The following is a 50,178-nucleotide window of genomic DNA, read 5'->3' as shown; positions in this document are numbered from 1 at the left end:
AGGAGTCAGGAGTCAGGAGTCAGGAGTCAGGAGTCAGGAGTCAGGAGTCAGGAGGAGGAATACAGAATAATTCTTTATAATTCTTTCCAAAATCCCGCGCGAAACCGATTTATCTTTTCGATCGGCAAGGGAGACAGGAGACGGACAAGAGAGCGAGCGTTAGTTTTCTTAATCGGATGAGTTTGGTCATCTCGGGAGCGATCGAGCGGTATCGGCGAAGAAAAATGATACAATAGTTTTCGATCTTTTCCCGATTCCAATGCCCTGTTCGCGCTTTCGGCAAAGATCGCCAGAAAAATTTACCTTCAAGGATCGCTTCCTATCTATACTCCTCCTTTAGCTCGCCTGATCGAGCAGTTACAACGTTTACCCGGCGTGGGACCGAAAACCGCCCAACGCCTCGCCCTGCATATTCTCAAACGTCCCGACGAGGAAGTTCGGGATCTGGCGAGAGCGATCGTCGAGGCGAAAAAACAGGTCGGTTTATGCCGGGTGTGTTTCCACCTGTCCGCGGAACCCGTGTGCGATATCTGCCGGAATCCGAACCGGGACACGGGGACGATCTGCGTGGTAGCGGACTCGCGGGACGTGATCGCGCTGGAAAAAACCCGCGAGTACCGGGGCAAGTACCACGTTCTCGGGGGCGTGATCTCGCCGATGGACGGCATCGGCCCCGAACAACTGCACGTTCAACCCCTGATCCAACGGGTCAGCCAGAAATCGATCGCCGAGGTCATCCTCGCCATCAGTCCCAGCGTGGAGGGAGAAACGACCACGCTATACCTCGGGGGATTGTTGAAACCGTTCACCAAAGTCACCCGGATCGCCTTCGGTTTGCCGATGGGGGGCGATCTGGAGTACGCGGACGAGGTAACGTTAGCCCGCGCGCTCGAAGGTCGCCGGGAAGTAGAGTGATCTAGCGCGGTACGCCATTGACCACGGGACGGACATCGCTTCCCTCGAAGTAACCGGGGTTTCCCGTCCAGTTGAAATCGGAGACGCGGATATTGATCGCCCCCAACTGCAAGATGGGATTGTAACGTAGGACGATGCTATAGGTGCGACGACTCCACTCGATCAGGTAATCGGTGCTGATCTCTTTCGATTGATCGAGACTGTAGGAACTCTGGAAACCGATGCGGACGGGCCCGTAGATCTGCTGGACGATCCCGAAGGAAAGGATCTGTTGATCCACGTACCGATCGAAGAAAAACGGCGATTGCCCGCCGACTAACCCCTGACTGAAACTGACGTTAAAACCCGTGTAATCGAAAACCGGACGGGAGAAGTGTCCGAACTGTCCCAACAAGCCCACGGTCGCGGTCATCGAATTCTGCGTTTCCCCGTTCGTGTAATAGGTTCCCACCCCGGTGAGTCCGGTGAATAGGGAAATATAGGGCTGAACGGGAACCGGGGAGTATTTTAATCCTTCCTCGGGAGTCGGGGGGAGGGTAGCCCCCGACCAGAGCGCGAAACTTTTGGTCAACGATACCGCGCCCTGAAAACGGCTTAAATTGACGACATTATCCGAGGAGTTCGGGGGGATCAGATCGCTTCTATCGGTCGGGGCATTGATATTTTGGAGCGAGGTTTGAAAGCTCAGGCTAACTCCCGAATTCCCCAGATAGTAAATCGGCGAGGTCAGGATCGCCCCGATACTGCTATTCACGGTTTGATAACCGAGGGAACCGTTAAAAAGGCGCTCGCGGTAGTTATATTCGGCGTTGAACAGGTAGGGATCTTCGAGTAAACCGATTTTCTGTTGCAGGCGGATTTTCGATCGAACGCTATTATCGATCTCCCCGAGATCCAGACTGGAAAAAGAAGCCCTCGCCTCGAAAAGCGTCCGCGGGCCGAGATTCGCCTCGATATCGCCTACTAAACCGAAAGCCTTCGGGCTGAACGGGGAAACATCACCCCCTCCCGGATTGGCGGAGGGGAAAGCGTCGGGGTTGATAACTTTTTGAAGTAGATATTGGGGGGTTAATTGAAACAGGAAATTGGGGGTTTCTACCACGGTCTGGCGACTCTCGATAAAGAAACCGCCGCGATCCTCGCCATCGTAACCCGGATTGATTAGGTTCGGGCGACGGCGACGGCGATCGAACCCCAAACTATTGATAAACGTCGGCGCGTTGACCCGTTGATCGAAGACCACCCGCGAGTTACTCAGGTTCAACTCGTCGGTAAAGGGGCCGGTATTGCGAAAGGTGGCCCGATCGGCGCGCACTTCCAATTCGGGAGGGGAAAAGGGATCGTTGGTCAATCGCACGTTCGACGCGTTCCAGACCTTGCCATCGAACTCCAATCGCTCGGCCTGGAAACGGAGACGATTGATCGTTCCCCCGGACTGACCGACCGACTGACTCTGGCGACGGCTGGGATCTTGACCCCCGACCACGAATTGAAATCCCTGATTCGTGGTCACTCGCTGTAGGGGCTGGTTGCGGGCGAGGCGATCGTTGAGCGTGCCGAGGGAGTTCGCTCCGGCGCTCACGTCGGTGGGTAAGGTCTGCCCGAAGTCGCGCCCGGTCGTGGGTTGGAAGATTTCCCCGTTAGCGTTGTAGACCACGCCACTATCCTGCACGAAATAGTATTCAAAGCGATCGCCCTGGAGGATCTGGTCGCCGCGGGTGAGGATGACCTTTCCCTCGGCCACGGCCAGTTTTTCGGGCAGGTTGATCTGGAGTCGATCGGCGGTCAGAACACTATTGCCGAAACGGAGGGTAACATTTCCCCGCGCGGTAATTACCCGCGTGTTCTGGTCGAATTCCTGCTCGTCGGCGATTAATTCGAGCGGCTGTTGCGTGGCGGGGTCGATCGACGGCTCGGGAGCGTTATCGAGGGCGATCGTGAACGTTGTCGTGGCGGTCTCGCCTTTTTTTCGCACCCGTATGGTGGCAATTTTTCGTTTCCCGTCCTGGAGCTTGCGATCGACCCCGGAAATGGCGATCGTTCGCGGTCGGGTTCGGATAGTCGGCGGTTCGGGGGCGATCGGACTTTGGATGGAGAGCGGTTCCCCGAGGTCTTCGGCGGTCGTGGGGGGAGAGGACGGGCGCGGTAGCGCGGCTTCCGTCTCGGAAACCGGTTCTTCCGGGGGCGGTTCGATCGGGATCTCCGTGGCGGTCGTTTCTTCGTGGTTCGGGGAAGGAAGAGAGGTCAGGAGTCTACCCTTTTCGGGAACGATCGGGCGAACCGTGACAACTTGGGACGGGGGAATTACCGTCAGCGGGATCGATTCACTCTCGATCGGGGTCGGTGAGGCGCTGGCCGCGAGAGGAACGGCGCTAGAGGAATTTTCTTCGGAAACTTCGGCGGGAAAGGCGGGATCGACAATAGCGGGCGGTTCAATAGCTAACAGGAAAAAAGACATGGCGCGCGGGTCGGCTCTCGAAAAATTTAGCGATCGAACCTCGGGGGAACTACCATGATCACTGTGGATAGAGAGACCGGGGAGATCCGATAACTTGTTCCCCGTCCCTCCCGTCTCGATCCGGTTCGCGATCCGGCTCTCTACTCGAAATCTTTCCGTCCGGGGTTCCGGGTCGGGTCGCTAGAGAGAAAACCGAAGATAAACAATAAAACAAAGAAGGAAACGACGATATAAACGGCGATTTTCAAAGTTAGCATCGGGGGAAGTTCTCCTTTATCGGGTCGAAGGAATAACGGTTCTGGATAATACCTTGACTTACTTTACCGTATTTCGGGAACGCGAACGGGGATTTTCGGGAGACGGGGGCGAGTGGCGGGAGTTCCGGCAAAATCATCAAAACTGTATTCTAAAATACAGACAAATTCTTTTAATTCCTGTATCGAACGATCTTGCCGACGGAAAAAAAACAAAGCGCGCTATTTCCATTCCTCGCCATTTTTCTCGCCATTTTTCCAGATTTATAAAGAACGGGAGAGGAGCGAACGGGTGGATTCCCGGCGATCGGGGGATGTATAGCTCGGCTTGGATAATCGGTAGTTTTCTCGAACTACAAAAGCGTCGATCGACCCCCGAAGACGAGTTCGACGAAGCTCGATCGAGAATGGAAGAAATTATGACTTTACCCCCGTATTTTCCGATACCGGGTTTAAAATGAATGGGTAATTAATAAATAAATATCGTCACGCAACGAGGAGCTAGGTATTTTGAAGAAAGTAGAAGCGATTATCCGACCCTTTAAACTCGACGAAGTTAAGATCGCTCTGGTGAACGCGGGCATCGTCGGCATGACCGTTTCGGAAGTTAGAGGCTTCGGTCGTCAGAAAGGGCAGACCGAACGCTATCGCGGTTCGGAGTATACCGTCGAATTTCTCCAAAAATTGAAGGTAGAGATCGTTATCGAGGATAACCAAGTCGATATGGTGGTCGATAAACTGATTTCCGCCGCGCGTACCGGGGAAATCGGCGATGGGAAAATCTTCATCTCCCCCGTGGAACAGATTGTCCGTATCCGGACCGGCGAGAAAGACCTCGAAGCGATTTAACGTGTTTTCATCGGGATGATGGCCGCGGCCGTCATCCTTAACAATCGAGCGTGTTTTCCCGCTCCCAAGCGGTAATCCGACCATTAAAATCCCGCCATTCCCCGTATTTTAGTTTTAAATAAGACTTGACAAAAGACTTTCCTAGCGAGTTAGCGAGGATCGTATCCTTGTCCAATTCCTGTAAGGCTTCCCGTAAATCCGACGGCAAATAGCGAACGGTTCCCGACGGCAGGGGATCGGTATAGGTATTATTATCGCGACGCGGGCCGGGATCGCGGTGGTGTTCGATGCCGTCGAGTCCGGCCGCGATCAGGGACGCTGGCAGGAGATAGGGATTGGCCGCGCCGTCCGCCAGTCGTAACTCGAACCGGCCGGAGTCGGGAATCCGGATAGTATGGGTGCGATTGTTGCCACTGTAGCTGATCGTGTTGGGCGACCAGGTGGCACCGGAGAGGGTGACGGGGGCGTTGAGACGTTTGTAGGAGTTGACCGTCGGGTTGGTAAAGGCGCAGAGAGCGGGCGCGGAATGAAGAACACCGCCGATAAATTGATACGCCAGCGAGGAAAGTCCTAATTCCCCTTCACTATCGAGAAAAAGATTCCTTTTTCCCGCTAGATCCCAGAGAGAGAGATGGGTGTGACAACCGTTGCCGGTGAGATGGGCGAAGGGTTTCGGCATGAAGGTGGCGCGGAGTCCGTGTTTCTCGGCGATCGATCGGACCATATATTTAAAGAAGGCGTGTCGATCGGCCGTTACCAGCGCGTCCTCGTACATCCAGTTCATCTCGAACTGTCCGTTCGCGTCCTCGTGATCGTTCTGGTACGCGCCCCAGCCGAGGTTTAACATTCCCTCACAGATCTCGCTTATCACGTCATAACGGCGCATTAACGCCTGTTGATCGTAGCAGGGCTTACTCTGGGAGTCCCGCGCGTCGGCGATCGTTTCCCCGTCCGCGGAGAGTAAGAAATACTCGCACTCTACCCCCGTTTTCACGCTGTAACCCATCTCTCTCGCCCGTTCCAGCACTTTTTTCAAAACCAGTCGGGGAGTTTGTTCGATCGCTTTTCCGTCCGTCGTGTAGAGATCCGCGGGAAGCCAGCCGACTTCCGGCCGCCACGGTAACGGGAACAATCGATCGATATCCGGTTTCGCGAGTACATCGGGGTCGGCGGGAGTCATATCCAGCCAGGCGGCGAAACCGGCGAAACCCGCCCCATTTTCCGCCATCACGTCAATACTAGCGGCGGGAACCAGTTTCGATCGCTGTACCCCGAAAAAATCGGTAAACGAGATCAGGAAGTAACGGATACCTTTTTCGCGGGCGATTTCGGATAAAAGCATGAGACCTCTCGGGGAATTCAAAAATTGTCGTGTGGTCAGGAGTTAGGAGGCAGGAGTTAGGAGGCAGGAGGCAGGAGGCAGGAGGCAGGAGGCGGTAGGCAGGAGATAAGAGAAGATATAAAGAAAATTATCCATAAAAATATCAAAAAAAATCAATTTTTGTTGTACAATTTCGTTTTTTAAAGTTTTTAGACTTTCAAAAACGAATCGTGCCAGAGATCTATGTTTTTTTTCGGGTCGAGGGTTGGAGATGGGACGGTAGGGGCGAGATTTCCCCGCCCGGAGTGGAAAATTAATATATAGAGGCAGTATTTTCGGTAAAAGCTCCAAAAATAGAGAATTCCAGCAAGTTACTCCCCACTCCCCACTCCCCACTTCCGCCTATTGAAGAAATTCCCGTATCGCCTCGCGGATAAAGGCTTCGTCCTCGGGATTCTGGTAGGGATTGCCGGCGCGATGTCCCCAGATGGAGGGAATCGGACGGTATTCGGCGTTGGGAATCCGATCGGCCTCTAGTTTACAGTCTTCCGGCGTGAAGTATAGATCGGTAATCGAGGGCATAACGAGGGTTTTCGCCCGGATAGAGGCTAACGCGAGCGAGTAATCGCCGTTATACCGGTCATTATCGCTAATATCGCAGGCTAACCACGTATCGATCATCGAGAGGAGATCCCGCGGATCGCGTTTTCGATAGTTCGCCTCCCAACCCCGGATTAGATAATCTTCGAGAGAGTCATAACCGAGTTGATAGTAAATCCCCTGACGGTAAAACGCCTGAGATGCCGCCCAACTCGCGTAAATTCGGGCGAAAGCGCGGAAGCCCCGCTCGGGAGTCGCGGTAAATGTCTCGCCATTCCAATTCGGATCGGCGGTGAGCGCGGCCTGTAAACTGAGGAGAAAGATTTGATTATGATCGGTGGTTTTCGCCGTAGCGCAGAGAGCGACGATTCGATCGACCCGATCGGGGTACAATACTCCCCAATGATAGGCTTGTTGCGCTCCCATCGACCAACCGTAGATCAGCGCGAGTCGATCGATCCCCAACACTTCCCGCACTAAAATTTCCTGTATCGTGACGTTATCGACGTGGGTAAAGCGGAACTCGCCATCCGAGTTACTAGGGGATGTCGAGAAACCGTTCCCGAACATATTGGGGATAATAATAAACCAGCGCGTCGGATCGAGAATGCCGTCGGGACGGATTAACCAGTCGATGTCGCGATGGGTGGCCCCGTAGGAAGTAGGGTAGAGGATAGCGTTCGATCGATCGTCGTTTAACTCCCCGTAGGTTTCATAGACCGAACGCGCCGCCGGTAAGATTCCCCCGCGCTGTAGACGAAAATTCTCGACGATTAACTCTTTCATGCCGTCACTTTGCCAAAATTACCGACGATTTGACGGTTTACCACCACGTAGCCTTTTTCGATACGGGCGAAGTGGCTTTGTAAGATCTCGTGGGCTTTAGCGAGTTGGTGGAAGGGAATAGAAGGATAGAGATGATGTTCGGCGTGATAGGGCATATTCCACATCAGAAAGCGGATCGGCCACAGGGTTAAGGTGGTGCGGGTATTCGTGAGGGGGTTGTTATCGTTCGTACATCCGGTGTGTTCCGAGAGTAAAATCGCCCGGAGAATCGGCTGACCGACCGCGAGAGGTAATAGCCAGTAGAGGCAGAAATAAGCGGGAAAAAAGGCGAGGAAGAGAAAATACACCGCTAATTGTATCCGAACGGAGCGGATCACGGTGTCGCGATTGGCTTCGGACACGAACGGACAATCCTCGAGTTGTCCGGTCGCGAGGCGGAAATAACTTTTGATTTTGCCGATCCACCAGTTAAAACCGCTAATTTCGACGATATATTCCCGAATATTCGTCGGTTTCGGGTCGCTTAATTCGGGGTCTCTGTCGGGAATCTGGGTGTAGCGATGATGCCATTTGTGGTAATAACGGTAGAAAGTGCTGTTGTAGAAGGAAAGGAGTCCCGCGAACCAAGCGACGGCATCATTGACGCGAGAATTGACGAAAGCGGTACGATGAACGCACTCGTGGAGAGGCGCGAACATAGAAACGAGGGTAAAACCGTAAATTACCAACGCGGGGAGGGCGATAATCGGGTTGGCGAGATTCGTTCCCCAAAAATAACCGCTAATTCCCATGATCGCCAGATGTCCGAGGAGTTGTTTCCATCCGGCGCGAGGATTTTTTTCGTTTAACGTCGCGAGTACGTCTTTGGATAGAAGACGACTCGATTGAATCTGCCAAGAATCTCCCTCGATGGGGATGACATGACTAGACATGATCGGTTGGGGCGTTTAGGATAACGATCGATCTTACTACCGTCGTTCAAGACCTACAAGTAAGCTTTTCTGTCAGGAAATGCCGTAACTTTCGCTACAGAATCCGATCGATCCGTCGCGATCTCGCGCCGGTACCCGAGGACTCGATCGCTCTGTTGCGTGCATGAACTCGATCGATCGAAAAATAGTGTAATCAATCGCTAGACTGTTCTGTGAACAGAGAATAGGCGTGAGACAAAAAAATAAGCTGAATATACAAGTTTTATGAAATATATTAAATTTTTGTCGCTTTTTCGGCTTCGATCACCAACAAAATGAGCGAGGTTGTTACTTTTTGAAAGACATTTTTGGAAAAGTTAATCTTGATTGATTTCGCTTTACGAGAACTTTAGGGATTTAAACGGTGGCACGGCGATCGAGAGTCATTTACCGATCGATCGATCGGCGCCCGTCCTCTTTCGATAGAAGCGTTTTATTCATTACTTCTCTAGTTGGACAATGGAAGAATTTTATCAAAATTCATAATCAATAATGAGCTTATTTTAGATAGCAACTGACAAAACAAACTCTATTTTTTCAAAAAAAATTGCTGTTTTTTTGAAAAACAAGATAATAATAAGAAATGCAAAAATTTAGTTTTTGATAACCCCAATGAAACCGGTCTATACCGATTAATCGCCGACGGATCGGGAAGCCGAACGATCCTCGTATCCCCTGACCGGAGGGATTTTCAGGGCGGCGAATCCAGAGCGATCGCTACAAGGAAAACGCGAGATTGTCCCGGTTTACAATTCTTCTTAAACATCCTAGAATCGAGTGTCGTACTGGTTCGGAAACCGAATTTATAAGAAATCCTAAAATATCGGTTTATCCATCTAAGAACCAGACAATAATAATCCGCAAAGGGTAATAAAATAGGAGCCTATAATATGAAACCTGTTGCCATCGCTCTCGCGGTCACTACCGCTCTCGGTACCGCGACATCGGCCCGCGCGTTAACGATCGCGACGATCGGCGCGAACTTCACCGGAACCACCCGATCGCAAAGTGGTTTCATCCCCCCGGACACGATGGGCGCGGCCGGCCCGAATCACATCGTCGAGCTAATCAACGGAACCTACGCGGTCTATAACAAAAGCGGCGCTCTCCAAGGATCGCGTGTCTCTCTTAACCAGTTCTGGCAGAGTGCCGGGGTAACGCCCGCCGGAAGTTTCGCGTTCGATCCGAGAATCCTTTACGATCCCTTTAGCCAACGCTGGTTCGCGGCCGCGGTGGACAACTCGGGCGGTAACAATAATTTCTTGGTCGGGGTTTCTAATTCGTCGAATCCGCTAAGCGGTTGGAAGGCTTTTTCCATAGATAGCAATACCGCGAATACCCGCTGGGCGGACTTCCCCGCCCTGGGTATCAACGGGGATAAAGTAACGATCGCCGCGAATATGTTCCCCATCACGGGACAGGGAGCGACCACCGCGACGACAACCATCCTGACGATCGATAAAAACTCCCTAATCACGACCCCGGTCGGCCAACTTTCCAATCTATCGCGAACGCTTTTTCAAAATAACGACCCGAATAATACGGGCTTCGCCGTACAGCCGGTGGTGGACGCGGACAACCGCGCGGGAGAACATTTTCTCTGGTCCGATTTTAATACTCCAGCGGGTTTCTTCAAGCGATCGAGCATCACGGGCAACGCGGCGACGGCGACGCTGAACACGACCGGTGGAGTCAACGGGGGATTCCTCGACCTGACCGCTTATAATAATCCCCCGCTCGCCCAACAACTGGGAGGGCCGAATAATGTCAATACTAGCGATGCTCGTTTCGGTTCCAACGTGATCTATCAACTGGACGCTTTCGGGAATAATTCCTTCTGGGGAGTGCAAACCGTTAACAATGGGGGTCGGGCCGCCCTACGCTGGTTCGAGATCGACGCGAATACCAATTTACTCCGCCAAGAAGGACTGATCGCCAACGCGAACGAGGATTATTACTTCGGCTCGATCGCCGTGAACAATAACCGACAGGTCGTGATCGGGTTTAGTTGTTCTAGCGATACCCTCTTTATTAGCAGTTGTGCCGTCACGAGCCAAAATCTCGGCGGGCTGACGAACTCCTTAACCACTTTCGGCGCTCGCCAGATCTTGCGCCAGGGAACCGCGTCCTATCAAGTCCTAGACACTAGCGGTCGTAACCGATGGGGAGATTATAGTGCCACGGTACTCGATCCGAGCGATCCCACCGGTTCGACGTTCTGGACTTTTCAAGAGATCGCCACCGGTTCCACGCAATGGTCGGTTCAGATTACAGAACTTCAGTTAAGTACGCCTAGTGTTCCGGAACCCGGTTCGGTCGCCGGTTTAGTCACGATCGGTTCGATCGCTTTCGCGCTCAAGCGTCCGGGAAAAAAATAGAGCGCGGGTTAACCCGAAAATAGCGCTCGCCTTCCCTCTCGGGGGAAAGCGATCGTTTTTTCGTGTCAATTACCTAGCCCGACCGTAACCGTTCGATCGAATCTCTGCGAAAATAGAAAAAGACCCCCTAGTTATCTATCCGGTTCGACGATGGCTGTCCCCGATTCCGATATCGATCTCGCGCTGTATATCGATCATTCCCTACTCGTGCCGACCGCGACCTCGGAACAAGTGGCCGCCCTCTGCGGTGAGGCCGATCGCTATCGTTTCCCGACGGTGTGCGTCTACCCTTCCGCGGTGAAACAGGCCGTACAACTGCTCCACGGTAAGAAAACCGCCGTCTGTACGGTGATCGGTTTCCCGACCGGCGCGACCACCAGTGCCGTTAAACGCTACGAAGCCCTAGAAGCCGTCGAGAACGGGGCGATCGAACTCGATGTCGTGATTAATCTCGGCTGGTTAAAAGAAGGCAGATCCGAGGAATTATTCCAAGAAATCGCCTCTATCTGCGAGGAAACCGGAAAAACCGTCAAAGCGATTTTAGAAACCTCCCAACTCACCGACACCGAAAAACGTCTCGCGGCCGAGATCTGTATGGACGCGGGGGTCGCGTACCTGAAAACCAGTACCGGCTGGTTCGGGGGCGCGACGGTGGCGGACGTGAAATTTCTCAAGGAAATATCGAGAGGTCGCGTGGGTATCAAAGCCTCCGGGGGCATCCGTACCGCGGAACAGGCGATCGCCCTGATCGCCGCCGGCGCCACCCGTCTCGGCACCTCCCGCGGGGTCGAGTTAGTCCGCTCTCAGCGGGAAGGGGCGGAAATCGGCGATCGCTCTTCGGAATATTAGTCGGAGGCAGGAGGCAGGAGGCAGGAGAATAGGGTCAAGATTCCGCCTCCGAGGAGCAACATTCCGCCTCCGAGGAGCAACATTCCGCCTCCGAGGTTCAACATTCCACCTCCGAGGTAAATAACGCCAGTTCGGTATAAGCCAGAATCGAGACTCTCTCATTCGAGTTATCCCGAAATCCTGTCAACTCGCAGTGATGTCGCGCGTGGCCTTGTGCGGGGGGTCCGGGGGAGGCACCCCTCCCCCGGTGGGGGGTTCGGGGGGCTAGTCCCCCGAATAAGACTCGGCTTCTCACCGAAAAATCGTCAAATGCCGCTCCCGAACTGACGTTAACTAAATTCAAAACGGTCTTTTCCCCTTTCCCGAAAAACTCCCCCATCCCCCGAAAGAAATGTCCCGAACCTATCAAGCTACCGGAATCAATCTCAAAGGAATGGCGATCGGGGAAGCCGATCGACTGTTGACGATCCTGACCGCGGAACGGGGATTAGTCCGCGCGATCGCTCCTGGCGCCCGGAAATTCAAATCGAAACTGCGGGGAAGAAGCGAGATCTTTGTCGTCAATCACCTATTAATCGTCGAGGGAAAAAACCTCGATAAAGTGATTCAGGCGGACACGATCGAATCCTACCCGAAATTAAGCCGGGATCTCGGGAAACTCGCCGTCGGTCAATATCTGGCCGAGGTGGTTCTGGCGATCGCCCTCGGCGATCAACCCCAAAGCGAGTTATACGAACTCTTTCTCGAACACCTCGGCCGGATCGAGAGGGTATCGGAACCGCGACAGTTATTGCCCCATCTGTGCCAGGCACTGTTTCACCTGATGGCGATCGCCGGTTTCGCCCCGCAAGTCCATCACTGTCTTCTCGATCGCCGGCCGATCCTCCCCGATCCCGACAACCCGAACCGGACGATCGGATTCAGTTTTCACGCCGGGGGAACGATCGATCTTTCTGCCCTCCGGGACGAGACTTCTCTCCCCAAGATCGATAGTAAACTGAACCCTTTGGAAGTAAGCTTACTTCAGGGGTTAGGTGAAAGTGCCTTACCCGCGACCGAGACGGGCGTGGCGGTGGAACTCGCGTGGATTAACCTCGATCGTCTCCTCCGCGACTACACGGGCTATCACCTCGGCAAAACTTTTCGCTCCTCGACCTTGGTGGAGGGATTATCTCCTTTAGAATTTTAAACAGATAGAAAATCGTATTCCGAATGCAACTTTTCGATCCCGAAACGACCCCGCCCGCGAGCGAGCGCGCCGACGCTTCCGTCCCGAGTGACTCCCCGACAGCCATCATGAACCGCCCGTCGAAACGACCGATCCGAACTCCCCCGAATCAGGGATTCGCCCCCGTCCTGAAAAATCCCCGTTTTCTCATTCTCTGGGGCGGCACGATTTTCTCGCAGTTGGCGGATAAATTCTATCTGGTGCTGATGATCTCCCTGATCGCCACCCATTTCCAAAACGCCGATCAATCGATTAGCGGCTGGGTATCGGCGATCATGATCGCCAACACGATCCCCGCGGTATTGGTCGGTTCGATCGCCGGGGTGTACGTCGATCGATGGCTCAAGCGCGAGGTTCTCGTCATCTCCAATTTTCTCCGCGGCGCGTTCGTCCTCGTCCTGCCAATTTTATTATGGCTGGCCCGCGGGCAAACCCTGGCTATCCCCCTAGGCTGGCTCCCGGATAGTTTGCGCAATTGGTACTATCGCCCCCAGGGAGCCTTTAACCTGCCCCTCGGCTTCGGGATTCTCCTCCTAGTAACCTTCCTCGTTTCCACCCTGACCCAGTTTTTCGCCCCCGCGGAACAGTCCACCCTCGCTCTCGTGGTCAAACGTCGTCACCTCCTGCCCGCGAACTCCCTCAACACCCTGACGACGATGGCCGTCCTGATCGTCGGGTTCGCCATCGGGGAACCGGTTCTCGCCTTCGCGGATAGTCTGGTCGGCGCGAAAGCCGGTTATTGGGACGTGGGCAAAGTGGCGATCGTCGGCGGTTTTTACCTGATCGCGGCCATAGTTCTCCTATTATTGCGAACGGGGGAGAAATATATCGTCCCGACCGCCGAACAACCCCACGTTTTCGAGGATATCCGCGACGGGATACGCTATCTCGGCGAGAATCATAAAGTACGGAACGCCCTGATCCAGTTGGTGATCCTCTTCTGTATTTTCGCCGCCCTCTCGGTGTTGGTGGTCAGTCTGGCGGAAAAACTCCCCGGCTTGAAAGCCTCGCAATTCGGCTTTTTACTCGCTTCCTGCGGCGCGGGGATGGCCGTCGGGGCGATCGGCATCGCCTACCGCGGACAGCACTTTTCCCCGGCGAGGTTAAGTTTATCGGGTTCGCTCGGCATGGCGGTATCTCTCATCGCTCTATCCTTCGCCACGAAAAATCTCGTTCTCGCCTTCGCGTTGACCGCCATCCTCGGCGTTTTCGCCTCCCTCGTCGGTGTGCCGATGCAAACCACCCTCCAGGCGGATACCCCCCCGGAAATGCGGGGAAAAGTCTTCGGTTTAGAGAATAACGCCGTTAATATCGCCCTATCCCTACCGTTAGCGGTGGCCGGTGTGGCCGAGACCCAATTCGGCTTACGCCCCGTTTTGCTATCTCTCGCGGCGCTGGCGGTGATCGGCGGGGCTTTTACCTGGTATATCTCCCGCGATACCCCGCGCGCTCCCGTAAAACTTGACAAATAAAGCGCCTGATTGTCCAATACTATTATTATTATTAAAATTTATTAAAGAGTCCGAATGCAGGAGAAACGCGAGCATATCGCTTGGTTGGGGAAAAAATCTCCTTTCTGTGGGAACGTTACTTACAGCCGGGAAGTAACCCACGCTTTGATCGATCGAGGGTACGAGGTCAGTTTCGTCCATTTCGACCCCGAGGAACCGAGTGTCGGTCAGTGGCCGAGCTTTCACCGCGAGGTTCCCTTACCTCATATCTACAGTTCTCAGGCTTACACCATTCCCACCCTGAATTCGAGCAAGATCCTCCAACAGGAACTACGGAACCTCGATCCCAAACCCGACCTCGTTCACGCGTCCCTCACCCTATCCCCCCTCGATTTCCTCCTACCCGAAATCTGCGAGACGTTGAACGTCCCCCTGGTGGCCACTTTCCACCCTCCCTTCGACAGCAAGATCCGGAACTTAAAATCCAGCACTCAGTTACTAACCTACCAACTACACGCCCCCTCCCTGGCGAAATACGATAAGGTGATCGTGTTTTCCCGATCGCAACGGGATCTTTTAGTTAAATTAGGCGTACCGGCGGATAGATTAGCGGTTATTCCCAACGGTGTGGACGTGGATAAGTATTCTCCCGGCCTTTCCTCGATCAAACAGCGTTTCAACGCGAAACGGATATTTCTCTATCTCGGTCGGATCGCGGCGGAAAAAAATGTCGAGGCACTGCTAAAAGCTTGGAAACGCGCCAATCTAGGGGCCGACTGTAAACTGTTAATCGTCGGGGACGGGCCCTTAACTCCCGGACTACAACCGGTTTACGGCCCGGAATACAATATTTACTGGTTGGGCAAAGAGACGGACGAGGCGAAACGGATCGAACTCCTGCGGGGCGCGGACGTGTTTATTCTCCCCTCGTTAGTGGAGGGATTATCGATCTCTCTCCTGGAGGCGATGGCCTGCGGGACGGCCTGTGTAGCCACCGACGCGGGGGCCGACGGTGAGGTTTTGGAAGGCGCGGGTTACGTTCTCGATACGAAGGGAGTTTCCACGCAGTTAAAAGGTGTTCTGCCTTTCTTGCGCGATCAGCCGGAAATTACCACGATCATGGGACAACAGGCGCGACAACGGGTACTGGAACGCTATACGTTACAAAAGAATCTCGATCGACTCGAAGAACTCTATCGAGAGGTTTTTCAAGAGAAACGTTCCCCGGTTAGCTATTCGCGGTAAGGAATGCCATGACGATCGCTCGTACCATCTGTTTGGGGTTTATCGCGGTTATTCTAGCGGGAACTCTCCTGTTAATGATGCCTTTCTCCACGACGATCGGGACTTGGAACGATCCGATCGTCGCGCTTTTTACCTCTACTTCCGCGGTTTGCGTGACCGGTTTGGCCGTGGTGGATACGGGAACGTATTTCTCTTTTTGGGGACAGTTATTTATCGCTCTATTGGTTCAGGTGGGCGGTTTGGGGTACATGACCACCACCACTTTTTTAATGTTAATCATCGGGCGGAAATTCGATTTACGGCAGAAATTAGCGATTCAAGAATCCTTCGATCGACCGTTTTTACAGGGCAGTCAGAGTTTAGTCAAATCGGTGATCGCGACCACGCTCATTTTTGAACTAACCGCGACGTTTATCATGCTCCCCGTCTTCGCGAGTCAATACGATTTCAAATATTCCGTTTGGCTCGCATTATTTCATAGTATCAGTGCGTGGAATAACGCGGGATTCGGATTATTTAAAGATAACTTAATGTCTTATCAATCCTCGATTCCTATCAATTTCGCCATCACGGGATTGATTATTTTCGGCGGCATCGGCTATCAGGTAATTATCGAGGGCTATGCTTGGCTAGTAACCTATGTCCGGAAAATCCCGCAAAAATTTTCGTTTTCCCTCAACTTCAAAGTGGCGATCAGTACGACGATTTTCTTATTAATTATCGGTACGATCGGGTTTTTAATTTCGGAAGCGAACAATGTCCATACGTTAGCTCCCATGTCCGTGCAGGATAAAATTCTCGCCGCCTGGTTTCAATCGGTGACATCGAGAACCGCGGGATTCAACACGATCGATATCGGTAAAATGTCCGTGGAAGGATTATTAATCACGATGGCGCTCATGTTTATCGGCGCGAGTCCGAGCGGAACCGGCGGCGGGATTAAAACCACGACCTTTAGAATTTTATATAACTGCACTCGATCGGTCTTGCGGGGACAGGAAGAAGTGATTCTCTACCGGCGCCGTATCCCGATCCCCTTAATTCTCAAAGCGATGGCGGTAGTTTTCGGTTCGATGATCGCGATTATTATCGTCACCCTAGCTATCTCTTTCGTCGAGACGGATTTTAAAATGATTCAACTCTTTTTCGAGGTGGTTTCCGCTTTCGGAACCGTGGGATTATCGACGGGCATTACCGCCGCACTGTCCCCGCTCTCCAAATTGATGATCATCTTCATGATGTATCTCGGTCGCGTCGGCGTGATTCTCGCGATCGCGGCGCTGATCGGCGATCCGAAACCCACGGTGATCAACTATCCCGAAGAGAATCTTTTAGTCGGTTGATGTCCGCCTTCTGGCTCCCGTATCCCGCTCACAACATTACCTAATTATTTTTTGAACGTTTTCTATGCAATCTCTTAAATTGTTCAGCAGTATCCGCCCGCAAAGCCGTCAGTTCGCCGTGATCGGCCTGGGCCGGTTCGGGCGCGCCGTGTGTGAAACCCTCCGCAAACAGGGCTATCAGGTGGTGGGGACGGATATCAACGAGGAACTCGTGGCCGGGGCGCTATCCGATCGCATCGTCGATAACGCCATCGAACTCGACTCCACCAAACCGAACGCGTTACGGGAGGCGGGCATTTTCGAGATCGATACGGTAATCGTGGCGATCGGCAAATATGTCGAGGAAAGCATTATCACCACCCTGAACTGTAAGGACGCGGGGGTTAATTTCGTCGCGGCGAAAGCTTCCTCGGAAATTCACGGCAAATTATTGAAAAAAGTCGGCGCGGATCTCGTCGTCTTTCCCGAATACGACGCGGGATGCGAGTTAGCGCACCGTTTAACCCGTCCCTCGATCCTAGAGCGCTTCGATCTCGATCCCGAACACAGCATCGTCGAGTTAAAAGTCCCGGAAGCCTTTCACAATAAAACCCTCGCGGAGTTGGAGATCCGCAATCGCTACGGTTTAAACGTCGTCGCGGTGGGCAACGCGGAGAAGTTCAAGATCAACCCCGATCCTAAAGAACGCTTGTATAAGGATCTCGCGATGGTCGTGATCGGCTCTAACCGGGATATCCAACGGCTACCGATGTAAATCTTGTAGGAGTCAGGAGTCAGGAGTCAGGAGACAGGAGGCAGGAGGCAGGAGGCAAGAGGCAGGAGGCAGAAGGCAGAAGGCAGGAGGCAAGAGGCAGGAGGGGCGATCGAGAAGTCTACCGTTTCGGGAAAAGAGAGCGATCGAAAACCCCTAAAATGATAAAGTGCGATTCTCGCCTCCTGACTCCCGACTCCTGACTCCTGACTCCTCCACTCCACAGTAACTTTATTTTTCCCCACCTAATCTATGGCAACGGTTAACAGTAATTATTTAAAACTGAAAGCGGGATATCTCTTCCCGGAAATCGCCCGACGGGTGAACACCTTCGCGGCGGAAAACCCCGACGCGAAAATTATCCGTCTGGGGATAGGCGACGTGACGGAACCCTTACCGTTAGCCTGTCGGCAGGCGATGATGGCGGCGATCGAGGATATGGGCGATCGCTCTTCTTTCAAAGGCTACGGCCCCGAACAGGGTTACGCTTGGTTACGAGAAAAAATCGCCATCCACGACTTCCAGGCGCGCGGATGTGACATTTCCGCCGATGAAATCTTCATTTCCGACGGTTCCAAGTGCGATACGGGCAATATTCTCGATATCTTCGGGGACGATAATTCGATCGCCGTTACCGATCCCGTCTACCCCGTCTACGTCGATACCAACGTCATGGCCGGCCACACAGGCGATGCGAACGAGCGCGGGGAGTACGCCGGCTTAGTATACCTGCCCATTACCGCCGAAAATAACTTTACCGCCCAAATTCCCACCGAAAAAGTCGATCTAATCTATCTCTGTTTCCCCAACAATCCCACCGGCGCGACCGCAACGCGGGAACACCTGACGGAATGGGTGAATTACGCTCTAGCCAACGGCTCGATCATCTTCTTCGATGCCGCTTACGAAGCCTACATCACCGATCCGAGTTTACCGCGCTCCATCTACGAGATCGACGGCGCGCGCGATTGCGCGATCGAGTTCCGTTCCTTCTCCAAAAACGCCGGTTTTACCGGAACCCGTTGCGCTTTTACCGTTTTTCCCCGCACCCTTACCGCCAAAGCGAACGACGGTTCCGACGTGAACCTCTGGCAACTCTGGAACCGTCGTCAATCGACCAAATTTAACGGCGTTTCCTACATCGTCCAACGCGGCGCGGAGGCGGTTTATTCCGAGGATGGACAGGCCCAAATTAAAGAACTGGTTCGGTTCTATCTCGAAAACGCCCGAATTATCCGCGAACAGTTAACCCTCGCCGGTTTACAGGTGTACGGTGGCGTGAACGCGCCCTATGTCTGGGTACAAACCCCGAACGGTCTATCGAGTTGGGATTTCTTCGATAAATTACTCCATACCTGTAACGTGGTGGGAACTCCCGGTTCCGGTTTCGGTGCGGCCGGCGAGGGGTATTTCCGTCTCTCCGCTTTCAACAGCCGCGAGAACGTAGAAGAGGCGATGAAACGCATCACCGCGACCTTCGCGGGTTAAAAACAGGAGTCAGGAGTCAACCCGTAGGGTGGATTAGCGAAGCGTAATCCACCAAATCCCCTCCCACGACAATCGCCGGAATCGATCGAGATAAAAATCAGGTTTAGGAAGCGATATTTTTCCTTACCCTGATTTTTTTTCAAGAGCGATCGCCCCGATTATTTGTCGCCTCCGGGGAGATTTTTCCCGAGTTCGCGGGTGGTTTCCTTGACGCTAGTTCCGATCCCTTCCCCGAACTGTTGGAACGCCTCGCCACTATCGCGGGTAATATTCTCCATCCGTTCGTTTAGGGGAATCTCCCGGCGCGCCTCGTCGATAAATTCTCCCGTGGTTTTCGGACGTTCCGATCGAACGCTAGTTTCGTGTAACTGTCTGCCGATCCGTTCGCCGATCGGTTGTTCTCGCGCGTCCGTTCTGACATGAGTGGCGAAAAATAAAGAAAACACGAGAATCACGGGTAAAAGCTTCTCTAGTTTTACTTTTTCCAAAAAGGAAGCTGTCGTGTGAATACAGCGAGAAATCAAGTCTTTCATCTTTATCACCCTAGCTTTTCTAGCTTGTTTACCGAGGGATTTTCACAAAAAGAGGATTAGTCTTTTCCAATCACCCCTACTCAAGCTAACAGCTAAAACCTCATACAACCTCTAGCGGAAGCGATACGCCTTTCGGTAATTTATCGATGAGATCCCTCGCAATATTCATGCCAATTTCCCGCGTTTCAAATTCTTTTCTACCCGGCTTTTAAAAATTCTTCGATCGCTCGATCGAACGCGCCCGGTTCCACGAGAAACGGCCAGTGATTCCCCGGTACGGTTTGAATCTGTAAGTTTTTTACATAGGTTTTATAGGGTTTAATCTGCCATTCGGTTCGGTTGAGTCCTTTCTCGGGAGTGATTAATAGAGTGGGAATATCGATCGAACCCGTGAATCCCGCGACCGCCATCACATCCTCGAAAATTTCCTCCCGCGCGTCCCGATAGAATTTCCCGCTCCAAGTGCCATCGTTTTTTTGTTCGATCGATTCCTTAAATACCTTTTCCTGAAACTCCGACCAACCGCGATACTGTTTCAATTGACGGGCGGTATTTTCTATCTCTTCATAACTCGAAAAAGAGCGCGTGATTTTCAAAAACGGTAAAACTTCATACAGGATCGGGAAAGTTAATCGTATCAGCGAGGGCATTTTACCGATAAAAAAAGGATCGACTAAAATCATGCGATCGAATCTCCGGGGATTTTCACCCGCCCAGATCGCCGCCAGTTTCGCGCTCCAAGAGTGACCGAGAATCGAGGCTTTTTCCCAACCGAGAAAATCCATCAACGCTTCTAGATCCTCGATATAATCTCGGAATTTATATCCCGTTTTCGGTTTATCGCTCTCCCCGTGACCGCGTAAATCCGGGGCGATAATATGATAATCTTTCTGTAAATAATCGCCTAAACTCGACCAGACCAACGCGTGATCCGCCATTCCGTGTAATAACAGTAAAGGTTTTTGCCCCTCGTTCCATTCCAGATAAGAGAGTCGCGCGGTGGGAGAGGTAAAGGTTTTTCGGGAAAACATATCTTGAGAGTTGGCAAGCGATCGAATGATTGTCCTATTATAGGATAACGTAAGTTGCTAGTTATAAATTCTAGCTGGCCGATCCCCCTAAATCCCCCTTGAAAAGGGGGACTTTCCATCTTTCCCCCCCTTTTTAAGGGGGGTTAGGGGGGATCGAAACGAGAGTTTAGAGCGCAAGACTTGTAACTAGCAACTTGGGTTAGGATAGTTAGACGGTAGCGGCACCAAACATCCCATTGATAGCAAAATAAATTAACCGGTTGAAACCGATCGCTCTCTTCATCGTCTCCACCAAGTTTTAGGGGGGGCTGACTCCAGTAGTTCGATTAATTTCTCCTTGTTTATTATATCACTAAATTCAGAGAATGTGCTAATATAATGGGTTTCTCTTCGTTTGTTGATGGCGGCGATCGCTACTTTTTTATCGATCGCTGTTTGCGGTAAAAATCTACAGAGTTCTAGAAGGCGATCGGGGGAGATTTGACGCGTGACGGCTAAGGCGACTATATTATTCAGGAGTCCTAAATTATTCAAGTTTACAACCAAGGGAATCAGATTAGCCTCTTCCGCTTCATTCACTAATCTCATGATTTCATCTTTTTGGATATAATGTTTTATTGGAATAACAGGAGCCTCTATTTTTGCTCTCATTTCTTTGGGCAATAATTGCGTAAATATCCTATCTATTTCCCAGAGAGAATCTTTAATCGTTTGTAACTCGCCCGTGGTTTTAACGCCTTCCAATTGCAGGAGTAATTGTAATTTATGATAAACTTGGATTAAGATCTCGGTGTTGTCGATCTGTTCTTCGATTTCCCCTTTAAAGCTGGCTATCGTTCGGCTATAGTCTTGCCCGTCTAACTCCATCCTCTGAGCGATAAACTCATAGAGAGTAGATAAAGCGGCAGAAACGCTCTGTTTCATGTCCTGCATAGCGATAACATGAATTTCTGTTTCATCTATACCGATCAGAGTAGGATAAACTGTCCGATAGTGTTTTTCGGCATTGATGAGTAAAAAACCGAGAGACTGTAAGAGTAGGTTAGTCTCTAAAACAGGGGAATGATAGCTTACGGAAAGCTCTTGCCCTGTGGCTTGTTCGAGCATATATTCATAAAAACTATGGCGATTAGCCTCAACGCGTAACCACCCTAAAAAAAAGGCTTCCGGTTTGTCTAGGTGAACAATAGCGGATATTTCCGGCTGTGGGGTGAGCGGGGCGTTATTTTGCTCCTTGAGGAGTTGGGAGAGTTTACGCAGGTTTAGCAATTTTAAAATGTTGTCCGATGCTATCGTGGCCAGATAAGTCCCATCGGAAGAAAATGATACAGACCTGACCTCATCCTTATGTCTAATAGTAGTAACAACTCTGCCAGTTTCCACTTCGATTAATTTGGCAGTGTTCTCGCTTGATTTAGTGATCAGATAAGTCCCATCAGGAGAAAATGATACAGACCTGACCCACCCCTGATCGATAAAAGTAGCAACAACTTTGCCAGTTTCCACTTCGATTAATTTGGCAGTGTAGCCGCTTGATCTAGCGATCAGATAAGTCCCATCAGGAGAAAATGATACAGACCTGACCCAACTCTCATGTTTAATAGTAGTAACAACTCTGCTGGTTGCCACTTTGATTAATTTGGCCTTGCCGTCCCGCGATATCGTGGCCAGATAAGTCCCATCGGGGGAAAATGTTACAGACCTGACCTCATCCTTATGTCTAATAGTAGTAACATCTCTGCCAGTTGCCACTTCGATTAATTTGGCAGTTTTGTCCGATAATTGGTCGGTTGTGTCCGATGATGAAGTGGCCAGATAAGTCCCATTAGGGGAAAATGATACAGATTCGACTCCATACTTATGTGTAATAGTAGTCACAACTCTGCCGGTCGCCACTTCGATTAAATCGGCAGTGTTGTCGGATGATGCAGTGGCCAGATAAGTCCCATCGGGGGAAAATGTTACAGAATTGACCCGACCCAGATGGGTAATAGTAGTAACAACTCTGCCGGTTGCCACTTCGACTAATTGGGCGGTGTTGTCATCTGATGCCGTGGCCAGATAAGTCTCCCATCGGGGGAAAAGGATACAGAATCGACCCTATTCTGATGTGTAATAGTAGTGGTATAAGCCTCTTGTTCAACTATAGCCAGAAAAAGCCGATTCATGAGCCTATCAAGTTTATCGGACTTAGATAAGTTACTCTTGCCATCAGCGGACATCAACAGGGTTAGGGTTTCCTTGAGTTTATCTAACTGATTTCTGACGACGTATAATTTCGGTTCACCGATAGAGTCTTGTAATTGTGAAATTTGGGTGGCTACATAAGTAACAGATTGATAAGTTTCCGGGTCATTAGCGATATCTTGCCGAAGACTCGCCACCGCCGCCGCTAAAGAGGGTTCTAGCTTCTCTCTAGTCTTAATCAACTCGTACAGCACGGACAGCGCGGTATCAACGCTTTCCTTAACATCCTGTAAATAGCCAGCCTTAAGATAGCCTTGTGCCGCCATGAGCGAGGAGTTAAGAGTAAGAAAGGCAATTTTCGCCTCTAGGATCAGGAAAATAGGCGGATCTACGGGCGTTCCCGACTCGGCAACTTTAGCACCGGCCCGCTCTATCTTCTCGTGAATGTAGCGATAAAATGTGGTTTGAGTGGGTTGATACTGATTTCGCCGGTGTTTCCAGTCGAGATAAGTTCGGTGCAGTTTATCGGCTATTTTCAGGAACCCCGCCGGCAAATTTTGCCCATCTTCCGCTGACATCAGGATATTTACCGGATCGTGTTCCCGAATATCTTGCCTAGAGACATCTCGCTCATCAAAGATGACCCCTTCAAATAGAGTTAGTAGTGAGGATGGTTCCATTATCTTATGGTTGTCGCGATGGCCGATCGATCGAATAGATTGATAAGTAGGGCGCGTTCCCTAACGCGTCCCCTACCCGATAGAAACAGTTTTTATCGTTACTTTGACGTGAAAGCTTGTCACGACATCGATTATAGCTAAAAATCTAGCTAGAAAAGCTAGGTTCCTGGTTTAAGTCCCATAAAGCGATCGCCTCGATCGAAGCGGATCTTCGATCGAGTTCCCGGAATCTCCGCATTCAAGAGCGCGCGAAACCTTTATTCGATCGATACCGACAAAAACCCGAGAATTCCTAACTCAATCCACCCGACCGATCGATATCGCCACATTCTGTCCCCCGAAACCGAAACTAAAACAGAGCGCGTTTTTCAGCGGAACCGAAAGGGCCGATCGAACGAAATTTAACTCGAAAGCCGACTCCCGTAAACCTACACAGGGAGGGAGAATCTGATGTTTCAGCGCCAGTAAACAGAAAGCCACCCCCAACGCGCCGGAAGCGCCGAGGGTATGCCCCGTCGCGCCTTTGGTGGAACTAATCGGAATACCGGCGGGAAACAACGATTTTATCAAATTCGCCTCTCGCTCGTCGTTTAACCGCGTGCTAGTGCCGTGAGCGTGAATATAGTCGATTTCCCCGGTTTTTAACCCGCTTCTTTGCAAACATCCCTCGATCGCCCGCATCGCGCTCAGATTATCCGTCGCCGGCGCGCTGACGTGGGACGCGTCGCAGGTAAAACCGTAACCCGAGATCTTCCCGTAGATAGATGCGTTTCTCATTCTAGCCGATTCCTCCGACTCCAGTACGAGAATCGCCGCCCCTTCCGCTAAAACTAAGCCCTCTCTCTCTTTATCGAACGGATAACAGCCCGTACTCGCCATCGCGCCCGCCCGATCGAACCCCGCCAGCGTTAACGGCGTGATCGGCGCTTCCACCGCGCCCGCGAGAACCCGATCGCACTGTCCGAAACGGATTAAATCGAATCCGGAAGCGATCGACCAGATCCCCGTAGCGCAGGCCGCCATCGGCGAGAGGACGGGGGCGATCGTTCCCAAATGTCTCGCCGCGATTACCGAAGCTCGATCGCCCAAGGAATCGAGCCAATTCTCCACCTTTCCCGATCGGGCCATTTCCTCCCAAATTCCCTGACAGCCACGACTAGACCCGATCGACACCCCGCAATCGACCAACGGGGCAGAGAGTCCCGCGTCTTCCAGCGCGTCGATAATGGCGAGTTCGGTTAAACGATCGATCGAGTCCGGTCGCTCGGCGATCAACCCCAACGGTAACGGGGGAAGTTCGGGAAAAGGTTGATGGATTCCTATCCCCGTTTCACCCTCCAGCAACTTCCGCCAAGTCCGGCGTAACGATCCTAGAGAGCTATACAACCCGATTCCCGTAACGACGACATCCAAAGTAAACAATACCCGCTAAAAAAGCCACAAAAAACGGGCAACAGCCTAATTATTTGACTATTAGCCCGATCATTTAACTACTTACCTAGAAAGGAGCTATTTTTTCAAATTTTCCAAGCCGGAAACCACTTTCGCGGAATCGATGCGATCGCCCTGTTTGATTTTATCGACCACATCCATTCCTTTCGTCACGTAGCCGAAGACCGCGTAATCGCCATCGAGAAAATTAATATCCGAGAGGGCGAAATAGAATTGCGACGAGGCGGAGTTCGGTGGTTGGGAACGGGCCATCGCCACGGCCCCGCGTTTGTGGGGTAACGCGACGACCGGGGTGCGCGCGGTGGCCTGTTGCCCGATCGCCTGCCCGTAGATCGGTTCTTTTTCGTCTTTCAGCTTAATTTCCAGGGGAATATTGCGTTCCTGTTTGGTCGCCGGATCGATGAATCCGCCGGTTCCCCGGCCCTGGGGATCGCCCCCTTGAACCACGAAAGGTTGCGGGTCTTTCACCACGCGGTGAAAGGTCAAACCGTTATAAAAGCCTCTCTGCACGAGATCGACGAAATTTCCCGCGGTCACGGGCGCGTTATTGCCATCGACCTCGATCGTCACCGGCGAACCGTTAATCGTCATCTCGACGACCGCGGTTCCATTTAAACGGGGTTTATAAGTATCCATTGTTGCACCGTTCGCGCTGGCAGGAGTAGCGTTTTGGGCGGTAGTGGCACTATCCGGGCTAGAATTCGCCTGTTCGGAGGAACAACCGAATAAGGTCGTCGTCGCGATCAGGAATACACAGACCAACGGGAGTAGGCAACGTTTTTCGAGCTTCATCATCATCTAATTACCACGGTAAACGGGCGGATTACAATCCCTCTAGGGGTACTTCCAAAAAGCGAGCGAGTTCCGCCCCTTGATTTTCCAACTGCGACAGGGAAATCGGCTCCCCGACACGGGTTAAGGGGATATCCCGACGCTGTTTGATCCGCAGGAAAAGTTCGCGTTTCGGGTTCAATCCCTCTCTCACCTCGGCGCGCACGGCTTGCACGTCCTCGATCTTCCAGTCGAGATCGATGCGGCGATTTTTCCCCGGATAGCCCCAGCGAAAGATTTTGATAAAGCCTTTTTCTTTATTAAATTCGTTATAGCCGCCGCCCACGTTCCAGAGGATGGTTAACCAGAGATAGGTGGCGAGTAACGTTCCCGCGACCCCGTAAAACGACAGGGCGGCCCCTTGGGGGATAAATTGTAGTTCGGTAGTATCGCTTACTAAAAGTAAATTAACCTTCAAGTAACTGGAAAGACCGGCTAAAAGAAAGCCGATACCGCCGATCGAGACGATTACCGCCCAGAAAAAGTTACTCGGACGACGCGCCCCCACCACGTCTTGGCGCAAGACGAGATTGTCTTTTGTTATCTGTTGCACTTTCATGAAATTTTTTGAAGGTTTCCTAGATGGATCTTACCGGGTTTCGAGGTCTCGAATCCGCCCGGATAGGCGATCGGGGGGATCGATCGCCCTCCCGGTTTTCACACTTCTTAACCTTTTCGGAGATCTAGATTTCCCCGATCCTATGAAACAATAGTCTTTCGTCCCCCCCCGATCGCTATCATGATTCCCCTCACCCTCAATCTCCCTAACGGTTCCGTCTCCTTCCGCTTCAGTCCCGACGCGGCGCGAGAATTACAAGCGGAGATCGCGATTTTACTGGAAAATCTCAAAGCGATCGCCGGTAACTCGTCCGTCGGTGGCAAACCCTCCCCGCGCGAGACGATGGAATATCGCTACACCGGCGACGTATTCCTAGAGGTGTTCTGTAACCCCAATATTTACCCGAGTCCTTTTTCCGCGCGGGTTCTGCTGACGGTACGCGACGATCGACTCCGCTTAACCACGGAAGCGGAATTAACCCGGTTGATCGAGGATATCGATCGCTATCTCGAACAGAACACCTAGGAACAAATACCGGTCAAATCCGCTCCGAGTAGAAAGCGATCGCCGATTTACTCATCGGGGGAACTGAATCGTTGCGGAAAAGTCGGGGAAAGAGGAAAATGCCGAACGGAAAACTTTTTCATCTGTCGGGAGATAGAAAAACTATCCGATTTCCGCCTGACTCCTGCCTCCTGTCGCGACAAGAGATTTTTAAGATTTGAGGAGGTCTAATCATCGCGCCATTTTTCCGACCCCACCAGATCCCCGATCGGATCTCGCAATAAATAATCTTCCTTTTCTAACTCTAGCTCGATACAGACCCACTCCCGCGCCGGAATATACTGGCAGAGAATATAAAGGGGCTGTTGTCGGCTGATCGAGCCTTTTTCTAATAACTGTCGGGCCTCTTCTCGCAACATCTCGATCGAGTAATGAGCCTGAAAGGGAGACTGTACCGTTTGACTACTCATACGCACCCGCTTCCTGGAGTTGATCGGTTAATTCTTGATCGTAGTGGAACTCGGCATCCATTCCGTGAAAACCATGCCGTATCATCAGTTACAATTTTTGAGGCGATTTGGAGAAAAGTTACAGAACCCCGGTTTTTCTTAACAATCGTCCGGGGAAATTCTACAGTTCAAGCCCTAGCGAAACACTAGGGCCGGGTTAAAATCGAAGAAATGGTAACTATGTTTACCGTTTTAAAGATAAGTTTTCTTGGTTCTAAAATGAGAGATAGATAAGGAGTAGTGATATCGGGTTAGTCGCTGTCCCAACATTCCGAAGCGATCAAGTCACCGATCTGATCCCGAAGAAGATAGTCACAGCGCTCCAGTTCGCACTCGACACAAACCCACTCGCGCGGGGGAATGTACTGGCAGAGCGTGTAAATTGGTTGATTGCGGCTCACCAACCCTCTCTCTACCATCTGACGGACTTCATCCTGAATCATCTTGATAGAGTAAATCGTGGGAGCGGCGGGAAGAGTTGTGGGACTCATGGGAAAGTTTCCTAGATCGACGAAAGAAGTCTTATCACTAACTATAGTCTAACTGACAAGATAAAAAATAGATTTTTCGCTGTATCGTTCATTACAATTTCTTATGTTCGTCGGAATCCTCTCCCCGTCTGACCTCGGACAGAGGTTAAGAAAGGTTAAATCTTGAGAGGGCAGAAGGCGAGGGAGATAGGGAGATGGGGAGATAGGGAGATGGGGAATATTAATTTTCTACCTCCTACCTCCTGCCTCCTGCCTCCTGACTCCTGCCTCCTGACTCCCGACTCCTGACTCCTGCCTCCTGACTCCTGACTCCTGCCTCCTGACTCCTGACTCCTGCCTCCTGACTCCTGCCTCCTATAACAACACCGTCTGTCCGGTGATTGAAGACTGATAGCAAGCGTGGGCGACCTCTAGCGCGTAGAGACTCTCGCGGGGGGTGACGTAGAGGGGGATAGCATCGAAGAGATAATCGAGAACCATCGTCGTGTCTTTGGTGAAAAGGCCGCGGCGGCTTCCTACCTCGATCGAGCGGGATTCCTCACCGCGGATCAATTGTCCCTCTTCCCCGTCAAACACCAGACTCCCCCGATCGCCGTGAATCTCGAAGGTTCGATCGCTTTTATGGAAAACCTCTCCCTTCCCGTAGGTGATTCCCGCCATCAAACCGCTACTAAACAATAGTTTGGCCTCGCACAGACAGGCCAGGAAATACCCCTCTTCCGGCGCGTCCCAGTAGCGATTCTGGCAGGAGACCGACACCACCGATCCGAACAGATTGGTCAGGCGATGGATACGGGAGAGGGCGGCGATCGAGGGAAATCCGAATAGCTCCCGGTGAAATGTCCAGCGCCGCGGGACGGGATTCTGGGGAACGACGGTCGCGTAACGCGCGTGAAAAGGAGTGCCGATTTCCGGTAGATGTTGCTGTTGCGCCCGATGTAGTCCGCCCAATAGCTCGATATGCTCGACGTGGAGTAATTTCTTCTGTTTTTCCGCGATCTCGATCAGTTCTCTTCCTTCCTCGGGCGTGGTGGTGAGCGGGTACTCGACGATAACGTGTTTGCCCGATTCCAGCGCGGCGCGAACGAGCGACCCGTGATCGCGGTTGATATTGGCGATGACCACTAGATCGAGGTCGGGATGGGTGACGAGACTCCGCCAATCGAGGCCGGTCAGATCGTGGGTTCGGCAAAAGCGATCGAGCGATTCGGGACTGTGACCGCTAACGTATAACGGACGGGAGCGCTCGTCCGCCTGTAGACTCTCGGCCCGGCGCGCGGCGGCGTATCCGGTACCGACAATACCGACTTTGAGGGGGGATGACATGGGAGATGGGGGGATAGGGAAAGTGAGGGAGATGGGGAGATGGGGGGCGAAATCAAGGTGAGAGAGAAGATAATTTCGGGAAAAAATCGAGAGTTTCGAGAAAGTTATCCCCTACCCCCTACTCCCGCCCCCTACCCTAGTGTATCGATCGGGCGACGGGCGGACAACGATGGGGAAAAAGGGATTTTTCGCGTTAGGTTTAAAGACAATTCATCGATCGCTGTCCCGCCGATAAGATTTACTAATAGACTCGAACCGATGTTTTCCCCGCTATCGATGAAGGGTATCGATCGGGGTAAATACCTGAAAGTCACGTTATGTCTAGCTTGAAGATTGATTAAACTCTCTGAAGATCCGTGAGCGACCGTAAAGAAACGTCACTTTTATCTATAAGTAAATATTATTTTAAGTTTATTTAAGACTCTCATTACTAATGCGAGCGCGAGTCCGGCAGTTTTTCCCGTAGTATCGAAAATGAAGCTCGCTCGACCTTATGAATGGGAAGTCTCGCGAGCGGCGCGTTAGAGACTGCCGTTATCACCGAATTTAACAAGAGGAACAACACCATGCCGAAAGACAAGGAAAAGAAAGACAACGCGAAAATTTACAAAGTCACCCTGATCAACGAGGAACAGGGGATCAACGCCACGATCGACGTTCCCGAAGATGAGTACATCCTCGATGTTGCCGAAGAGCAAGGTCTCGATCTTCCCTACTCCTGCCGCGCCGGTGCCTGCTCCACCTGTGCCGGTAAAATCACCGCGGGTTCTGTCGATCAGTCCGATCAGTCCTTCCTCGATGACGATCAGATCGAAGCGGGCTACATTCTTACCTGTGTCGCTTATCCCACCTCGGATTGCACGATCCTGACCCACCAAGAAGAAGAACTCTATTAAATCCCGAATTCGAGAGCGCATCGCTTCTCGATCGGTAATAGAGCGGAGACCGTATACACTCGCGGTCCCGCTTTATGTTTTCGCGGGTAGCCCCTATACCCTCGGAAAATTCAGGGTTCCGGCTTTTTTTTCCCTTTCGAGAGATCGCCTTGAACCTGTTGTCGGAGACGGTGCAATTCGGCCTCGATATCGCGATCCGGATCTCGATCGGGGGAAGTATCGGGAGAGGGTCGAGAGGTCGATCGAGATCTCGGCGATTCTAAACCGAACACTCGCAGAAATCCCCCATAAGCTAACCCGATCATCGCGAGGGCGAACAGCAGTAACAGGGGGAAAGGAATATGGGAAAAGAGAATGATCGAGATTCTACCCGCGATCCACGATAGGAATAAGTAGGCCGTCCCGATCATCCCCAAACCCTGTGCGACTCGCATCGCGGGAAGTTCCCCGAGTGACACCCGCTGTCGGGTTAACCAGAGAGAAACCCCCACGTAATAGAGGGGGGCCAGACAGAGTAAAATATCCGCCTCCCGCGTGACGCGCGCCCAACCACCATTAGATTTCGCGAAGAGAAGATAGGCCAGACTTAAACCGGAACCGAAAAACGCTAACCCTAAATTCAGGTTAAGAATGAACTTTTCCGCCCGTTTCCCCGGAAAGAGACGGCAAAGGAACCAAGCGAGCCACGGGGCGGCTAAAATGCCGAGAAGAACGAGCGATCGATATTCGACCAAGATACGGAATATATTCGCGAAAGTCATGGGCGCTCTCTCGATAAGTTCTCTAGAAGGAAATTACCTACCCGGCGGAAGAGGTGATCGCTTTCGCTCGGTGGTCTATCAATATCCTTACCCGGTTCGAGCGATCGATTCCCGAAAGAAAAAATAAGGTGGGCCAGGGCCCACCCGACAGGGAATGAAAATCCTTCACGGCAATCGCGATACCCGCGTCGGTAACGCGGCCGATTGTAGGATCGGGGTACTGGTGACGGAATCCGTCGCTAGAGTGAACAGGGGGTTGGACAGAATGCCCGCGAGAGAGGTCGCCACCAGGGAAAGAACGATACCCACCTGGAGGGGACGCATTCCCGGCAGTTTCCAGTTGATAACGGGGTAATTTTTCACCGCGTCCGACATTTCCTGCGGTTCTTTGACCACCATCATTTTCACCACGCGGATGTAGTAGTAGATCGAGGCGACGCTCGTGATCAGACCGACTAACACCAATCCGTAAAGACCCGCTTGCCAGCCCGCCCAGAACAGGTAAATCTTCCCGAAAAAGCCCGCGAGCGGCGGAATTCCTCCCAAGGATAGAAGACAAATACTTAACGTGAGCGTGAGCAGGGGATCTTTTTGATACAGTCCCGAATACTCGGCGATCTGATCGGTTCCAGTTCTCAGGGCGAACAGGATCACGCAGGCGAAAGCTCCCAGGTTCATGAACAGGTAGATCAGCAGGTAGAAAATCATGCTGGAATACCCCGCGTCGGTTCCCGCGGTGAGACCGATCATCACGAAACCGGCCTGACCGATCGAGGAATAGGCGAGCATCCGTTTCATGCTGGTCTGGGCGAGCGCGACCACGTTACCGAGGATCATGCTCAAGATGGCGAGGGCGATGAAAATAAACCGCCACTGTTCGCTGACGATCGAGTACGCCGTTTCTAACAGGCGGATCGCCAACGCGAAACCGGCCGCTTTCGATCCCACCGAGAGGAAGGCGACGACGGGAGTGGGCGAACCCTCGTACACGTCCGGGGTCCACTGGTGGAAAGGAACCGCGGAAATTTTAAAACAGATCCCGGCGATGACGAAAACGAGGGAAATCGCCAGTCCTAACGATTCTTCCCCGGCCGTCCCGGCCAGTTTGGCGGCGATCGCTCCCAGGGTGGTTTCCCCTCCCGATAAGCCGTAGAGAAGCGATACCCCGTACAGGAAAATCGCCGAACTCGACGCGCCGATGAGGAGATACTTTAACGCGGCCTCGTTCGATCGGGGGTCGCGCTTCATGTACCCGGTCATCAGGTACGAGGAAATACTCAGCATCTCCAGGGAGATAAACACCATCACTAACTCGTTCGCGCCGGAGAGAAACATCCCGCCGAGAGTAGCCGTGAGCATGATGGCCAGGAATTCCGCGAGCGACGTTCCCGCCTGTTCCACGTAGCGCACCGACATCAGAACGGTGGCGGCGGTAGAGAGCGCGACGATCGCCCGGAAGACGATACTCAAGTTATCGCCGTTAAACGCCCCTAGAAACGAGATCGGGTTCGGGTTATCCCAGGCGAAATAGAGCGCGACGACGGAAGCCAGCAAACCGGCGATCGCCACGTAAGGGAGCCAACGTCCGGCGCTCCGTCCCGAGATCAGATCGCCGATCAAGATCACCATCAAGGTGACGGTCACGATCGCCTCGGGCCAGATCGTCCCCGCGTTTAACTGACTCGCGACAAGACTAGAAAAATCCATAGGATCGATGTCAGAGAAGGGTCAAGTGCTAACAAAGAGCGTAATACAATACAAGCTTAGTCCATTTCCGGTTTCCCTTCCGAACTCTCGCGGGATTTTACCGTCAACGATTGACAAACTTCCATATCATCCATAAGTTTTCCGATTTATTCTCGTTTTCCTCCCCCGAAGATTCACGCTCATCTCGGAAAGACCTCTCGGACGCTCCACCGTTTAAGGTCGAAAAACCGCGAAAATCAGGATCGAGAACTATAAATCGATATTTTTCGTTGTTTAAGAATTTATTCTGGATTCGGCCGACCGGCGACCTCCTCTCGTCTCCCACCCTAAAAACGCGGGGAGAGCCTCCAATTCACAGAATAACCGGATCGATCGATCATTCTGCCAATTAGCGACTCTCCCCAAGGGAATAAAAATCGATTAACGACGAGGAACGGAAGCCTCGATGTTAATATTCATCGCCGACACTCTGGGAACGGGATTCCCTTTGGCACTGCCCATGTTACGCGCCACTTCCAACCATTGGGTAGGATCGCCCGCTTTGGGTTTTTGATCGGGGGATTTGTAACTACGGACGGCATTCTGCCAGACGATCTGCGGGAAGCCCAGAATTCCGCGATAGTACGCGTCGTAACGGGGCGAGGTGATATTGAAAGGACGTTCCCCGAGTTCGCGGCCGGGTAGATTCCGACGACGTTGGTAGGGAACCGTATCGTAGCCGAAGCTCTGTAGGTACTCGTCACTGTTGAGGAGTTCATCGACAAAGCCCTGAATCCCTTTGGTGGCGACGACGATCGACCAGGCGATCTTTTCTTTCTCGCTATAGACATCGCGGCCGAGGACTCTTTGCACTACCTGTTCGACGAAGCGGTAGTTGCTGTTTTTCGAGTAGAAGCTGTTGTAGAAGGTGTTCGACAACAGTAAGCCGCGAATGAAGTCCCGTACCGAGATCTGCCCGTTCCGCACCTGGGATTCGAGAACCGGTTCCCGATCCGACTTGAACGCGTGGAAGAAGATCTGACGGTAGGCGGCTTCGATTAGCTCGTCCATGTCGGTGGAAGAGAGAATGTTTTCCGTGGTGTAAACTTTCGGTTTCTCGTCTCCCCCGACCTCGAAGCCCTCGACACGCGTGTTAGGGCAGGTAGGAGCGTAATTTAAAAGAGGAATAGCCAAGGGTGAACCTCCGTATCCTTAGAAATTCTTAAAAAACTTTCCTCCTAATGATAAGGGAGTCGGGCATCCGTTCCGAGGAATATTAAGAATTCTTACAATTTTTAAGAAAAACAGAGAGTGCGGGGATGGGGTGTCGGGTGTCGGGTGTCGGGTGTCGGGAGGTGAGGGAGATGGGGAGTGAGAAATCAATCTATAGTTTCGGGAAAAAATCTATAGTTTCGAGAAAGTTACTCTTTACTCCCTACCCTCTCCTCCCGCCTCCTCCTACCAGCCGCTAATCGAGTAAAACGGCACTTCGGAGGGATGGGAAGCGGTGGAACCCCCGTCGGATTCGGAATGACGGGATTCGGCGCAGAAGGTGGCCGTGTTGAAACCGCCGAAACGCTGGACGGTACTGGTACGCAGGCGTAAATCGGGGTCGGGAAACCAGAAGCGCTCGATCGAGGTCATCGTCTCGTATTCCGTCACCAAGACCAATCCTTCCTGTTCGTCGATGTGATAGCGTCCCGCTACGGGTACGATCTCGGCGTATCCCCGCTCGCGCAGTAGTACCCCGGTTTTCGGATTCCCTTCATCGGGAATTAGGGCGAAAACGGTCGTTCCCTGGTGATTCTCGTCGTCTTTATCCCACTGCATCGAGCCGTCCCAACTGACGAACGCGCCGCCGACGGCTCCCGCGGGATCGACCTCGTGCATCTCGCAGATGGCGATTACCTTGGGATTGTCGGCCGGTAATGCCTCGACATAAATTTCGGAATCGCCCGTTTCGGAACGTCTAAAGGCTAGATGGTGGGTAACTCGTTGGGATTGCCACTTTCCCGCGCTTTTCTGGAAAAAAAGCATCGCGTCCATATCGTTTCTCCTGATCTTTTTCCGGCTTTTTTATTCTAAGATTCTCTCGCCGCTCAAGGTTGGCGGGGGAACGATCGCCGGTGTCGGATGTTCTCTCTACCGAGATCCGGTCCCTCGCGCCAACCGACGATCGAGCCGTATTTACGAGTTCGCCGATTTCTCTCGATCGATCTCCGCTTGCAGTCGCTCGATTTCTTCGGGAGTCATCGATTCTAGACGTTTTTTAAATACCGCGTCCTCGTACTCTCTTCTCTGTTGCCCGTAGGTCATATTACTCGTCGCCACGCGGAATAGGTAGGTTAACAACCAACCGACTAAACCGCCGACGAGAATCGCCTGACTCCAGATTCCCGCTTCGGCGCTATCCAATCCCGTTTTTTCCAGCAGAAAGTACAGGATGCCCCCGGCGAGGAACATCCCGATACCGATGCCGATGACATCTATCCGTCGCATGATTTTTCCCGTAATGGTTAGGCTTTCAAGACTCGACGTTTCGGACGGAAGTTGAGAAACGGACTCAAGAGAATCATGCCGGGGAAGAAAAAGGTCACGAGAAAATATAGGAAGGCGCGCTCGAAGGAACTGGCGACGTACCAGCGGAGGTTGAGGTAGTAATAGACTCCCGCGGGGATCACCAGTAAGTACAGGACGCTCAAGGAAAGGTAGAGTAGCGCGATGAGCGTGGTTTCTTGCGTCAGGATAGCTTGCATGATGGTCGATTTCCGTCTGTAACTCGATCGGGGCTTGGACTCCCTCGCGTTGTATTGTACCCTTTTCGCACCGGTTCGCGGCGATCGAATTCCTTGCGAGAGCGATTCACAAAAATCTTCGCGCCCCCTCTAGCGCGAACAAGATAAACCGTGCTAAGATTAGAAATTGTCGGTAAAAATAACGGGGGCGTGGCGGAATGGTAGACGCTACGGACTTAAAATCCGTTGGGACTTATAATCCCGTGAGAGTTCGAGTCTCTCCGCCCCCATCGTTTCTAGATTCACAAGCCAACACGCTCTGAATACTTCGATGAGACGTGAAAGGCGGTGTAGGCGATATGACCGCTTCAAAAACTAGGGAAGATTCAGGGAAGCTGTTCGAGACGATTAGGGAAACGGGCGAGCATACAAGATTTAGATTGATTTTGTTTTGACTTGTTATATAGCCTTGCGGTAGCGTGACGGGTACAATCGATATAAAGAAGAAATCGGTAGACAATATTTTATATTTAGTGGGACTTGGGCAAACAACAAATCGAAACAAGCCTCAAACCCAAGCAGGGATTGGGATTTACTTCGAGGAGCCTAGAATCGCCGAAATCTATACATATCAAGGAAACTCCCAGATCGAGGTTAATTCCTTGTCCTGTAAGTGTTTGAGCTTTTTCTATCAGCGGAAAATGTCTAAGTCCCGGATTGTTATAATTTAACTTATGCGATAGAGTAAGACTGCTTCAATTATAAGTTGTACAAAAAAATGCCTAACAGAATTTCCGATCGAGGGAAAACCCCCGATAGTAGCCCCGGCCCGCTAACCGAACACGGGTTAAACCGATTTCGAGATCTATTGGTAGACAAACGCGCGTCGCTAAAAATCTCTCAAGCGGCGTTTTCCGAGATGCTGAACAGAGAAGCAAAGCAAATGGGATTCCACGGGGTCAAGATCTCGCCGGGGTCGGTGCAAAATTGGGAAAAGCGGAATTACACTTCCTGTCCCGACACGGGCAATATGATGTTTCTGGCCAAGTTCTTCGGCTTATCCGTCGAGCATTTTGTAAGATACCTGAACTCGGATTGCCCGACAGTCGAGGATTACCTTACAGAAAACGATAGTACGCCGGACATCAACCCGAACGTGGCCGCCGAGCTTTTGCGACAGGCCGACTGGCAACTCCGGAAAACCGTGATCATGAGAACGATCGAAGAACTATTCGAGAGCGTTCAGAACTGCCCTACGCCTAAAGAGGTCAAGATTGACGAGGACGCGGTAGAGAAGTTTTTTTCCGAGGCATCGAGAGAAACCAAAGTCTACTTTTTTCAGCTTCTCCAAAAAGACCTAATCGGGGCTTAGGGAAAATCTAGGGAATCGAAAAGCGATCGTTCCCGAAACCTAGTACCGGAGAGACATTCAGCTACCACATCTACGGACTTAAACCGTTGGGACTTATAATCCCGTGAGAGTTCGAGTCTCTCTGCCCCCATCGTTTCTATCCCCGCGAGGTTATCCGGATCTGTTACCGGAACCATAACTTCGCACCGCGTTCAATCCGATCGATCGAAAGGGTACACGCGTTGAAAATCCCGTTGGATACTCACGATCGTCCATCCCCTCCGCGTCGCCTCGTCGAGCGCCGTATCTAAACGTCCGATCCGGGTGTCCCGATCGTAAGCCCACTCGCGACTTCCATCATCGTGGTGCAGGAGGAGTATTAAGCTCGATCGTCGATGATCCGCGGTGTATTGAAGCATCGCGAGATCGTTGTCGGAATTGCCGAACGCGAGAATCGGTCGCCGTCCGATATGGAGGTTAATATTGACAGGTTTTCCCTCTCTATCGTCATAACTGCCTAATTCGGGCAGTTTTACTAGCGTCGATCGCCCGTCCCGTTCCTCGAATCTCGTTTTCACGCTACTCCCGATGACCTGTTCGGGTGGGATGCCGTACACTTCCTCGGAAAAGGCGCGAACGAACTCGATCCCGCCCCCGGAGACGATAAAGATTTTAAAACCGTTGGCGCGGAGGTAGTCGAGGAGTTCTAACTGGGGTTGAAAGACGATCTCGGTAAACGGACGGTTAAAACGGGGATGTTCGGCGTTTTTTAACCAATCGATCGAGAGTGTTTGAAATTCCTCTACCGTCATGCCGGTATGGGTGACGGCGAGAAGTCGCACGATATCTTTTTCGGTAAACCCGGCGATCGCCTCCCGATCTCCCTCTAGAATCGTCCGATAGGGCTGTTCGTTCCGCCATTCGGGATGATCTTTCACCATAGCTTTCAGGCGATCGATCAGGAAAAATCCTTGAAAATAAAAGGGTTTTTCCGACCAGAGCGTGCCGTCGTTGTCGAAAACGGCGATCCGTTCCGCGGGCGGGACATAATCGGGGCTATTTTCCGCGGTAACACGGTTGACAAATTCAAGAATACTTGACTTCGAGCTTCCTTCATTCCACGATGGGAGAACGGTCGGATTGGTTGCCATAGCGATCGAGCGACTGAAAACGAGATGGATAACGAGAAAAGCGAGGATAATAATCGCCATTCGGTGTTTTTGGGGGAAGAATATCACCATAGAAGCACTAGGAGATTTTTTCGATAACGCCCATTGATTGAAACGCTCTGAGCATAATATCGATCGCCAGGGTCGCCTGCATGACGGCGAAAATCCAACCGATCAATCGTAATATCGGGAAACCGACGGTTTTCATGATCCGATCGGCGAAAATCATCCCCAAATAATTCAGGAACATCATCAAGACGATCAGGGCGATAATTTTCACCTGAAAGTCCGTATTTCCCTTAGAAATGACCATATAGAAAAGAATCGCCACCACCCCGTAGGGAGTGACGATCGCGGGAGTCGTCAGGGGCGAGAAAGCCAGCGCCGTCGTCGCGGAGAGCGGGGTTTCGGCGGTAACTTTCGCGGACCCGGTCGCCTGCGGTTGCATGGTCACGACCTTGAGCGCGGATATCAGGAGGATCAACCCTCCCGCCAAGCGCAGGGCATCGATCGAAACCCGCCATTTCCCGAGAATGTTAACCCCGACGAAAGCGATCGATAGACAGACTCCCGTGGCGATCCCGGCGGACTGTAAAGCGGCTTTAGCCCGAAATCGCGGGGTCGCGTCCATTGTCAAACGAAAGAACACGGGAATCGTCTTGACGGGCCCGAGGGTTAGGAAAAAGATGACGAAAGCGTAGGAGAGATCGGGAGCGCTCATGGTGATCGCGAGGGGGAGGGGGCGTTTAGGGGTAGGCTATCCCTAAACCTTTCGCGGGAATGGATGAATCGGGTAGAAAAAGACGGTCTACCGATCGCGCGACCTCACGCGAGGCGAGGTCGTCCGCGAGATCCGGGATTAACTACTGGGTAAACCGCTGTTTAACTTCTCGATCACCTGTTCGATGCTGAAACTGGCGGGTTTCTGACGCGGTGGGTAATCTTGGAACGTTGCCAGGAATTCACCCGCGATCGCTTGAGCGGGAACCAACATGAACGCGTGATCCAGTAACCAGTCATAGTAAGTGTTCGAGGTAATATCCGCGCGTTCGTAGGGATCGGTCAGTAGGTTGAAGATCTTGGGAACCCGCAGGGGGATGAAAGGTTCCGCCCAAACCTGTAACGTTCCAGGACAGCGTTGTTCCATGAAAACGATCTTCCAATTGTCGTAGCGCAATCCGGTTAGGTCGCCGTCATCGGAGAAGTAGAAAAATTCTTTTCGGGGACTCTTATCCGTTTTTCCCGTCCAGTAATCCAGCATATTGTAGCCGTCTAGGTGGATTTTAAAGGTTTTACTTCCCACCGGATGACCGTTCAATAACTGGGTTTTGATCTCCGGTTCCCCGGCCGCGGCCAGCAGGGTCGGGAGCCAGTCGAGATGGCTGACGATACCGTTACACACTTGTCCGGGCGCGATCTTGCCCGGCCAGCGCACCATCGCGGGAACCCGATAGGCTCCCTCCCAGTTGGAATTTTTCTCGTTGCGGAAGGGGGTCATCCCCGCGTCCGGCCAACTGTTCATGTGGGGGCCGTTGTCGGTGCTGTACATGACGATCGTGTCCTCGGTGATGCCCAGTTCATCGACCAGATCCAACAGTTGCCCGACGTGGCGATCGTGATCGATCATCGTGTCGTGATACTCGCTCTGCCAGCGTCCCGCCTGTCCCTTGCTCTCGGGTTTGCAATGGGTACGGAAGTGCATATGACTGGTGTTGAACCAGAGGAAGAAGGGTTCGTCGGCGTTTTTCGCGTCGCGGATAAAACGTTTCGCCTCACCGAGAAACTCGTCATCGATCGTTTCCATCCGCTTTTTCGTCAGCGGCCCCGTGTTCTCGATCCGTTGACCGCCGTTCCCGTCCGCCCAGCAGTGGAGAACCCCTCGGGGGCCGTACTTCCGACGGAATTCGGGATATTCTTCCGGATCGGGATAGTCGGCGAGTTCCGGTTCTTCTTCGGCGTTGAGGTGGTAGAGGTTGCCAAAAAATTCATCGAACCCGTGCAGGGTGGGGAGATGTTCGTCCCTGTCCCCGAAATGGTTTTTTCCGAATTGTCCGGTGCGGTAGCCGAGGGGTTTCAAGAGTTCGGCGATCGTGGGATCTTCGGCATGAAAGCCTAGCGGCGCGCCCGGTAGACCGACTTTACTCAAACCGGTACGGAAAACGCTCTGACCAGTGATGAAGGCCGCCCGTCCCGCGGTACAGCTTTGTTCGCCGTAGTAGTGGTTGAAACGGATGCCCTCGTTGGCGATGCGATCGATATTGGGGGTCCTATAACCCATCAGTCCCCCGGTGTAGCAACTGAGGTTACTCTGACCGATATCGTCACCCCAGATAATGAGAATATTCGGTTTGTTTTTCGGCATTGGCATCGAGCTCCGATGGTTAGTAGACTTTATTCGGTTTTTGAAGGGATTTCCTTCAAACTTTTTTCCCGCTACCCGCGAACGACGAGACGGAAACCGAGATGACAGGTGGAGGTGTCCACGGCCTGAGCCATGCGCGCCGCGGGACGGTAACGGCGGCAGTAACTCGGCGCGCATAGGAAAGATCCGCCTTTAATCACCTTGCGGGGAATCTTGATATCGGGCAGGGACGGGTCGAAACTATTCTCTAAATTCCCACCCCGCGGGTTATCAACGGTACAGCAGGGAGGTTTTTGAATTTCCTTGTGTTCCTGATACCAGTCCGATGTCCACTCCCAGACGTTACCGATAATATCGTACAGTCCGTAACCGTTGGCGGGAAAGGAACCGATCGGAGAGGTGCGATCGAACCCGTCCTCTAGCGTGTTCTGATAGGGAAACTCGCCCTGCCAGGTGTTGGCCATCTTCCGACCTTTCGGGTACAGTTCTTCCCCCCACGCGAATTCCGCCCCTTCTAATCCCCCCCGCGCCGCGAACTCGAATTCCGCCTCGGTGGGGATTCCCTTACCGATCCAGCGCGCGTAAGCCTCCACGTCCTCGTAGGTGACGTGAACCACCGGGTGCTTCTCCCGGCCTTTGATCGAACTGCCCGATCCCTCCGGGTGTCGCCAGTTCGCGCCGCGGACGTAGAACCACCAGTTGTAACGGTTGCTGGTATCGACTTTCTGTTTCGGCGGGATAAAAACCGTGGAGGCGGGTTCGAGGAGTTCCGGTTTCGCGCCGGGGTAATCGTCGGGGTTGGCGGGACGTTCGGCGAAAGTAATATAACCGGTTTCCTTGACAAATTTCTGGAATTGTGTATTGGTGACGGGATAGCGATCGATCCAGAAACCATCGACTTTGACCTGATGAACCGGGGCTTCTTCGGGATAGTGATCGTTCGATCCCATGAGGAAGGTTCCGCCCGGAATCCAAGCCATATCTTTAAAAGGGGGACGACCCGAAAATCGAGATCTCGTTCGGTGTCCGGGTGAGTCGGTAATTTGATTCATCGCCGTTTTTGATTTCGGTAACGCTCCGGGTTGCCTATCACGATACAGGAAAAATTTACGAAGTAAGTCGAGTGAAAAAATACTTTACAGGTTCGGTAGCTCGTCGCTCGTTCGGTGGACTTTTCTAGCGAGGCAACGGTAGAGAGGATCGATCGAGAGGTTTCGAGATCTCCCGAATGGCGATCGCTCCCGGTGAAACCCGATCGCCCGATCGAGATCGTCTGCTATCATCAATAGATGACTCAATAGTTATTTAACGAAAAGGTTGCATGACAGCGAATTCATCGGCATCTACCCCCGAAAGTCAAAATCTCCCGTCTCTAGATTGGATAGCGGTTTTGTTTTTCGGTGCCGTTCACGCGCTCGCTTTGCTGGGGCTTTGGTGTTTCTCCTGGCCGGCATTGCTCGTGACGGTGGGGCTTCACTGGTTTCTGGGGAGTATCGGCATCTGTCTGGGCTATCACCGGCTGTTGAGCCATCGTAGTTTTCAGGTTCCCCGATGGTTAGAATACACGATCGCCACGATCGGCGCGCTCGCCATGCAGGGAGGGCCGATTTTCTGGGTCGCGGGACACCGTTTACACCACGCGCACACGGAAGACGAGGTAAAAGACCCTTATTCGGCACGTCGCGGCTTCTGGTGGAGCCATATGCTCTGGATCTTCTATCCTTATCCGGATTTCTTTGAATACGATCGCTATCGACGGTACGCGCCGGATCTCGATCGAGATCCCTATTACCGTTGGTTAAATCGCAATTTCCTCTGGTTACAGCTTCCGTTAGGAATTCCGCTCTATCTCTGCGGGGGTTGGTCGTTCGTGATCTGGGGGATGTTCGTCCGCGCCGTTTTTCTCTGGCATAGCACTTGGTTTATCAACTCCGTCACCCATTTATGGGGCTACCGTACCTTCGAGACAGAGGATAACGCCCGGAATCTCTGGTGGGCGGCGATTCTCACCTATGGCGAGGGCTGGCACAATAATCATCACGCGTATCCCCACGTCGCGAAAGCCGGATGGCGTTGGTGGGAGATCGATGTGACTTGGTGGGCGATTTCGATTTTACGGGGAATCGGTTTGGCGAGTCATGTGAATCTGCCACCGAAAACGGCGATCGAACAAGGTTAAATGTACGGCGAGGTTAGCGGGAGAATCAAGCTAATCTCGCCTTAGCCACCATTCCAATAAGACAGCCCGACATTGTAAACAGACCAGATCCCGCAGTAAATCGCGAACTCCGGCGGGATCGCTGGAATATTTCACGATTACAGGCTCTAAAGGTGTTTCTAGAACCGGAATTCGGGCGGTAAAGGCGTGAAGTTTCTGATTGGAAAAGGAACTATTGACCGGCCAACCCTCGGGATTTAACGGGGTAAGATCGGCGATCGCTTCCGATTTGATCCCTAATTCTCGCGTTACAGTGGTCAACGCGGCCTCGCGGGGGTCGGTTCCTTCCGGTACGCGGCCGCCGGGCAGATCTAAAGTTACTTGTCCGAGTCCGGGACGATAACTAGGAGGGGGTAAAAGAATCTGATGATTATGAATCGGTAAGATAATTACGGAATCGTCTTTTTCGACGCGCCAATATTCTAAAATCTGTCCGCGATGATCCTGTAGATGTTCGCCGATCAGGGTGAACCAACGCGAGCGAAGTTCGAGAAAGCGATCGTTTACCTGCCAGATCGGTTCTGATGGATGCGGCATAGTCCGTTACGTTTTTCGCGATATAGTTACTAAAATAGCGGTAATGACTCGATCGAGGGGAAAATGATGCGCGTCCCGACCGTCATCGCGATACTGGAGAACTTTGTCCGATTACAGGGAAGACAGCGCGGATTCAGTTTTTTGCGGATCTCGATCTCGCGTCGTTTCGGTAGAAACTTGGGATAAAGTCCGGGGTGCATCGATTTATCCGAAAAGGAAAAACCCTCTCCCGTTTCCGAGAGAGGGCTAGGAAATCGAGAGAATTACGCCTCGTCTAGCGCGGCGATACCGGGTAATACTTTCCCTTCGAGTAACTCCAGACTCGCGCCACCGCCGGTGGAGATATGGCTCATTTTCTCGGCCACACCGACTTTCTCGACCGCGGCCACCGAGTCGCCACCGCCGATAATCGTCGTGGTTCCCGTGGCGGTTAAGTCCGCTAGAGTGCGGGCGATCGCCTCGGTTCCGACCGCGAATTTATCGAACTCGAACACCCCCATCGGGCCGTTCCACAGCACCGATTTACAATCGGCTAACGCTTCCTGGAACAGTTTCACCGATTCGGGACCGATATCCAAGCCCATCCAGCCATCGGGAATATTTTCCACGCTGACGACTTGCGAATCCGCATCCGCCGCGAACTTATCGGCGACGACCACATCCGTCGGCAGGAGGAAGGCGACTCCTTTTTCCTTGGCTTTGGCTTCTAACTCGCGGGCGAGATCTAGTTTGTCCTCTTCGACGAGGGATTTACCGACGTTCAGACCGCGGGCTTTGTAGAAAGTGAAGATCATCCCGCCGCCGATCAGCAGTTTGTCACATTTTTCTAGTAACGTCTCGATCACGCCGATCTTGCTGGAAACTTTAGAACCGCCGATAATCGCCGCTAGGGGACGTTGGGGGGATTCGATCGCCGCCTGTAGGTAGTTTAATTCCTTCTCGATCAGGTAGCCGGCCACCGAGGGGCTGAGATAGTGCGTCACCCCTTCCGTGGAAGCGTGGGCGCGGTGGGCGGTTCCGAACGCGTCGTTGACGTACAGATCGGCGTTTGCCGCTAAGGCTTTGGCGAATTCGGCATCGTTCGCTTCTTCTTCGGCGTGGAAACGGAGGTTTTCCAGCAGGGCGACCCCGCCGTTCTCCAGACCGTTAATCGCCGACGTGACCGCCTCTCCCACGGAGTCGGCGCACATGACCACTTCTTTCCCCAGTAATTCCGAGAGACGTTTGGCCACGGGAGTCAGACGTAATTTTTCTTTTACCTCCCCGTCCGGACGGCCCATGTGGCTACAGAGAATGACTTTCGCGCCTTTTTTGGTTAAATCCTCGATCGTTGGCAGTGCCGCCCGAATCCGGGTGTCGTCGGCGATCGCCCCGGTGCTTTTGTCCAGGGGAACGTTAAAATCGACCCGCACCAAGACCCGCTTTCCCGATAGATCGGCTTCTGTTAAATTCGCTACTGTTTTTTTTGGCACAGCCAATAACCTCCTAATCGCTTACCGTACAATCAAAATTAAATCAGGGTATCGCTACCCGCGACAATTGTGTTGAAAAGATTATTTCAGATTTCGGGATCGCCGGCGCGACCCGATCGCCGATTTCCCGCAAAAGCATGGATTAGGAGACAAAGGAACCTATGTTTGACACGATTTTATTCCCCATCGATCGAGGTCGAGAGAGTCGGGACGCGGCCGGGGCCGTTATCGAACTCGTGAAGATCTTTCAAAGCCGCCTCGTCCTGCTGTCGGTGGTCGAAACCACGGCTACCGGGGAGCTTGTCGCCGCCGACCCCGCGATGGGATCGATCGAGACGGTGGGAAAACTCTTACAGTCCTACCGGGAACTGTTCGCGCGTTCCGGCATCGACGCGGACGTGATCGAGCGCGAGGGAATGCCCTCCTTCGCGATCTGTGACGTGGCCGACGAGATCGACGCGAATCTGATCGTCATGGGCTGTCGGGGCTTGGGATTGACCGAGGAGGGCGCGTCGGAAAGCGTCACCACGAAGGTGATTAACCTCTCCCCCTGTCCGGTGTTGATCGTGCCGTGAGCGTCCGTCCCCCTTTTCCCGCCGCGCGTTCGGCTCGATTATGTAACGAATTGTTAGAATTCGCGCCGCGAACCCTTGAAAACTCGATGCGCGGGGTTGATGGAAAGGATTCTCCGGCATACAGTGTGATCTTAAAGTTTTATCTCAACATTTCCTGTCGCTCAGAAAAAGGAGAACTCAAGCAAAATGCCTGAATCTGGATACACGCAGGTTGTCGGCCCCTACAATGGCGATCCCTTCACCGGGAACCTCGCCACCCCGATTTCCGCTTCCGGTTTTACCAAAGCGTTTATCGGTAACTTACCCGCCTACCGTCCCGGTCTCTCCCCCCTGCTCCGGGGTCTAGAAATCGGTATGGCGCACGGCTATTTCCTCGTCGGCCCCTGGACGATTCTCGGCCCCTTACGCGATTCCGAGTTCGCATCCCTCGGTGGACTGATCTCGGCGCTCGCCGTGGTTCTGCTCGGTACGGTCGCGCTCGCGAGCTACGGTCTGGTTTCCTTCCAGGGCAAGGCCGCCGGTGGCGACTCGCTCCAATCCTCGGAAGGCTGGAGCCAATTCGCGGCCGGTTTCTTCGTCGGCGGGATGGGGGGCGCGTTCGTCGCCTACTTCCTGATGGCGAATTTCAGTGTTGTTGACGGCATTTTCCGCGGCGTTTTCAACTAACGCGTTGTAATCCGTTTTCCGTTCGATCGCTATTATTCTCCACGTCATTTTTTAACTAGGAGTATTTGACATGACAGGTGCATACGCGGCCTCTTATCTTCCCTGGATCTTCATCCCGATCATCGGTTGGCTCTTCCCCGCGGTCGTGATGGGTCTTCTTTTCATCCACATCGAGAGTGAATCCTAATCGAGATTAGGGTTTTTCATTCCAAATTCGATCGGGCTTGAAGATTAGCGTTAGACTAATTTTCAAGCCTCGATTTTTATATCCGCGCGAGTTCTTCAAGATTGCCGGGCGGGAATACGATCGCTTTTCAGAGAACCCGTGGAAAGTCCCCGTAGATCATCGATCGAACGGGATGTCTTTCTCTTCGATAATCTTTTAGTAAGGGTGGCAAGGAAAAAAATTTCGTGGTTTTTTCGAGCAGAGATCGCGCTTTCATGGACTTCAGCAGTGCTAACAGAACGGTCGTCGAGATCTTGGGAGAAACGCGCGATCGCAGTTCGGTAAATTCGAGCGGGCTGTCCTGTTTTGCCAGAACTTCGATCACCGTTTTTTCGATCGGGGATAAGCCGTCGAACTGTCGATCGAGCAATTCCCGGATCTCGTCGAAAATCGGCGTACCGTTGTCGAAGAATTCCGTGAGATTACTATTAAATAACCGCTCGATCGTCGCGGCCACGATCTCTAACATCAAAGGATTGCCACCGTAATAGGTGATTAATCGCTCCCACTCCGAGGGACTTCCCCGAAAAATACCCCTAGCCCGAAAAATTTGTCGCGCCCCCGTTACCGGCAATCCCTCCAGAGGTAGGACTCGGATCGGGGAATGGTTTCCCGTCGATCGTTGAATTTTTTTCGGCTCTTCTCGACTGGTCAAAACGACGCAACTTGGATGTCGTCCCTGCCCTAAGTATTGGAACAGTTCCTCGTATTCCTCGGAATCCGAACCGGGCTGATAACTGCGGCGATCGCTCTCGACGTGAGGGGGACATTGTAGAACGACATCCACATGATCCACGATCAACAAGCTACGGGTCTGGCGCAAGCGATCTAACAGAAATAGTATTTTACCGTCGATATTTTCCAGTAAGTGGGTTTCCGATCGAGGTGTGAAATATCGAATCAGATCGTCTAGAAAGTCTGGAACGGAAGGGATAGAAGGCAAACCTCTCTTTATGGGTCGCAGGCTGTGCCAAATCACCATCTCGAATTCCGACTGTATCTGTTCGGCGAGTTTGGCGACCAACCAGGTTTTCCCGATCCCTTCCATCCCGACGAGGCTGATTAAGCGACAGCGTTCCTCGCCAATCCAACGCGTTAACGTGGCTAATTCCGCCGCGCGATCGTAGAACGCGGACACATCCGGCGCCGTACCCCAATGTACGGTGGTCGTGGGAGAAGGGGACGGCATGACCGGTAATTCCCCGGAGGATCGCCCGGAAACCGGCGACCGCATCCGAGCCACCTGAACGGGGCAGATATAGTCGCCAGCTTCTAAGGTCAAGTTAAAGGCATTGAAATAGCGGTTCAGGGTGCGTAGATCGACATTCACCTGTCGGTTATGGACTTTGCTCAGAGTATTGATCGATAGCCCGGTTTGTTCGCTTAAGGCTTCTAAAGTGGCGGATTTAGTGTAAGGATTCCAGAGATCGGACTCGGAGATGGCGGTTTGGAGTTTTTGTAACCCTAGAGGTGTGAGAATAGCGATTTTTCTATGTCGCCTTTGGGATTGGGGCATAGGTCAAGATAGGGAGATTTGGGTATATACATGGAAAGTCAGGGAACACAACAATCTAAAGATAGATTATCGTACATTTTTTTCCAGAGGGAGAAGATTACACGGAACTTAATCGATCGATGGCCGGGAGCGGGGCTTCGGTTCTGAGGTGTTACGATGAGATCGAATGACTTTTTCCCCCTGTGACCATGCGAGCGATCGAAACCACGGGTATCTTAAATACAGAAGGGCAAATCCAACTCGATCGTCCCCTTCCGCGAGACAAAGCCAGTCGGGTGCGCGTTATCCTGCTGATGCCGGAGGAGGATGAGATCGGCGATCGACCTTGGCCGGGCGCGCTCTCATCCAACCCTAGCTTCGCTTTCCTCCACGATCCGGAAGAGGATATTTATACCCTCGAAGATGGGCGACCCGTGAACGATGAAGGGTAAGATGATTCTGATCCGGTTTACCTTTTGCCCTGATCACCGGTCGCGTTCCAGTCGCGATTCTTAGTACAGAGATTATCCTGCGGCTCGGACATCTGGACTTCCTTGTTCTTGTAGTTGTTAGTATGAATCAAGGCAAGCCAATCAAAAGTGTCGGCGAAGAGGGAGATTCAAGATTAATGCGATCGCCGCTATTCTTCATAAATTTCTCGACGATGCCCAATTCTGTTGATATAAATAATATGATTCTCTTTATCGAATTCGTAAATAACCCGATAATCACCAATTCTGAGCTTATAAAAACCAGAAAGACTTCCTGTTAAAGACAGAGGAGAAATCCGATCCAAATTATTTTTTAGCCATTCAATTTTCTTGAGAATTCGCACTCGTGTTGTCTGCGTTAATCGGTCAAGATCGTCAACAGCTTCGGGTTCATATTTAACAGAATAATTCATTCAACAGAAATTCCGTAACGTTGATAAACGTCTTCCTCTGAAATGGTTGGTCGCCCCGCGCTTCGTTTTTGTTGTATTTCTAATAAACTTTGTTGAAAAGAGTCTTTAATTTCTTTGTTGCGATCGGGATCATCGGCGGTCGGATCAAGCTCATCCCTATCAAACTCAAGAGATTCGATGGTCAGAGAAATTTTGATATTATCCGGGCAATGGCGCAAGTAATCCTGAATTTCGGGGGGAATAACGAGATTTCCATTGTGGGTTTGCAGTTGAAAAGTTCGGCTTTTCATGGTTAGTACGGTTGGGATAATCAAGGGCGATCGCAACCCCTGTCATCTTTAGTATAAATCAAGGCAACTCGATCGGCAGAAAAGGGTCTATATTATTGTTGAGATAGCTTTACCTGTCATGGGGGAGATCGCGATATTCAAGATTATAGCGATCGTGGAGAGTGGATAGTCTGTCAAGCGGAGAGTGGGCAGTCTGTCAGGATATTTTGACAAGGGATCGGGCTTAAGTTGATAAAGTTGGGGATTTTTCCCAAGTTAAGGATTTTTGCGAGAGGGTGGAGGGTCTGGAAGTTAGGTGAGGTAAGGGCTTGGGGAATTTTACGAACTTTTTCTTAAGTTGGTAAACTTTGGTTGTGTTTAAGTGAATTTTGAATAATAATCACAATGTTCAAAGCCAACATTCCGCTTATTCAGTAAACTTTCGCAAGGTATGTAATCAATCATGTCCATTAATCAAGACCAAATGCTTCAAGCAATTTATGACACTCTGTTCAGTGCGTTTACTAGTCCACCTGCACAGGCGCAGGGTCAGGGAGGAAGCCAAGCCGATCAAACCTATTTGACATTGGAGTGGCCTGGCTTACAAATTGATGTTGCACAGTTTGCGAATCCGTGGAGCCCCCAAAACCCGCAAGGTAGTACGGCGGCAACGGAAAACTTATCTTTTCTGGTTGATAAAGTACCATCATTAAATCCAATTTATTCGCCGAATGGTCAAAACATATCGGATATTTACAACCTTGTTGTAAATGCCCAAGTTGTGCCTCCTCCTCTCGATCCAAAGGCAAAGCAGCAGTATGACCAAGCAATTGCCTTTCTTCAAGCTGATGGCACTGATTATGATGCTTCAGGTAAACCAATTACTGTTAAGGTGGATTCGCCTGTGTATGCGGCCTACAAACGGAAGAAAAAAGCTTATGACGATGCTGTTGCTGCATTAATGTCTAATTACTTCCAATACGATATGAGCAAGCCAGAGGATCAACGAAAATGGGCAATTTTGGGGCCAGCATTCATAGATTCTGTAAACACAGCCTGGGGTGATTGGACAAATGCTCAAAAGACTCAAGTTGAGGATAAACTAGCGATACTGGCACAATCCTCTAACAATCAGGTCGGCGTGGTTTTTGATGCTGCAAAAACCCAGTTCAATAACTTGAGAAAAGCCAGTCTCACAAATCCAGGAAAAGTATATTGGGCTTCGTATGCCTCTCCTTCCAACTGGTTTGCAAGTTCTGCTAGTGAAGAATGGACGACTGTAACGATTGATTCCAAAAGCCTGCATCGGAGTGAACATTCTGACTATACAAACATGAGTGCTGGCGGGAGTGCATCATGGGGACTTTGGTCTGTAGGTGGTAGCTTTTCAAAAGAAGATAGCCATCAATCTATGGATGAGACAACAACAGAATTAACCGTAAGTTTTAAGTTTGCCCGTGTTGATATTACCCGTCCTTGGCTCAATTTTCTACTGTTCAGTATGAAAGGATGGAATCTCGGTCAGGCATTTCCTGCTTCTGGACTTTCAAATGGAACCAAAACACAGCCACTGGGTATGCCTTTTCCTAATCTGCCAACATCTTTTATCGCCGTCCGGGATATGAAGATTACTGCCACCTGGGGACATGAAGATTCCTCATTTATCAGTAGTAAGTTAGAGACGAGCGCATCTCTTGGATGGGGACCTTTTGCAATTAGCGGCTCTTATTCTCAAGGGTCAGAAGATAAGAAGTTTAACTCTGATTTTGACGGACGAACAATTTCAAATGATGGTTTACAAATTATCGGTTGGGTTAACACAATTGTGCCAGCTTGCCCTCCAGCATAAATTTGCAAATTCTCCAG

At 51.9% G+C, this 50,178-nt stretch carries 54 protein-coding genes and 1 tRNA gene; 22 read left to right on the top strand and 33 right to left on the bottom strand.

Annotated elements, in window-relative coordinates:
* The coding region (locus tag V0288_RS10055; protein WP_332864953.1) for a hypothetical protein at positions 1–180 on the top strand (180 nt) is incomplete at its 5' end.
* 141 nt (positions 181–321) lie between these two features.
* A complete protein-coding gene (gene recR, locus V0288_RS10050) occupies positions 322–915 on the top strand; it encodes a recombination mediator RecR (RefSeq protein WP_422661951.1) in 594 nt (197 codons plus the stop codon).
* A gap of 1 nt (position 916) precedes the next feature.
* On the opposite strand, the gene V0288_RS10045 is transcribed toward recR, so the two are convergent.
* Positions 917–3,373 (bottom strand): DUF3769 domain-containing protein, encoded by a 2,457-nt coding sequence (locus V0288_RS10045; RefSeq protein WP_332864952.1) that lies wholly within the window; start codon positions 3,371–3,373, stop codon positions 917–919.
* Between the two features lie 140 nt (positions 3,374–3,513).
* Positions 3,514–3,630, bottom strand: a complete 117-nt coding sequence (locus V0288_RS10040) for a photosystem II reaction center protein I (RefSeq protein ID WP_332864951.1) — start codon at positions 3,628–3,630, stop codon at positions 3,514–3,516.
* Between the two features lie 507 nt (positions 3,631–4,137).
* Between V0288_RS10040 and V0288_RS10035 the strand changes: the two genes are divergently transcribed.
* Complete coding sequence (locus tag V0288_RS10035) at positions 4,138–4,476, top strand: P-II family nitrogen regulator (protein WP_332864950.1); 339 nt, start codon at positions 4,138–4,140, stop codon at positions 4,474–4,476.
* Between the two features lie 37 nt (positions 4,477–4,513).
* Here the strand turns inward: V0288_RS10035 and glnT are convergent, their stop codons facing one another.
* From glnT to V0288_RS10020, 3 genes are all read right to left on the bottom strand, one after another.
* Positions 4,514–5,818, bottom strand: coding sequence for a type III glutamate--ammonia ligase (gene glnT / locus V0288_RS10030; protein ID WP_332864949.1), 1,305 nt, complete (start codon positions 5,816–5,818; stop codon positions 4,514–4,516).
* A gap of 381 nt (positions 5,819–6,199) precedes the next feature.
* Positions 6,200–7,183, bottom strand: a complete 984-nt coding sequence (locus V0288_RS10025; protein ID WP_332864948.1) for an alpha/beta fold hydrolase — start codon at positions 7,181–7,183, stop codon at positions 6,200–6,202.
* A complete protein-coding gene (locus tag V0288_RS10020; RefSeq protein WP_332864947.1) occupies positions 7,180–8,115 on the bottom strand; it encodes a fatty acid desaturase in 936 nt (311 codons plus the stop codon). Before V0288_RS10020 ends, V0288_RS10025 begins: the two co-directional genes overlap by 4 nt.
* A gap of 929 nt (positions 8,116–9,044) precedes the next feature.
* Here V0288_RS10020 and V0288_RS10015 point away from each other — a divergent pair.
* From V0288_RS10015 to V0288_RS09985, 7 genes are all read left to right on the top strand, one after another.
* Positions 9,045–10,532, top strand: coding sequence for a hypothetical protein (locus V0288_RS10015; protein WP_332864946.1), 1,488 nt, complete (start codon positions 9,045–9,047; stop codon positions 10,530–10,532).
* A 150-nt stretch (positions 10,533–10,682) separates the two neighbouring features.
* The gene (gene deoC / locus V0288_RS10010) at positions 10,683–11,381 is read left to right on the top strand and encodes a deoxyribose-phosphate aldolase (protein WP_332864945.1); all 699 of its coding nucleotides are present in this window, start codon (positions 10,683–10,685) and stop codon (positions 11,379–11,381) included.
* 391 nt (positions 11,382–11,772) lie between these two features.
* Positions 11,773–12,570 (top strand): DNA repair protein RecO, encoded by a 798-nt coding sequence (gene recO / locus V0288_RS10005; RefSeq protein ID WP_332864944.1) that lies wholly within the window; start codon positions 11,773–11,775, stop codon positions 12,568–12,570.
* 107 nt (positions 12,571–12,677) lie between these two features.
* Positions 12,678–14,081: an MFS transporter gene (locus tag V0288_RS10000; RefSeq protein ID WP_422661950.1), complete on the top strand. Its 1,404-nt coding sequence runs from the start codon at positions 12,678–12,680 to the stop codon at positions 14,079–14,081.
* 54 nt (positions 14,082–14,135) lie between these two features.
* The gene (locus V0288_RS09995) at positions 14,136–15,305 is read left to right on the top strand and encodes a glycosyltransferase family 4 protein (RefSeq protein ID WP_332864942.1); all 1,170 of its coding nucleotides are present in this window, start codon (positions 14,136–14,138) and stop codon (positions 15,303–15,305) included.
* Positions 15,306–15,313: 8 nt separating this feature from the next.
* A complete protein-coding gene (locus tag V0288_RS09990; RefSeq protein ID WP_332864941.1) occupies positions 15,314–16,648 on the top strand; it encodes a TrkH family potassium uptake protein in 1,335 nt (444 codons plus the stop codon).
* A gap of 64 nt (positions 16,649–16,712) precedes the next feature.
* Entirely contained in the window at positions 16,713–17,402 is a 690-nt protein-coding gene (locus V0288_RS09985; RefSeq protein ID WP_332864940.1) for a potassium channel family protein, read from the top strand.
* 26 nt (positions 17,403–17,428) lie between these two features.
* On the opposite strand, the gene V0288_RS09980 is transcribed toward V0288_RS09985, so the two are convergent.
* Positions 17,429–17,623 (bottom strand): hypothetical protein, encoded by a 195-nt coding sequence (locus V0288_RS09980; protein ID WP_332864939.1) that lies wholly within the window; start codon positions 17,621–17,623, stop codon positions 17,429–17,431.
* 28 nt (positions 17,624–17,651) lie between these two features.
* Here V0288_RS09980 and V0288_RS09975 point away from each other — a divergent pair, with 28 nt between their 5' ends.
* Positions 17,652–18,887 (top strand): LL-diaminopimelate aminotransferase, encoded by a 1,236-nt coding sequence (locus V0288_RS09975; RefSeq protein ID WP_332864938.1) that lies wholly within the window; start codon positions 17,652–17,654, stop codon positions 18,885–18,887.
* A gap of 158 nt (positions 18,888–19,045) precedes the next feature.
* Here the strand turns inward: V0288_RS09975 and V0288_RS09970 are convergent, their stop codons facing one another.
* The 7 genes from V0288_RS09970 to V0288_RS09940 all read right to left on the bottom strand — a co-directional run bounded on the left by V0288_RS09970 (position 19,046) and on the right by V0288_RS09940 (position 26,160).
* Positions 19,046–19,420: a hypothetical protein gene (locus V0288_RS09970; RefSeq protein ID WP_332864937.1), complete on the bottom strand. Its 375-nt coding sequence runs from the start codon at positions 19,418–19,420 to the stop codon at positions 19,046–19,048.
* Positions 19,421–19,617: 197 nt separating this feature from the next.
* Positions 19,618–20,451 carry an alpha/beta fold hydrolase gene (locus tag V0288_RS09965; RefSeq protein ID WP_332864936.1) on the bottom strand — a complete coding sequence of 278 codons (834 nt, stop codon included), beginning with the start codon at positions 20,449–20,451 and terminating at the stop codon, positions 19,618–19,620.
* A gap of 279 nt (positions 20,452–20,730) precedes the next feature.
* On the bottom strand, positions 20,731–22,470 hold the full coding sequence (locus V0288_RS09960) for a WD40 repeat domain-containing protein (RefSeq protein ID WP_332864935.1): 1,740 nt from the start codon (positions 22,468–22,470) through the stop codon (positions 20,731–20,733).
* A gap of 5 nt (positions 22,471–22,475) precedes the next feature.
* Positions 22,476–23,318 (bottom strand): hypothetical protein, encoded by an 843-nt coding sequence (locus V0288_RS09955; RefSeq protein ID WP_332864934.1) that lies wholly within the window; start codon positions 23,316–23,318, stop codon positions 22,476–22,478.
* A 297-nt stretch (positions 23,319–23,615) separates the two neighbouring features.
* Positions 23,616–24,731, bottom strand: a complete 1,116-nt coding sequence (locus V0288_RS09950) for a beta-ketoacyl-ACP synthase (RefSeq protein WP_332864933.1) — start codon at positions 24,729–24,731, stop codon at positions 23,616–23,618.
* A 96-nt stretch (positions 24,732–24,827) separates the two neighbouring features.
* A complete protein-coding gene (locus V0288_RS09945) occupies positions 24,828–25,565 on the bottom strand; it encodes a peptidylprolyl isomerase (protein WP_422661949.1) in 738 nt (245 codons plus the stop codon).
* Between the two features lie 28 nt (positions 25,566–25,593).
* Positions 25,594–26,160 (bottom strand): photosystem I assembly protein Ycf4, encoded by a 567-nt coding sequence (locus V0288_RS09940; RefSeq protein WP_332864931.1) that lies wholly within the window; start codon positions 26,158–26,160, stop codon positions 25,594–25,596.
* Between the two features lie 180 nt (positions 26,161–26,340).
* Here V0288_RS09940 and V0288_RS09935 point away from each other — a divergent pair, with 180 nt between their 5' ends.
* Positions 26,341–26,685, top strand: coding sequence for a hypothetical protein (locus V0288_RS09935; RefSeq protein ID WP_332864930.1), 345 nt, complete (start codon positions 26,341–26,343; stop codon positions 26,683–26,685).
* Positions 26,686–26,891: 206 nt separating this feature from the next.
* Here the strand turns inward: V0288_RS09935 and V0288_RS09930 are convergent, their stop codons facing one another.
* The 4 genes from V0288_RS09930 to V0288_RS09915 all read right to left on the bottom strand — a co-directional run bounded on the left by V0288_RS09930 (position 26,892) and on the right by V0288_RS09915 (position 29,005).
* On the bottom strand, positions 26,892–27,134 hold the full coding sequence (locus V0288_RS09930) for a DUF4327 family protein (protein WP_332864929.1): 243 nt from the start codon (positions 27,132–27,134) through the stop codon (positions 26,892–26,894).
* Positions 27,135–27,424: 290 nt separating this feature from the next.
* A complete protein-coding gene (locus V0288_RS09925) occupies positions 27,425–27,664 on the bottom strand; it encodes a DUF4327 family protein (protein ID WP_332864928.1) in 240 nt (79 codons plus the stop codon).
* Between the two features lie 235 nt (positions 27,665–27,899).
* The gene (locus V0288_RS09920; RefSeq protein ID WP_332864927.1) at positions 27,900–28,061 is read right to left on the bottom strand and encodes a hypothetical protein; all 162 of its coding nucleotides are present in this window, start codon (positions 28,059–28,061) and stop codon (positions 27,900–27,902) included.
* Positions 28,019–29,005, bottom strand: coding sequence for a Gfo/Idh/MocA family protein (locus V0288_RS09915; RefSeq protein WP_422661948.1), 987 nt, complete (start codon positions 29,003–29,005; stop codon positions 28,019–28,021). The genes V0288_RS09920 and V0288_RS09915 overlap by 43 nt, the downstream gene beginning before the upstream one ends.
* A gap of 551 nt (positions 29,006–29,556) precedes the next feature.
* Between V0288_RS09915 and V0288_RS09910 the strand changes: the two genes are divergently transcribed.
* Complete coding sequence (locus tag V0288_RS09910) at positions 29,557–29,886, top strand: ferredoxin (protein WP_332864954.1); 330 nt, start codon at positions 29,557–29,559, stop codon at positions 29,884–29,886.
* Positions 29,887–29,996: 110 nt separating this feature from the next.
* Here the strand turns inward: V0288_RS09910 and V0288_RS09905 are convergent, their stop codons facing one another.
* The 6 genes from V0288_RS09905 to ndhL form a co-directional block, all read right to left on the bottom strand.
* Positions 29,997–30,647: a hypothetical protein gene (locus V0288_RS09905; protein ID WP_332864925.1), complete on the bottom strand. Its 651-nt coding sequence runs from the start codon at positions 30,645–30,647 to the stop codon at positions 29,997–29,999.
* 165 nt (positions 30,648–30,812) lie between these two features.
* On the bottom strand, positions 30,813–32,354 hold the full coding sequence (locus V0288_RS09900; RefSeq protein WP_332864924.1) for an NAD(P)H-quinone oxidoreductase subunit N: 1,542 nt from the start codon (positions 32,352–32,354) through the stop codon (positions 30,813–30,815).
* Positions 32,355–32,774: 420 nt separating this feature from the next.
* Complete coding sequence (locus V0288_RS09895; RefSeq protein WP_332864923.1) at positions 32,775–33,527, bottom strand: phycobilisome rod-core linker polypeptide; 753 nt, start codon at positions 33,525–33,527, stop codon at positions 32,775–32,777.
* A gap of 264 nt (positions 33,528–33,791) precedes the next feature.
* The gene (locus tag V0288_RS09890; RefSeq protein WP_332864922.1) at positions 33,792–34,379 is read right to left on the bottom strand and encodes a phycobiliprotein lyase; all 588 of its coding nucleotides are present in this window, start codon (positions 34,377–34,379) and stop codon (positions 33,792–33,794) included.
* A 141-nt stretch (positions 34,380–34,520) separates the two neighbouring features.
* Positions 34,521–34,832, bottom strand: a complete 312-nt coding sequence (locus tag V0288_RS09885) for a DUF3007 family protein (protein WP_332864921.1) — start codon at positions 34,830–34,832, stop codon at positions 34,521–34,523.
* A 17-nt stretch (positions 34,833–34,849) separates the two neighbouring features.
* Positions 34,850–35,089, bottom strand: coding sequence for an NAD(P)H-quinone oxidoreductase subunit L (gene ndhL / locus V0288_RS09880; protein ID WP_332864920.1), 240 nt, complete (start codon positions 35,087–35,089; stop codon positions 34,850–34,852).
* 183 nt (positions 35,090–35,272) lie between these two features.
* On the opposite strand from ndhL, the gene V0288_RS09875 reads away from it, so the two are divergent.
* Both V0288_RS09875 and V0288_RS09870 read left to right on the top strand, forming a co-directional pair.
* A tRNA-Leu gene (locus V0288_RS09875) sits at positions 35,273–35,358 on the top strand.
* A gap of 488 nt (positions 35,359–35,846) precedes the next feature.
* Positions 35,847–36,440, top strand: coding sequence for a hypothetical protein (locus V0288_RS09870; protein WP_332864919.1), 594 nt, complete (start codon positions 35,847–35,849; stop codon positions 36,438–36,440).
* A gap of 191 nt (positions 36,441–36,631) precedes the next feature.
* Here the strand turns inward: V0288_RS09870 and V0288_RS09865 are convergent, their stop codons facing one another.
* From V0288_RS09865 to V0288_RS09850, 4 genes are all read right to left on the bottom strand, one after another.
* Positions 36,632–37,630, bottom strand: a complete 999-nt coding sequence (locus V0288_RS09865; protein WP_332864918.1) for an HAD family hydrolase — start codon at positions 37,628–37,630, stop codon at positions 36,632–36,634.
* Positions 37,631–37,667: 37 nt separating this feature from the next.
* Positions 37,668–38,309, bottom strand: a complete 642-nt coding sequence (locus tag V0288_RS09860; RefSeq protein ID WP_332864917.1) for a MarC family protein — start codon at positions 38,307–38,309, stop codon at positions 37,668–37,670.
* A gap of 138 nt (positions 38,310–38,447) precedes the next feature.
* A complete protein-coding gene (locus V0288_RS09855) occupies positions 38,448–39,950 on the bottom strand; it encodes an arylsulfatase (protein WP_332864916.1) in 1,503 nt (500 codons plus the stop codon).
* Between the two features lie 71 nt (positions 39,951–40,021).
* On the bottom strand, positions 40,022–40,930 hold the full coding sequence (locus V0288_RS09850; RefSeq protein WP_332864915.1) for a formylglycine-generating enzyme family protein: 909 nt from the start codon (positions 40,928–40,930) through the stop codon (positions 40,022–40,024).
* 186 nt (positions 40,931–41,116) lie between these two features.
* Here V0288_RS09850 and V0288_RS09845 point away from each other — a divergent pair, with 186 nt between their 5' ends.
* Positions 41,117–41,239 carry a hypothetical protein gene (locus V0288_RS09845; protein ID WP_332864914.1) on the top strand — a complete coding sequence of 41 codons (123 nt, stop codon included), beginning with the start codon at positions 41,117–41,119 and terminating at the stop codon, positions 41,237–41,239.
* 32 nt (positions 41,240–41,271) lie between these two features.
* Complete coding sequence (locus V0288_RS09840) at positions 41,272–42,129, top strand: acyl-CoA desaturase (protein ID WP_332864913.1); 858 nt, start codon at positions 41,272–41,274, stop codon at positions 42,127–42,129.
* Between the two features lie 30 nt (positions 42,130–42,159).
* Here the strand turns inward: V0288_RS09840 and V0288_RS09835 are convergent, their stop codons facing one another.
* From V0288_RS09835 to V0288_RS09825, 3 genes are all read right to left on the bottom strand, one after another.
* Positions 42,160–42,705: an NUDIX hydrolase gene (locus tag V0288_RS09835; RefSeq protein WP_332864912.1), complete on the bottom strand. Its 546-nt coding sequence runs from the start codon at positions 42,703–42,705 to the stop codon at positions 42,160–42,162.
* Positions 42,706–42,734: 29 nt separating this feature from the next.
* A complete protein-coding gene (locus V0288_RS09830; RefSeq protein WP_332864911.1) occupies positions 42,735–42,905 on the bottom strand; it encodes a hypothetical protein in 171 nt (56 codons plus the stop codon).
* A gap of 63 nt (positions 42,906–42,968) precedes the next feature.
* Positions 42,969–44,177 carry a phosphoglycerate kinase gene (locus V0288_RS09825; protein WP_332864910.1) on the bottom strand — a complete coding sequence of 403 codons (1,209 nt, stop codon included), beginning with the start codon at positions 44,175–44,177 and terminating at the stop codon, positions 42,969–42,971.
* Positions 44,178–44,338: 161 nt separating this feature from the next.
* Between V0288_RS09825 and V0288_RS09820 the strand changes: the two genes are divergently transcribed.
* From V0288_RS09820 to V0288_RS09810, 3 genes are all read left to right on the top strand, one after another.
* Complete coding sequence (locus V0288_RS09820) at positions 44,339–44,752, top strand: universal stress protein (protein WP_332864909.1); 414 nt, start codon at positions 44,339–44,341, stop codon at positions 44,750–44,752.
* 186 nt (positions 44,753–44,938) lie between these two features.
* Positions 44,939–45,418 carry a photosystem I reaction center protein subunit XI gene (locus tag V0288_RS09815; RefSeq protein ID WP_332864908.1) on the top strand — a complete coding sequence of 160 codons (480 nt, stop codon included), beginning with the start codon at positions 44,939–44,941 and terminating at the stop codon, positions 45,416–45,418.
* A gap of 70 nt (positions 45,419–45,488) precedes the next feature.
* Complete coding sequence (locus V0288_RS09810; protein WP_332864907.1) at positions 45,489–45,605, top strand: photosystem I reaction center subunit VIII; 117 nt, start codon at positions 45,489–45,491, stop codon at positions 45,603–45,605.
* 127 nt (positions 45,606–45,732) lie between these two features.
* Here V0288_RS09810 and V0288_RS09805 read toward each other — a convergent pair whose 3' ends face one another.
* Entirely contained in the window at positions 45,733–47,160 is a 1,428-nt protein-coding gene (locus V0288_RS09805; protein ID WP_332864906.1) for a helix-turn-helix transcriptional regulator, read from the bottom strand.
* Positions 47,161–47,348: 188 nt separating this feature from the next.
* Here V0288_RS09805 and V0288_RS09800 point away from each other — a divergent pair, with 188 nt between their 5' ends.
* Entirely contained in the window at positions 47,349–47,591 is a 243-nt protein-coding gene (locus V0288_RS09800; RefSeq protein ID WP_422661947.1) for a hypothetical protein, read from the top strand.
* A 188-nt stretch (positions 47,592–47,779) separates the two neighbouring features.
* Here V0288_RS09800 and V0288_RS09795 read toward each other — a convergent pair whose 3' ends face one another.
* Both V0288_RS09795 and V0288_RS09790 read right to left on the bottom strand, forming a co-directional pair.
* On the bottom strand, positions 47,780–48,043 hold the full coding sequence (locus V0288_RS09795; protein ID WP_332864904.1) for a type II toxin-antitoxin system RelE family toxin: 264 nt from the start codon (positions 48,041–48,043) through the stop codon (positions 47,780–47,782).
* Positions 48,040–48,333, bottom strand: a complete 294-nt coding sequence (locus V0288_RS09790) for a hypothetical protein (protein ID WP_332864903.1) — start codon at positions 48,331–48,333, stop codon at positions 48,040–48,042. Before V0288_RS09790 ends, V0288_RS09795 begins: the two co-directional genes overlap by 4 nt.
* A gap of 442 nt (positions 48,334–48,775) precedes the next feature.
* Between V0288_RS09790 and V0288_RS09785 the strand changes: the two genes are divergently transcribed.
* Positions 48,776–50,161, top strand: coding sequence for a hypothetical protein (locus tag V0288_RS09785; RefSeq protein ID WP_332864902.1), 1,386 nt, complete (start codon positions 48,776–48,778; stop codon positions 50,159–50,161).
* Positions 50,162–50,178: the final 17 nt, after the last annotated feature.

The sequence above is a fragment of the Pannus brasiliensis CCIBt3594 genome (genome assembly GCF_036688125.1).
In the GTDB taxonomy this organism is placed as follows: Bacteria; Cyanobacteriota; Cyanobacteriia; order Cyanobacteriales; family Microcystaceae; genus Pannus; species Pannus brasiliensis.
The sequence above is the reverse complement of the archived record's forward strand: the minus strand, read 5'-3'. Positions and strand labels throughout refer to the sequence as shown.

Bases quoted from the DNA above. Each gene is read 5' to 3' on its own strand.
- V0288_RS10020 (WP_332864947.1), bottom strand. From the start codon at position 8,115: ATGTCTAGTCATGTCATCCCCATCGAGGGAGATTCTTGGCAGATTCAA.
- V0288_RS09830 (WP_332864911.1), bottom strand. From the start codon at position 42,905: ATGCACCCCGGACTTTATCCCAAGTTTCTACCGAAACGACGCGAGATC.
- V0288_RS09890 (WP_332864922.1), bottom strand. From the start codon at position 34,379: ATGGACGCGATGCTTTTTTTCCAGAAAAGCGCGGGAAAGTGGCAATCC.
- V0288_RS09990 (WP_332864941.1), top strand. From the start codon at position 15,314: ATGACGATCGCTCGTACCATCTGTTTGGGGTTTATCGCGGTTATTCTA.
- glnT (WP_332864949.1), bottom strand. From the start codon at position 5,818: ATGCTTTTATCCGAAATCGCCCGCGAAAAAGGTATCCGTTACTTCCTG.
- V0288_RS09940 (WP_332864931.1), bottom strand. From the start codon at position 26,160: ATGAAAGTGCAACAGATAACAAAAGACAATCTCGTCTTGCGCCAAGAC.
- V0288_RS09810 (WP_332864907.1), top strand. From the start codon at position 45,489: ATGACAGGTGCATACGCGGCCTCTTATCTTCCCTGGATCTTCATCCCG.
- V0288_RS09885 (WP_332864921.1), bottom strand. From the start codon at position 34,832: ATGCGACGGATAGATGTCATCGGCATCGGTATCGGGATGTTCCTCGCC.
- V0288_RS09850 (WP_332864915.1), bottom strand. From the start codon at position 40,930: ATGGCTTGGATTCCGGGCGGAACCTTCCTCATGGGATCGAACGATCAC.
- V0288_RS09855 (WP_332864916.1), bottom strand. From the start codon at position 39,950: ATGCCGAAAAACAAACCGAATATTCTCATTATCTGGGGTGACGATATC.
- V0288_RS09985 (WP_332864940.1), top strand. From the start codon at position 16,713: ATGCAATCTCTTAAATTGTTCAGCAGTATCCGCCCGCAAAGCCGTCAG.
- V0288_RS10000 (WP_422661950.1), top strand. From the start codon at position 12,678: ATGAACCGCCCGTCGAAACGACCGATCCGAACTCCCCCGAATCAGGGA.
- deoC (WP_332864945.1), top strand. From the start codon at position 10,683: ATGGCTGTCCCCGATTCCGATATCGATCTCGCGCTGTATATCGATCAT.
- V0288_RS09900 (WP_332864924.1), bottom strand. From the start codon at position 32,354: ATGGATTTTTCTAGTCTTGTCGCGAGTCAGTTAAACGCGGGGACGATC.
- V0288_RS10025 (WP_332864948.1), bottom strand. From the start codon at position 7,183: ATGAAAGAGTTAATCGTCGAGAATTTTCGTCTACAGCGCGGGGGAATC.
- V0288_RS09790 (WP_332864903.1), bottom strand. From the start codon at position 48,333: ATGAAAAGCCGAACTTTTCAACTGCAAACCCACAATGGAAATCTCGTT.
- V0288_RS09860 (WP_332864917.1), bottom strand. From the start codon at position 38,309: ATGAGCGCTCCCGATCTCTCCTACGCTTTCGTCATCTTTTTCCTAACC.
- V0288_RS09925 (WP_332864928.1), bottom strand. From the start codon at position 27,664: ATGAGTCCCACAACTCTTCCCGCCGCTCCCACGATTTACTCTATCAAG.
- V0288_RS09995 (WP_332864942.1), top strand. From the start codon at position 14,136: ATGCAGGAGAAACGCGAGCATATCGCTTGGTTGGGGAAAAAATCTCCT.
- V0288_RS09785 (WP_332864902.1), top strand. From the start codon at position 48,776: ATGTCCATTAATCAAGACCAAATGCTTCAAGCAATTTATGACACTCTG.
- V0288_RS09820 (WP_332864909.1), top strand. From the start codon at position 44,339: ATGTTTGACACGATTTTATTCCCCATCGATCGAGGTCGAGAGAGTCGG.
- V0288_RS09965 (WP_332864936.1), bottom strand. From the start codon at position 20,451: ATGTTTTCCCGAAAAACCTTTACCTCTCCCACCGCGCGACTCTCTTAT.
- V0288_RS09840 (WP_332864913.1), top strand. From the start codon at position 41,272: ATGACAGCGAATTCATCGGCATCTACCCCCGAAAGTCAAAATCTCCCG.
- ndhL (WP_332864920.1), bottom strand. From the start codon at position 35,089: ATGCAAGCTATCCTGACGCAAGAAACCACGCTCATCGCGCTACTCTAC.
- V0288_RS10015 (WP_332864946.1), top strand. From the start codon at position 9,045: ATGAAACCTGTTGCCATCGCTCTCGCGGTCACTACCGCTCTCGGTACC.
- V0288_RS09815 (WP_332864908.1), top strand. From the start codon at position 44,939: ATGCCTGAATCTGGATACACGCAGGTTGTCGGCCCCTACAATGGCGAT.
- V0288_RS09910 (WP_332864954.1), top strand. From the start codon at position 29,557: ATGCCGAAAGACAAGGAAAAGAAAGACAACGCGAAAATTTACAAAGTC.
- V0288_RS09870 (WP_332864919.1), top strand. From the start codon at position 35,847: ATGCCTAACAGAATTTCCGATCGAGGGAAAACCCCCGATAGTAGCCCC.
- V0288_RS09975 (WP_332864938.1), top strand. From the start codon at position 17,652: ATGGCAACGGTTAACAGTAATTATTTAAAACTGAAAGCGGGATATCTC.
- V0288_RS09970 (WP_332864937.1), bottom strand. From the start codon at position 19,420: ATGAAAGACTTGATTTCTCGCTGTATTCACACGACAGCTTCCTTTTTG.
- V0288_RS09945 (WP_422661949.1), bottom strand. From the start codon at position 25,565: ATGATGAAGCTCGAAAAACGTTGCCTACTCCCGTTGGTCTGTGTATTC.
- V0288_RS09805 (WP_332864906.1), bottom strand. From the start codon at position 47,160: ATGCCCCAATCCCAAAGGCGACATAGAAAAATCGCTATTCTCACACCT.
- V0288_RS09955 (WP_332864934.1), bottom strand. From the start codon at position 23,318: ATGGAACCATCCTCACTACTAACTCTATTTGAAGGGGTCATCTTTGAT.
- V0288_RS10045 (WP_332864952.1), bottom strand. From the start codon at position 3,373: ATGTCTTTTTTCCTGTTAGCTATTGAACCGCCCGCTATTGTCGATCCC.
- V0288_RS10040 (WP_332864951.1), bottom strand. From the start codon at position 3,630: ATGCTAACTTTGAAAATCGCCGTTTATATCGTCGTTTCCTTCTTTGTT.
- V0288_RS09835 (WP_332864912.1), bottom strand. From the start codon at position 42,705: ATGCCGCATCCATCAGAACCGATCTGGCAGGTAAACGATCGCTTTCTC.
- V0288_RS09930 (WP_332864929.1), bottom strand. From the start codon at position 27,134: ATGAGTAGTCAAACGGTACAGTCTCCCTTTCAGGCTCATTACTCGATC.
- V0288_RS09935 (WP_332864930.1), top strand. From the start codon at position 26,341: ATGATTCCCCTCACCCTCAATCTCCCTAACGGTTCCGTCTCCTTCCGC.
- V0288_RS09800 (WP_422661947.1), top strand. From the start codon at position 47,349: ATGCGAGCGATCGAAACCACGGGTATCTTAAATACAGAAGGGCAAATC.
- recO (WP_332864944.1), top strand. From the start codon at position 11,773: ATGTCCCGAACCTATCAAGCTACCGGAATCAATCTCAAAGGAATGGCG.
- V0288_RS09905 (WP_332864925.1), bottom strand. From the start codon at position 30,647: ATGACTTTCGCGAATATATTCCGTATCTTGGTCGAATATCGATCGCTC.
- V0288_RS09795 (WP_332864904.1), bottom strand. From the start codon at position 48,043: ATGAATTATTCTGTTAAATATGAACCCGAAGCTGTTGACGATCTTGAC.
- V0288_RS09865 (WP_332864918.1), bottom strand. From the start codon at position 37,630: ATGGCGATTATTATCCTCGCTTTTCTCGTTATCCATCTCGTTTTCAGT.